Below are 56,704 nucleotides of genomic sequence, written 5' to 3'. Positions count from 1 at the left end.
CTCGGACTTGTGGTCCGAGAGGTAGGCCACCAGCGGCATCACCGAGCACTCGGTGTTGAAGAGCTCCGGGTTGTTCACGGTGGCCTGCTGCGCGCCGTAGTTCAGGATCTCCTGGTTGCGGCTGATCGTGAGCCACTTCGGGTTGCCCTCGAAGGAGCCGGCCGTGATCTGGCGCACGACGTCCTGCAGGCCCACCGTGGCACGCACTTCGGGCAACTGCTGCAGCTCCCAGGCGAGCGCGTCGACGTGCGCGAGCGTGTCGTACTTCAGGCACCCTTCCTTGGGCGTCTTCACGATCACCGCGAAGAGATCACTGGACAGCGAATAGTTCTTCGCGACGAAGGCGTTGTCGCGGTTGTAGCGCGAGTCGGGCCGGAGCTCCGGCGCGCCAGGGTCGAGGTCGCCCACCTGCAGCTTCAAGCTCACCGCAAAGCCCACTGCAGCGAGCACTGCAGAGACCAACACCGCACCGAGCGCCCAGCTGCGCTTGCTGGCGAAGTTGTCCAGCAGAGCCCAGAGCCGCCCGCCGCGCCCGACCGCCTGCTCCTGCTCGATGCGCAGGCTGCGTGCCGCGGCTTGGGGGCTCACGCCCACGTACGACAGCAGCACCGGCAGCAGCAGCAGGTTGGTGAAGATCAGCACCGCCACGCCGATGCTCGCGGTCATCGCGAGCTCGCGGATCACCGGAATCGGGATCAGCGCCAGCACGGCGAAGCCGACCGCATCGGCCATCAGCGCCGTGACACCCGCCAGGAAGAGCCGCCGGAAGGTGTAGCGCGCCGCCACCAGCCGGTGCGTGCCGCGGCCGATGTCCTGCATGATCCCGTTCATCTTCTGCGCCCCATGGCTCACGCCGATGGCGAAGACGAGGAAGGGCACCAGCATCGAGTACGGATCGAGCTCCAGCCCGACCAGCCTGACCAGCCCCACCTGCCAGAGCACCGCGACCAGCGAGCAGGCGAGCACCATCGCCGTGCTGCGCACGCAGCGCGTGTAGCCGTACAGCAGCAGCCCGGCGATCACCGTGGCGGCGCCGAAGTACATCATCACCTGCAAGAGGCCATCGAGCAGGTCGCCGATGATCTTGGCGAAGCCGATCACGTGCACCTTCACGCCCCAGGGCTTGCCGTCGGGGGCGAGGCCGTGCTCGTACTTGTCGCGGATCTGGGCCTCGATCTCGTGCGAGAGCCGCCAGTAGTCGAGGCGCCCGTCCTTGCCGTTGTCGAGCAGCGGCGCGACGATGGCGCTGGACTTGAAGTCGTTGGCGACGATGCTGCCGACCAGACCCGCGCGCGCGACGTTCGTGCGCAGCTTCTCCACGCTCCCACTCTTGCCGTCGAAGTTGTCGGGCATCACGGGGCCGCCCTGGAAGCCCTCCTCTGTGACTTCGGTCCAACGCGTGGCGGGTGTCCACAGCGACTTGACCCAGGCGCGGTCCACGCCCTGCGTGAGGAACAGGTCGTCGTTGATGTGCTTCAAGGCGTCGAGATAGCGGGCATCGAAGATGTCGCCCTGCTCGTTCTCCACCACCACGCGCAGCGTGTTGCCCATGCCGCGCAGCTCGCTGCGATTCTGCAGGTAGTTCTGGATGTAGGGATGCCCCACCGGGATCATCTTGTCGAAGCTGGCGTTGAGCGATACGCGCGTGGCGAAGAAGCCGAGCACCAGCGTGGCGACCAGGCAGGCGAGCGCGACCGCGAGGCGGTGATTGAAGACCGCGCGTTCGAGCCAGCTGCCCGAGTGGCGCGGGAACTGTGCGAGGTCGCGCACGACCGGCATGCGGTCGAGACCGGAAGAGATGGCCATTACTTGTCCTTGGAGGTCAGGTCGATCGTGCGCAGGCCGCGGGGACCGCCCAGCACTAGCGCCGTGCTGCCGCTGAACGCAACAGCAGCGAGTGGCATTTGCGAGCGAGACGGTGAAGTCGCGAAGGTGTGGCCGCCGTCGCCGCTGATGGCGATGCCGCCCCCCTGATCGATCAGTGCAAGGACGCCGCCGGCACTGACGCTGCTGCTGACGATGCTGGCGCCCAGGCCGGTCTTCACGGGGGACCACGTGGCCCCCTCGTCACCGCTCAGGAAAGCATTGCCGCGCATCCCGAAGGCCAGCATGCCAGCGCCTGTGGCGACGAGGCCGAACAGGCTGCCCTTGTAGGGCGAAGTGAGCGTGGTGAAGCGCGCCGAGCCTGCGTCGAGCTTGAGCAGGAGCCCGCCTTCGCCCGCGATATAGGTCGATCCGCGTGCCGTGCGGATCGCATAGAGGTTGAGCAGGCCAGGGTTGTCGATTCGGTCGAACCACGACTCCCAGGTCTTCCCGCCGTCGGCGGTGCGCAGGACCAGGCCGTAGGCGCCGACAACGAAGCCCTCGTTGACAGTCGTGAAGGACAGATCGAGGAAAGGCTTGTCGGGGCCGGCGTCCGCATTGCGCTGGGCCTCGTCGAGCAGCTTGCGATCTGCGTCGCTCGCTTCTGGTGCGGCGACACGTCGCTTCATGTGTTCGAGCACCAGTTTGTTAGCCTGTCGCCCGTCCAGCAGCCGCGTCCAACTCAGGCCGCCATCGCGCGTGCCGAGCACGACGCCGTCGTGGCCGGCGGCGTAGCCGACCTGCGCGTCCACAAAGCTCACGGCCGTGAGGTCCGAGCTCACGGGCACCATCGCCTGCACCCAGACGCGGCCTCCGTCGTTCGAATGCACGATGTGGCCACGCTGGCCGACGGCGACGAGCCGCTCGCCGGCGCGCGCAATGCCGGTGATCAGGCGCTGGTCGGCCAGCGCGCTACTGCGCGCGGGCTGCTCCAGCACCTCGCCGGCGCGCACGCCGCCGGGAGCGGCCAGCGCGCCGAGGGCGGCCAGCAGCATGCTTCTGCGTTGCACGAGAGTCATCCTGTTCGACGCGTGTCAGCGCACGCCGGAGCCGGCGAGTGCGTCGGCGCTCCAGGCGTTGGCCGACTGCGGTTCGGTGAACTTCACGCCCACGTTGTAGGCGCCCAGCAGCCCCGTCATGTTGTAGCCGCCGCTGGTGAAGTCGTGGAAGGACTGGCCCATGGCTGAGGGTGCAGGCAGCTCATAGGACGGGTTGGTGTAGACAAAGCCTGCGCGGTAGAGCTGGCCGCGTGCGTCGTACATGTCCGAAGCCACGGCCACCCAGCTGTCCTCGTCCACGTAGAAGGTGCGCTTGGTGTAGATGTGGCGCTTGTCCGCCTTCAGCGTCGCCTCCACCACCCACACGCGGTGGGCTTCCCAGCGCACGAAGTCCGGGTTCAGGTGGTTCGGTGTCGTCACCGCGTACGGGTCCTTGGCGTACACCAGCTTGAAGGTGTTGTAGGGCACCAGCATCTCCTGCTTGCCCACCAGCTTGAAGTCGTAGCGGTCCATCGCGCCGTTGAAGATCCAGGCGTCGTCATAGGTCGATGCGCCGGCGGAACCCGGGTTGGGCGTGTCGTAGGCGATGTCCGGCGCAAGCTTCACACGGCGCTGGCCGGGCAGGTACTGCCAGGCGCGCCGGCCGTTCTTCATCGGGTTGATGTAGTCCTGAGCAAGGAGCGCCTCGCCGGCACGCCGTGCCGGTGCGGTGTAGGCGATCTTGGTTCGGAAGTAGATGTCGTTGTCGGCCGAGGCGCTCGTGCGCTTGGGGTCGTAGTACGGGTAGTCCATGTAGATCTGGCCCGTGGTGGCCAGCACCGCCTTGCCCGACGAGTCGACATTGATGGAGTCGTACTGCGTGTAGTAGCTCTGGCCCGTGAAGCGCAGCAGGTGGTTCCACATGACTTCATTGCCGGTCTTGGGGATCGGGAACGGAATGCCGGCGAAAGTACCTTCGAGGCCCAGGCCGTCATCGGTGGTCTTCACCGCCGTCGCGTTCTTCACCGTGTTGTCCAGCACGTACTTCGGGTAGGCGATCGAGCGGTGCGACGGGTAGACGTCCACGCGCATCGTCGGGTACTTCTTAAGCAGCTCCTTAGTGCCCGCCGTCAGCTTGCCTTCGTACTGCACCATGTTCTGGGCAGTGATGGCGTAGAGCGGCTTCTCGGTCGCATAAGGGTCGGGGCGAATGCCAGAGCCCTTCTCGTAGCCGGCCGGTGGCGTCGTGAGGCCCCCGGTGTACTCGGGAATGCTCTTGTCGGCATTGCCGGCGCGTTCTGCACCGGTTTGCGTGAGCGTGGTGCCGAGCTTTTTGGCCTCGTCGGCGCCGACGGCAGCAAGGGCGGATTGGGCAGCGAGCGCGATCAGCGCGCCGGTCCAGAGGGAGCGGGTCTTCATGTGGATGTCTCCGTTGGGGGTGGTTTGAGGAACGACTCAGAAGGTCGTCTTGAAGGTGAGCAGCACGTGGCCGCGGTCGGACAGCACTGCGTTGGTGCCATTCGCGACATTCATCGCGCCTGCCGGGGTCGTGCTGTAGTCCCCGTAGAAGCCGACGTAGCGCAACGCGAAGTTGTATTTGGCGCGGACGTCGGCGGCGATCCCGATGCCGTAGGAGCCGGCTTTCTCGTTGCCGCCCGAGACAACGGCCGAGTTGCCCGACAGGCCGCCCGACCAGCTCAGCGGCATCGACAGGTCCACGCCCGGGAACACCTGGTACCAGGTGGGCGTGAAGTTCAGGCCGAGGCCGAAGTAGTTCTTGCTGACCGCGTCGATATTGGCCGGATTGGCGCGGTAGGCGTCGCTGCCCTTGAAGGCGCCGAGGTTCTGCGAGACGCTGAGCCAGCGGTTCCACACCAGTTCGGCGTTCCACGCGGCGCTATCGAAGAGCGGAGTCTTCGACATCGTGCCCAGCAGATTGAACACGCCGTGCATGGTGTCGCCACGTGCACCGGGCGCGTCGTTGCCGATCTGGGCGAACTGTGCCAGCGAGATCGCGCCCGTGGCGGGATTGACGAGCGGCGTCGGGAGTACCTGCACCGGCACGCTCTGCAGCGGCATGTTGCGGCGGTAGCTCAGTTCGGCCCCGAGGCTCATGCCGGCGACGTTCTTCGACAGGCTCAGGCCGTAGATGTCGATGTCGCGGCCGTAGAAGGCCTGGTACTGGCCGACATAGCCGGCCTGGATCTGAGGCAGCGTTGCCGCGCCCGGATTGATGTAGCAGGTGCTCGGGCCGACGGGACGCAGGCCGGCGCGCGTGCAGGCCGCCGCCGGCACGCCCGCGGCCACCGCTGGAAGCAGCGCGAGTTGTGGCTGGATGTCGGCGGTCCGGCGGCCATAGACTCCAGCCGTGCCATCGAGCCAATCCGGGCTCCAGCGCGCCGACAAGCCGAAGTCGCCGGTCTTGTTCGGCTCGGCGTTGGTGGCTTGCAGCAAACGCTGGCCGGGGCCCGCGATGAGCGAGTCGCCGCCGTGCAACAGCGCGTCGTTGACTGTCAGGTAGCTGCCCGACTCCGGGTAGCGCACGCTCTCCCAGTCGAAGAAGGTCTGCGCCGAGAAGGACAGCTCGGGCGAAGGCTGCGCCTGCACGGTCATCGAATTGCGCGGGCGGTAGATTTCCTTGGCCTCGATGCCGGGGGTGGCCAGCGCCTTCCACAAGTCCAGGGAGTACTGGCCGTAGCTGATGCCGTGGATGGCACCGCTGCCCAGCAGGCTCTCGCCCCAGTACACGGTGTGCTTGCCCAGGCGCAGGCTGACATCCGTCTCGCCGAAGGTCTTGCTGCCGAAGACGAAGGCGTCCAGCAGTTCGCCTGAGGGGCCCTTCGCATAGCGCGAGGTGTAATCCGAGAGTGCGCCCGCCGTGGGCACGCCGTAGACCAGCGTGTTTGCCGTGGCGTTGTTGCGGTTGTCCAGGTGGCTGTAGGCGTTGTCGTACCAGGCGGCACCGCTCACGCGGAAGCCGTACTTCTTGTCGACCACCAAGTCGAGCTCGCTCAGCAGGTCGAGGCGATTCGCGATCAGCGAGTGGTTGCTGAAGTTGCGGTCGCCGTCGTCGAAGTTCGGGTTGCCGAGAATGGCGCGGTCCTGGCCCTGAGTGCGCTGGCCGAGGTTGTAGCGCAGCGTGTTGTCCCAGCGAAGGACGACGTCGGGGTTGCCGGTGTCGATCTCCATCGCGTGCGACTGCACGGCGAGGGCAACCAGTGCGAGGGCGGCGCAGGCAACGGCGGTACGGCGATGACTGGCGACGGGGAGGCTGGAAAAAGCAGAGGGCACGAAGAGTCTCTCGAAGATTTGTTGTTGTGGTGGAAGGGTTCTCACCCTTCCGATGGAGGAGTGGGTCAGCAGTAGCCCATCTTTCGGGCGTCGATCAGCAGCACGCGTCGCAGAAGGGAGCGCGACAGGCGGCGCAGGTGGTACAGCGGCCTGGCGAATGGCCCGACAAGAACCAGTTCTCGCCCGCTGCGAACGGCATCGACGATGGCGTGGGCAACCACATCCGCATGGACGCCTTTGGCCTCGTAATAGGCCTGCAACTTGGCAAGCTGCGCCGCGTCGATGGAAGGCGATACGTTGTTTGCGTTGTGCGTGATGGCCGTGTTGATGATTCCGGGGCAGACCACCGTCAGGCCAACGCGAGAATTGCGAAGCCGCAGCTCCATGGAGAGCGACTCGGACAGGCCGATCACCGCCGATTTCGAAGCCGCATAGACGCTCATGTTCGGCGCTGGCGCGATGCCGGCGACCGACGCGACGTTGACGATCCGGCGCGGCCCGCCAGCCTCATGCATTTGCGGCAGGAAGCAGCGCAGGCCGTGCACGACGCCCATCAGGTTGATGCCGAGCGTGCGTCGCCAGGCATCCAATGGGCTGTCGAGGAAAGCCCCCAGATAGCCGATTCCGGCGTTGTTGACGAGGACGTCGAGGGGGCCACCCTGCGCGTGGACCTGCAGCGAAAAAGCGTGCATCGCTGCCTCGTCCGCCACGTCGACACCAAAGCTCGTGCAATTGACGCCGAAGGCGCATACCTCGTCGCGCACTGCTGCAAGTCGCTCCGCAACCAGATCGCAGAGCAACAGATCGGCGCCCATGCTTGCGAAGGCGAGAGCCGTGGCGCGCCCGATGCCGGATGCAGCGCCCGTCACGAGGACGCGCTTGCCGTGAAGATTCCTGAGAGTCATTGCCTTGCTCTCGTTCGCCGATGGCGGGGGTGTGCAATGTGTACGTTAAACACGGGGTAGCTCCGGTGGTGAGGGGCGCGTTCTGTGGATAGGATGGGTGGGAAACCCGACTCGGATCTCGTGCACGGATGATGAAAAAATTGGCCGAATTCCACAAAGTCAGTTGTCGACACTTGTTAGTCAATTTGCGACAAGCTGGTGGATACCCTCACTCACGCAGCCTCTTCCGATGAGCGCGTCACCGAAGCGCGTGCCGACGCGCTACTTCGCACTGATGCTGGGTTACCTCGCCGCACAGGGGGTAGACACAGCGCGTCTGCTGGCGATGGCAGAACTTGAAACGAGTCGCTTCGAGCGCAGCGACGGCATGCTGTTGCCGACGGAGGTGGAGGCCTTGATCGTGGCCGTCTACCACCTCACCGGGCGCACCGATCTGGGGTTCGAGGTCGGCCGCATGATCAAGCTGAACTCGCACGACCTCCTGGGCTACGGCATGCTCAGTTGCCTGCATCTGGACCATCTCCTGAGGTTGACCAGCCGCTACTACCACGTGATCAATGAGCTGTTCACGATGCGGTACCGGCGCTCGCAAGAGGGCGGCGAAGCGATATTTACCCCGGTCGTCGCAATGCCGATGCAGACGATGCACTTTGTGATGGAAGCGATCGCCGTGTCGGCGGTAGGTCAGTTTCGGATGCTTTTTGGCTCGGACGTGGTGCACTACGACATCCGGATGGGAATGCCGCCTCCGCCGCATCAAGCGCGCTATGCCTCTCTCGATCCGGTGCGCTTCTTCTTCGATGAAGGCGCTATGCCGTCGGTCACCATGGTGTTCGATCGAGCCGTGCTTGACCGGCCGCTACCGATGGCATCGTCCCAGGTGGTCGAACAGGTCGAGGAGCGCCTGCGGACGCTGGAACGCCGGCCGGTGCCCGACACGGGCTGGGGCGAATACATCACCATGCTGCTTCGCGAGACACAGGGACAGCAGGTCACGCTGGACGACATCGCGCAACGCATGAACATCTCGGCGCGGACCATCGATCGCAACCTGAAGAAGGAGCATCTGCAGTTCCGCGAACTGTCGCAGCAGGTGCGTTTCGAGCGTGCCCGCGCGCTGCTTGCGCAGCCCGACTCCACGGTGTCGCGGGTGGCCGAGCAACTCGGCTTCAGCGACACCGCCAACTTTAGCCGCGCGTTTCGTCGCCACTGTGGGGTGACACCAAGCGAATTCCAGCGACAGCCGCGACCTGGCGCCTCGGCTTAGAGCATCGCCCGCTCGCCTCGAAGCACCCTTTTCGCAAGGGTATCCACCCATTTGTCAGAAATTGACAAGCAAGTGTCATCAACTGCCTTTGCGGCACCGGGCGTTCTTTTTCATCATCGAGGTACGAGATCAACGCAGGTCTCGCTCCCATCCCACCCCACCCACAGGAACAAAGCATGCCCAACGACTACATCCTCGGCAATCCGAACCTTGACGTTCGCAAGACCAACCGCGCCATCGACGCGCTGATGGAAGTGACCACCAATCCGCGTCACCGCTTCATGCTCGAGGCCTACTACCGCCACCGCTATCTTGAAATTGCAGGGCGCTATGAAGAGATCTTCGCTCCCGACATGACGGCCGAACACCCGGTCTACCATGTCGAGGTAGCCGGCAATCATGCGACGCTGGAAGGGGCCGCATCGGTTAAGGGGTTCTACGCGGTATGGGCACAGACGAATCAGTCGATCTTCTACGTTGAAGATGAGCAGATCGCCGTTGCGGACAACTTCATTGCGTCCGTGTCGACGATGTATCAGCAGACGCACGGCAAGACACTCATTGGTAACGGCATCCAGGTTGACGACGAGAATTCCTACTACCTCGTCAGGGTGCCCGGCATGCAAATGTTCTGGCCGTACGACGACCAATGCCGCCTGGTGGGCGAGGATGTCTGGGAGCCGAATCCAGCGGCACGCACCGTGACCAAGCTGGCCGCATCAGATGTGCTGACCAGCGAGGAATCCGGCAAGCGGCTCGCACCGTTCATCAAACCGTTGAGTTCCTTCGACGAAGCGTTACGATTGGCCGCGTAACCAGGCGAGGGCGTCACGCTGCAACGGACTCCCCGGCATCGGCAGCAATCGGAGTTTTCAATGCGCAAAGGATTGATGTCGACGCTTCGGCGCTGGTTGCGCGAGCCGCTGCTGCATTTCGTTATCGCGGGTTTCGCGCTCTTCGCGATCTACGGCGGGCCGCATGCGCGCCAGGAAGACAGCGATCCGCGGCGCATCGAGGTCACCTCGGACGACCTTCGCCGCATTGAAATCTCATGGCTAGCGCGCTGGCAGCGGCCGCCCACTGAGGCGGAAATGCGCGGCTTGATCGAGGAGCATGTGAAGGAGGAAATTCTCTATCGCGAGGCGCTCGCGCTCGGGCTGGAGAAAGGTGACACCATCGTGCGGCGACGACTGGCGCAGAAGATGGATTTCGTCACTGAGGACGTAGCGGCACTCCGGGAGCCGAATACGGGCGAGGTCGAGGCGTGGTTTGCCAAGAACCTGAATCAGTTCACTTCGCCGCCGCTCGTGACGTTCCGTCACCTCTACTTCGCCTCAGACAAGCGGGGCGCCGGGGCACAAGCCCAGGCGAGCAAAGTTCTGACGACGCTGGCAGGCCCGGAGTCAAAAGCTGGCGATGCGTTCATCTTCCAGAGCGCCTATGCAGAGCAGTCGCCCGAGCAAGTCGCTCGCGTGTTCGGCGCGAAGTTCTCATCTGGCCTTTTCCAAACGAAGCCTGGCGGGTGGCGCGGGCCGCTCGAATCCGGCTACGGCTGGCATCTTGTATGGATCGAGGCGTTAACGGCTGGCCAGCCGCCGCCCTTTGAGACAGTAGCCGCGCAGGCCAAAGCCGAATGGCTGTCGGAACAACGCGCCGAGACGAAGCGCGCCACGTTCGAAGCTTTGAAGGCTCGCTATGAAGTCGTCGTGAGTGCGCCGGCTCTGGCAAACGGCGCAGCTGTGGCTGTACCGGAGCAGAAATGATGAGCCGCCGAGGCCCATTCCTCTTGATGCTCGCGATGTTGCTGTGGCTCGCCGTGACAGGCCTTGCTCAGGCGCACGACGCGCGGCCCGCCTATCTCGAGATCACCGAGACCACGGGCGGCCGATATGACGTGCTTTGGCGCACACCCGTGCTTTCTGGTGCACGGCTGCCGGTCGCGCTTCATTTTTCCGAAGCGATCCACAATGTCGTCGAGCCGACGCAGCGCGAACTGAACGATTCGCTGATCGAGCGACGCATCATCGATGCGGGAATGGCCGGTCTTACGGGACAACGAATCGCGTTCGTCGGCCTTCAGGCGAGCATCACCGATGTGCTCGTCCGCGTTTCTTTGCGCGATGGCACATCGTCGACTACGCTCGTGCGACCAGTGCGGCCCTGGATCGACATTGCCGCTGCCCCGGGCGCTTTCGAGATCGCAAGGGCGTTCTTGGTGCACGGCATCGAGCACATCCTCGGTGGCTTCGACCATCTCCTGTTCGTCTTCGGTCTTCTGCTGCTTGTTCGCAATGGATGGATGCTGGTGAAAACGGTGACAGCGTTCACGCTGGCGCATTCGATCACGCTGGCGCTCGCGACCCTGGGCGTGGTGCACGTCCCAGGGCCGCCGGTTGAGGCGATGATCGCGCTGAGCATCCTCCTCCTCGCGGTCGAGATCGCGCGGGCAAACCGGGGCCAGCCGAGCCTCGCGGCGCGCTGGCCGTGGGTAGTAGCCTTTTGCTTCGGGCTGCTGCACGGCTTCGGCTTTGCCGGGGCGCTCGCGGAGATCGGCCTGCCTCAGCGCGATTTGCCCGTCGCCCTGTTCACCTTCAATGTCGGCGTGGAGATCGGGCAATTGCTCTTCGTCGGCGCGGTGCTCGCCCTGCGCGCGATGCTGCTGCGTTGGCGGCCGCCGGCGTACGCAATTCGTTCTGTCCAGTCTGTGGCATCGTATGCGCTCGGGACGCTGGCGGCCTTCTGGTTCTTCGAACGCGTCGCCGCCTTTGGGGTGTGACCAGGACTTGACCGTGTTGAGTAACTATCGAGGAGGGTCTTCCATGAAAGCTGATTCCCAACACGCCGCCAGGGCGCTGATCGCTTGCGCCGCGGCGCTTCTGTCGAACGCACCCGTCATGGCCGCTGGGCCGCAGGATCGTCAGGTCCTTTTTGGCCAGACACACTCGCACACGAGCTGGTCCGTGGATGCCTACCTGATCGGCAATCACATCACGACGCCCGAAGACGCATACAAGTTTTCGATGGGGTTGCCGGTCAAGCATCCGGCGGGATTCGACGTGAAGCTCAAGGGGCGTCCCCTCGACTTTCATGGCGTCACGGACCATTCGGAATACGTCGGTGTGATTTCGCTGGCGAACGATCCCGCCTCGGACCTCAACAAGTCGGCGGTTGGCAAGCGCCTGCAAGCCAAGACGCCGGACGAGTTCAACGCTGTTTTCCAGTGGATCGCCGGAAGCCTTGCGAAGCACGAACCCATCAAGGAACTGGTCAGTCCGGAGATTGCCGGCACGGTCTGGAAGAAGAACATCGAGATTGCCGACAAGTACAACAAACCGGGCAAGTTCACGACCTTCGTCGCCTACGAGTGGACCTCTGCACCCAACAATCGCAACATGCACCGCAACGTGATTTTCAAGGATTCGAAGCACGTGCCTGCGCTGCCCTTCACGGCCATCGATTCCCTCAATCCCGAAGACCTCTGGACCTGGATGGATGCGCAACGCAAGGCGGGCAACGAAGTTCTCGCCATTTCTCACAACGCGAACCTGAGCGACGGCATGATGTTTCCCGTGGAAGTGGACAGCCGGGGGCGCGCCATCGATGCGGCATGGGCGGAAGCCCGGACGCGCAACGAATTTCTCACGGAGATTCTTCAGATCAAGGGCGCCTCGGAGACGCACCCCGGGCTATCGCCCAACGACGAGTTCGCAGGCCACGAAATCATGAACTTCCTGATTGGCGTGCCGGACAGTTCATCGAAGCTCAGCGGTAGCTATATTCGCGAGGCTTTTGAAAATGGCTTGGCCTTGCAGGCATCTCGCGGCTACAACCCGTACAAGATGGGCGTGGTCGGCGCCAGCGATTCACACAACACGGTTGTTGCCTACTCTCAGGCGGGCAACTTTGGCTCGCACGGCTTCACCGACGCGACGCCGAAGGATCGGCTCGCAGGACGGGTCGAGTCAGGGATGTCGGTGGTGCAGACCGGCGTCTCGGGCCTGGGCGGCGTCTGGGCCGAGGAGAACACGCGCGAATCGATCTTTGCGGCGATGCAGCGCAAGGAGGTCTTTGGCACCAGCGGCGTGCGCATTCCCGTGCGCATGTTCGGTGGCTGGAAGATCGACCCACAATTGTTGAAGGACAAGGACTGGGTGCGCACCGCCTACGCGAATGGCGTGCCGATGGGCGGCGATCTCCCGGCCAACCCGGCGGCGCAGGCACCTTCATTCGTCGTCTGGGCCGTGAAGGATCCCGACGACGCCAGCCTCGACCGAATCCAGATCATCAAGGGCTGGACGAAGAGTGGCCAGATCTTCGAGAAGATCTACGACGTGGCGTGGTCGGGCAGCCGGAAGCCCGACCCGGCCACGGGCAGGGTGCCGGCGGTGAAGTCCACGGTCGATATTTCCAAAGCCACCTACACGAACGCGATGGGCGCAAACGAATTGAAGAAGGTCTGGACCGACCCCGACTTCGACCCCTCGCTGCACGCGTTTTACTACGCGCGCGTGCTGCAGGTTCCGACGCCACGCTGGAGCACGTATGACGCGGCCAAGCTGGGTGTCGCTCCTCCAAAGGAAGTCGCCAGCACCGTCCAGGAGCGAGTCTGGACGACCCCCATCTGGTACACCCCTACGCCCGAAGCTGCCAAGTCAGCGAAGGTCGGGATGACGGTCTCAGATTTGAAGAGCCGAGGTGCCACACCCTTGGCGGACGCAGATTTGAGGACGCTCGTGGTAGACAAGACGCTGACGGTCCGAAACATTGTGACTGGCCAGCAGGTCGAGATGCTCTACGCAAGCAACGGTCAGCGCGCCATTACCAGCGTGGACGGAAAGCAGACGAAGGCGGATGAAGTGCTCACCCTGATGCATGGCGGCCAGTTCGGTGCGTCCGCCAATTACGAGATCAAGGATGGGCGCATCGTCACCACATTAGGTGGGGCACCCTTCGATGTCACCGTCTACAAGGTCGGCGACAAATACGTGGCTGCCCGCGGCAACGAGTTCGGATTTGCGAACTACGAGGTAGAGGCGATCAGATAGGTCGAGGGAAGGTCTGTTCGTGATCACATGCGTCGAGGTGCCAAATGCCAGAGCTCGCGTAGCTCATTGCCCCCGGGGGTGGGCCCGCCCGCGCGGACCAGATCGCCGAGGCTATGAACTGTCTGGGCGGAGACGACGATCACGAATGGCCCGCGTCCCCGCGCCCGTGTGGTTTTCAACGACGACGGCTGGCCCGCCGACTTGGCGAGACGTTCGCCCATAGGCAAAACGTAAGTTTCTGTACCGACCAAACTAGACTGGCAGCATGGTCGCCGAGCGCCAGCGCAACATACTTCGGCGCTGCGATCAAAGCTACGCCGGTTGCGATTTCGCTGACGCAAGCGAATCGCAGCAGCCTCCGAAGATGAGGTTGTATCGGATGCATGGAAAGGCGAGGGCGCCTCACCGGACCTCGAGCGTGACTTTTTCGATCTTTCCGGTAAAGCGGCTCTTAATGCCCGCCACGTAGTCCTCCGAGACGGGCGTGTCGTCGTCCTCGCCAACGTCGGCGCCTTCGTCCGGCGAGATGATGAAGGGAATGGTCTTCTCGATCCGACCCTCGGCCACTTTCTGGCCGTCGACCGACAGCGATGCCACTCCCCCCTTGCCCAGGCCGCCACCGTCGTACGCGAAGTCCAGCGTGATGGTGGCCCTGCCGGCTGGAAGTGCCTGAGGCGAGGCCACGGTGTAGCGCTCGAGGCCGACCCAGTTGTAGGTGTAGGTAGGCTTGCCGTCCTTCAGATACAGGCTGAATCCTCCAAATCGCCCGCCTTGCGCAAAGACCACGCCTTCCGCGCCGTCCTCAGGAATGTCGATCTCGGCGGTGATCGTGCTGGAGCGGTTCTTCGCATTGATGAAAGTGTTTTCCATCACGCCCGTCATGCCGGGGTAGAGCGAAATAGAGGTGCGTGTTCCCATCAGGTCGGGTCGTCCGGCAACTGCCGCATTGAATCGTTCGACGCCGCGATCATCGATGGGAAGGACGTTGTACTTCGCCGCCTCTTTCAGGAACACGGCCTGCATCTGCTTCAACTTCGCCGGCTGCGCCGCAGCGAGATCGGTGGCAAGGCTGTAGTCGTTGCGCGTGTCGAAGAGCTCCCACGCATCCTTGTCGAGTGTCGCCCGCGGCTTGGGCTCCCATGGCGCCCTGTGCACCGTGCGCGCCAGCCAGCCGTCGTGGTAGATGCCGCGGTTGCCGAGAATCTCGAAGTACTGTGTCGTGCGCCGGTCTTTGGCTTTTGCATCGTTAAGCGTGTAGGCCAGGCTTACGCCCTCGAACGGCTTCTGGACCGCGCCGTTGACGGACTTCGGAAACGGCAGTTTCGCCGCTTCGAGCACCGTCGGCGCGAGGTCGGTGATGTATTGCCACTGGGAGCGAATTTCCCCCTTCGTCCTGATCCCCTTGGGCCAGTGCACGACCATGCCGGTCTTGGTGCCGCCATAGTCTCCCGCCACCTGCTTTGTCCAGGCGAAAGGCGCATCGCCAGCGACGGCCCAGCCGGCCGCATAGTGCGGGTAGGTTTCCGGCCCACCCCACTTGTCGAGGTTTTTCAACTGGTTCTTGACGGTCTCCGGGACGCCATTGAAGAACGTGAGTTCATTGAACAGCCCGGTAGCCCCGCCTTCGGCGCTGGCACCGTTGTCTCCGGCGACATAGATGAACAGCGTGTTGTCCATCACGCCCAGATCCTCGATCGACTTCACCAGCCGACCGATCTCGTGGTCGGCCTGCTCGGCGAAACCGGCGAAGACTTCCATCTGCCGTGCGAAGAGCCGTCGTTCGTCAGGCGTGAGGTTGTCCCAGTCCTTGATGCCGGCGGGCTTGGGCGCGAGCTTGGTTCCAGCCGGCACGATGCCGAGCTTGATTTGGCGGGCAAGCGCGTCTTCACGGTACTTGTCCCAGCCCTCATCGAACCTGCCCTTGTATTTGTCGGACCATTCCTTGGATACGTGGTGCGGCGCATGGGTGGCGCCAGGGGCGAAGTACATGAAGAACGGCCGGTTGGGTGTCATCGACTGCTGAAACCGGGTCCAGGCGATGGCCTGGTTCGTCATGTCGGTCATGAAGTGGTACTTCGGATCGGCGGGCAACTCAACCCGGGCCACCCCGTCGTAAAGGAGCGGCGACCACTGGTTGGTTTCTCCGCCAAGAAAGCCGTAGAACTTCTCGAAGCCCGAGTGGGTGGGCCAGGTCGTATACGGGCCGGAGATGCTGGTTTCCCAGGCCGGCGTGAGGTGCCACTTGCCGAAGGCACCGGTGTTGTAGCCATTCAGGCGCAGCATCTCCGCCAGCGGCGCGACGCTCGCCGGGCGGATGCCGGTGTTGCCCTCGAAGGCGGTCGCGATCTCCTGCACGGCGCCCGTGTTGTTCGTGTGATGATTGCGGCCTGTGATCAAGGCCGCCCGCGTGGGCGAACACAGTGCCGCGACGTGCATGTTGTTGTAGCGCAGGCCGCCGGCCGCGAGCCGGTCCAGCGTCGGCATGGCAATCGCACCGCCGAACGTGCTCGGATGCGCAAAGCCCATGTCATCGAGCAGCACGATCACGACGTTGGGCGCACCCTTTGGCGCTTCCACCTCGAAACGGGGTGGCGCTTTTGCGTTGCGCACGTCGAGTTCGGTGACGGGCGTGCGCATCGGCCTGGCGATCGGAAGGATGGTCCGGTCGAGCGTGACCGTCGCCTTGTTCTGCGCCGCGGCGAGGCCCGCGAGGCCGATGCCGAGCGCGAATGACGTCAATGCGCAACGCAGGCTGTCGTTCGACTTCTTCATGGTGCTTTGATTCTCATGGGTGCCTTGTCTAAAGCCGGGCGACGCGCGTTATCGAGTTACTTGCGGACCACTGCCGCGCCATTGGGGCCGGCGCAGCCGGCACGGTAGATGCCGTTCGCGCAAACCACCCGGGGCGGCGGCGGTGGCGGCTTGCGGACGACAGCGGCGCCATTCGGGCCCACACAGCCCGCGCGGTAGACACCTTTGGCGCAAGTCACAGCCGAGGCGTCCAGTGGCAGCAAGGCTGCGAGCGTCAGGACAGCCGCTGCACCAAATGAGCACAGTCCATTCATGGTGTATTCCTCTCAAGTTGAACCATTGTTCGCCTTCACCACTGCAAGCCATCGCGCCGACCGGCGAACCGGACAAACCTGGGTGAGCCTTGCAGCCGCGCAGTCTACTGCTCTTGAGGCAAGGTGCTGGCAAGTAGCGAGTTGGCTCGCCCCTGCATCGTTGCAAGCCAGCAGCCACCGGGGGGCAAGACCCGCAGCGTCGACGTCCGACAGCGCCAGGCGCGCACCCCCGAACTTCAAGTTGCCGCGCAAAGGCGCGGCCGATGTCGGAGCCGGCGCCCTTGGCGACGGCGACCTGTCTCTGAAGGAGTCGTTCATGAGAAGAAAAAGTCCTTGATGGGTAAACGACCGTGCTTCAGACGGCCACGTGCTTGTGCAGGAATGCGAGCTGCACCTCGACGTTGCGTTCGAGGTATTCGCCGTAGTAGGGCTGGAAGTGATCGGACGCGTGCAGCGTGTACTCGGCGTTGGCCATCCGGCTCGCGGCCCGGCGCGCCGTCGTGGCCGACACAATGCTGTCGTTGGAGCCCGCGATCACCAGCGCAGGGACGCGCACCTTGCGCGCGACCCGGATCGGGTTGTAGTGGGGAATCTTCAGCAGCGCGCGGGCGAGCACCTTGTTCTCCCAAGGTACCTTGGCAATCGCTGCCAGCTTCTGCATGCCGTCCCAAGCTTCGTTGCCTGTTAGCACCGCGTGCTCACCCGGGCGGCCCGCCACCGGCACGTAGTGCGGGCGCCCGAACAGGCTGCCCAGCGCATCGCGCAGGCCGGCCAGCGTCAGCCGCAGCAGCATGCGCGGACGCAGCGCCGCGATCGCGCCCCATCCGCTCATGAGCGGATGCCCCGCGATGATGGCCGCCAAGCGATGCCCGCGCGCCGCCATGCAGACCACGTGGCCGCCCGACAGCGAAGTGCCCCACAGCACCATGCGCTGGGCGTCCACTGCTTGCAGCGTGCGGACGTGGCGGATGGCGGCGTCCCAGTCCTTCAAATGCCGGCCCGGGTCCACCCAATGGCGTGGCTGCCCCTCGCTGTCTCCGAAATTGCGGTAGTCGAACAGGTAGACCGCATAGCCGGCGGCGACGAAACGCTCGGCGTGCGGACGCAGCATCGCGCGGATACCGGCAAAGCCGTGCGCCATCACGATCACGGGCGGACATTGCGCCCCCTCCGGCATCAGCAGGGTGCCGGCGCAGCGCAGCCCCTGGCAGGTGAACGATGAATCGATGGATTGCATGGTGCGCTCCTCAGGCGACCGCGGATCGAAGCGGTGCGCGCATCGGGCCACCGCGAAACTCAAGCGCCGCATCCTGGACCGGCTCCTTCATGAGCAGCAGCTGGTCCCTCTCGGGGTTGTGCAGCACGCGCCACGGCAGGGTACGGCCCTGACGCGGCACCATCGCTTCGCCGCGCTTGGCGTAGCCCGACTTCAGCGCCGCCACGATGTTCTCGTTGAGCATCTGCCACGCGGGCGCGCGCGGCGTCACCACCTCGCTGCCGTTTTGTTCCATGTGGTTGAGCAGGCGACAAAAGTAGCTCGATGCCATGTCGACCTTGAGGGTCCACGGGGCGTTGATGTAGCCGAAGAGCCAGGCCATGTTCGGCACGTCCTGCAGCAGCACGCCCTTGTAGGTCATCAGTTCGTTGACGGCACGCGGGTGGCCATCCACGACCAACTGCATGCCGCCGAAGGACTGCAGCTGCAGGCCGGTGGCCGTGACGATGATGTCTGCCTGCAGTTCTCGGCCGGACTTGAGGCGGATGCCGGTCTCGGTAAAGGTGTCGATGTGGTCGGTGACGATCGAGGCTTTTCCGTCGCGGATCGCCTTGAACAGGTCGGCATCGGGCACCGCGCAGAGCCGCTCGTCCCAGGGCATGTAGCGTGGCGAGAAGTGCGCCATGTCGAAGTCCTTGCCGACGTGCTTTCTCACGCCCGACAGCAGCCATGAACGCATCGCACCAGGCCAGCGCCGCGAGGCCTTGTAGATCGCGCGCTGCAGGAAGAGGTTACGCTTGCGCGCCATGGCGTAGACCCAGCGCTCGGGCAACACGCGCTTGAGTGCGGCGGAGATCGCGTCATACGCCGGCACCGAGAACACGTAGCTCGGCGAGCGCTGCAGCATCGTGATGTGGGCGGTATCGCGGGCCATCGTCGGCACCAGCGTCACGGCGGTGGCGCCGCTTCCGATCACGACCACGCGCTTGCCGCGGTAGTCCAGTTCTTCGGGCCATTTCTGCGGGTGGATGCACCGGCCCTGGAACCGCTCCACGCCCGGGAAGGCCGGCAGGTAGCCCGCGTCGTGGTTGTAGTAGCCGGTGCAACTCACGAGGTAGTTGCAGGTGAAGGTGCGCGGCTCGCCGCTTTGCTCGTCGATCGCGCTGACGGTCCAGCGCCGGTGCTCGCTCGACCACGCGGCCTCCGTCGTGCGGACGCCGAACACGATCTTGCGGTCGATGCCGTATTCGCGCGCCGTCTCGGTGACGTAGCGCCGGATCGAGGGACCGTCCGCGAGCACCTTCAGGTCGTGCCAGGGCCGGAACCGGAAGCCGAAGGTGAACATGTCGGAATCCGAGCGAATGCCCGGATAGCGGAACAGGTCCCAGGTGCCACCGATCGCCTGGCGGCGCTCGAGGACGCCGACCCGCTTGCCGGGGCACTCCATCTGCAGGTGGCAGGCCATGCTGATGCCGGACAGGCCGGCACCGATGACGAGCACGTCGTAGTTTGTCTCCATGTCTTCTGACCTCTGGTGGGTTGGGGGGATGCATCGAGTATGTGGATCCGTCGATTTCGATTCTTGACATGTCGAGACTGATGTTTGACATTTCGAGACATGACCGCCATGGTTCGATCGAGTGGATTGCAGGGCTATAACGCCCTGACGCGAAGCCTGGGCGCCGACCCTGTCTCCCTGCTGCGCCGCCATCGCATCCCGGCCAGTTCCCTCGATGTCGATGACGCCTTGCTGTCGTTACGCGCCTGCCTGCATCTTTTGGAAAGCACGGCCGCCGAGACCGGCTGCGCGGATTTCGGCCTGCGCCTGTCGCAGATGCAGGACATCGGGGTGCTGGGGCCGCTGAGCGTGGTGCTGAGCAACGCCCCTACCGTCCGCCAAGCCTGGGACGGCGCTGCGCGCCACATGTTCGTTCACACGCCGGGACTGGCGCTGGACATCAGGGAGCACAGTCCGCTGGCCGAAGACGCCTCGGAGATGGCGCTGGAGATACGCCTGGCACGACCGCCCGCGCACCGGCAGACCATCGACCTGTGCCTTGGCGACCTCCATCACATCACGCGGCTGCTCGCGGGCGAGCAATACCACCTGCATGCGGTGACGCTTCCGCACACGCCGGTGGCGCCGATCGGCACCTACGAGCGCTTCTTCGGCGCCCCGGTATTTGTCGCGCAGCCGCGGGCCGCGCTTCATGTGAGCCGCGGCACCTTGCAAGCCGACCTGCGGGGAGCGAACCAGGAGCTTCGCAAGATCGCGCAGGACTTCTTGGAGAGGAACTTCCGTGACTCGGGGCAAAGTCTTTCTTCTCGGGTCCGCCTGGCGCTGCGACACATGCTCGGCATGGCGCAAGGGAGCAAGGGCGACGTCGCCGCACTGCTGGCGGTGCATCCGCGCACGCTGCAGCGCCACCTTGGCGCGGAAGGGACGACCTTCGAGCAGCTGCGCGAAGAGGTCCACAAGGAAGCGGCGCTGCGCTACCTGCGCGAGACCGACCTGCCGCTCGGGCAGCTGGCGGACATTCTCGGGTTTTCCGAACAGTCGGCAATGACGCGGTCGTGCCGGCGGTGGTTCGGCCTACCACCCTCGGCATTGCGGCGCGCGGTCAGGCGGGGGCGAATGGCAGGCGATGCTCGCTGAAGGTCCCGCGCGCGGCTGGTGTCCGCAACCGCGACCTCGGGAGGTCGTCCCGGTGCCTGCTGTATCGCACGCGGGCCCCTCGCGGCGACGCCGTCAAGCTACGTCATCCCTTCGGGCGCCAGCACGAGCACGCTGGACAAGAGATTTCGCGCGGGTAGGCGAGGGAGGAGGTGCCGGCGATCAGCAGGATGTTGGGGGCGAGGCGAGAACTTGCGCGGCGATGCCTTCTTCAAGCAGGGGGCATCAAGCTGCTGCCCTCCAGCCCGACGCTGCGCCAGCGCATGGACGCCCGCGCGGATGAGCTTTTTGACTTCCTGCCTGCGCTGATCGAGACGCTGCTGGCCGGAGCGCGCGCCGACTACGGCGTGCTGCCCTGCGGCTGGCTGGCGCTGGACGTGGACACCTTCGCGATGGACAACGGCGGCAGCGCCAAGGACGGCGTGGGTCGTACCTATGCAGGCGTCGATGGCTATTGACCGCTGGCGGCGTACCTGGGCTCGCACGGGTTCTGCCTCGAGCTGGCGCCGCGCCCGGGCGTGCAGCACTCGGCGGCGGAGACGCAATTCAACTTCGAGCGCGTCATCCCGATGGCGCAACGCCTGAGCGCGGCGGGCCCGAAAGCGCCTATCCTGGCGCGGCTGGACGCGGGCTTCGACTCCACGGCGCTGATGCGCGAGATCGAGTCGTACAACCGCGCAGGCCTGCCGCAACTGGACTGGCTGATCAAGTGGAATCCGCGCACGAGCGACGTGGCGGCGCTGGATGCACGGCGCCATCAAGTGCCGAACAGCGCGCATCTCAGGCGCGCTCGACCCGGCGCTTGAGACATCCATAGCTGGAGCCGCGCCTGGACGCGACTCTGCTAGACCCAGGCCTTCGTTACACGCCAGCTGCTTGCACACACGCCGATGTCTTCCCGGCGAAACATAATTCGATTATTCGTGAATCATGGAATCAAAAGAAGTCGTTCAAGGCCTCGCCGCACTGGCCCACTCATTGCGGCTGGAAGTATTCAGGGCCCTGGTGGTCGCCGGCCAGAGCGGGCTCACGCCGGGCGTGATACAGGCGGCACTGGATGTCCCTCCCGCCACCTTGTCGTTCCATCTCAAGGAACTGACGAACTCAGGGTTGGTGACCCAGGAGCGCGCGAGCCGCAACCTCGTCTATCGAGCGGCCTACGAAAACATGAACGCGTTGCTCGGCTATCTCACCGACAACTGCTGCCAAGGCGCCGCCTGCGCGGTCGAAACGGCGGATGTTCCCTGCAAATTCTGAACCATGACGACCAACGTTCTCATCCTCTACCCACAACTCGGCGCGCAGCGTGCTGAGCGAAGGCATGCTGAATCACTGGGCAAGGGCGTTTGGCAGGGACGTCCGCGCGTACAGCGCCGGCAGCGCACCGAGCGGCCGGCTCAATCCCTTCGCGTTGGAGGCGCTCGCCAACGCCGGCGTCGACAGCACAGGCTACCGGAGCAAGAGCTGGACGAGTTCACTGGGCCGGAAGCGCTCCAGATGCGCATCGTCATCACCGTGTGCGATAGCGCAGCAGCCGAGACTTGTCCCTACTGGCCGGGGAGCCCGGTCAAGATGCACTGGGGCTACGCGGACCCGTCGATCGCCTTGGGCGGCGACGACGGCAAGCGTGTGGCCTTCGAACTCACGCGCCAAGCGGTCGGCTACCGCATGCTGCAGCTCCTGCAGTTGCCGCTCGAATCGATGAGCGATGCCGAGCTGCAGCAGGCGCTCGAAGGCATTTCGAGGAACTAGGTGAGCAACGTGGGCGGCATCTTCCGAAAGCTGTTTGCCGAAGCCCTCGGCACGGCGCTTCTGCTCGCAGTGGTCATCGGCTCGGGCATCATGGCCGAGCGCCTGGCTGGTGGCAACGTCGCCATCGCATTGCTCGCGAACACACTGGCCACGGTCGGCGGGCTGTACATCCTCATCGAGGTGTTCGGCCCCGTGAGCGGCGCGCATTTCAACCCGGCGCTGTCACTCGTCATGGCGGCCCGCGGCGCAATGCAACGTTCGCTGGTGGCGCCCTACATCGTCGTCCAACTGGCCGGCGCGATGCTCGGCGCCTGGCTTGCGCACGTGATGTTCGATGCCACGATCTTTCAGCTCTCGACGAAGGTTCGCAGCGACGCGGGCCAGTGGATTGCCGAGGCGGTCGCGACTGCGGGCTTGCTACTTGTGATTCTGCGCGCCCCGCCGAGCCGGGTAGCCGCCATGGTGGCGTGCTATATCGGAGCCGCGTACTGGTTCACGGCTTCGACGTCCTTTGCTAATCCCGCAGCAGCATTCGGCCGGATGTTCAGCAATAGTTTTGCCGGCATCGCCCCATCCAGCGTGCCGGGCTTTGTGGTTGCGGAACTCGCAGGCGCTGGCATCGGCCTCGCCATTCACAGGGCGCTGAGCCCGGCGGCTGGCGTCGCTCTTCACTCGCAGCAGGAAGCTTCGACGCCAGCCATTTCGGACAGCGCCGACGCTGGCCATAACTCACTGCAATGGCCAATACCACCATCTTCCCGGCGCTCAACACGGAACTGCTCGACGTTCCGACGCAAGACCGCCTGGTCGCACGCCAACCGTCACGCCATCGACCGCGTTTCCTGATGCTCTATGGCTCTCTACGCGAGCGCTCATTCAGTCGGCTGCTGACATTCGAAGCTGCGCGACTTCTCGAGGCGATGGGTGGCGAAGTCAGAGTGTTTGAGCTACTACGACCGCGTCGTCGACGTAATGGAAGAACTGTTCAAGTTCACGCTGCTGACGCGTGACGTCAGCCCTTACCTGGTCGACAGGTACAGCGAACGCAAGGAAAGCGCCGACGAGCTGTCGAGGCGCGTGAATCAGCGCTCCATCTGACCCGACTCAACGCGTCGACCACCAAATTTATCGGATAAGCTGTCGTCAAATATCGATATAAATCAACGACTTAGCGCATACAAAGCGGCTTATGTCAGATGAGATGCGGGCTTCTTCGGTTCTAAAGCTGGCCGCATACCTGATGTCGCATTGGAGGTATCGATCGGGCCATTCTCCGCGTGCTCCGAGAGGACTTCCGCAGGAGTTGCAGGAGATCGGTGCGATGGTGGGCCTGTCGGCTACCAGTTGCTGGATGCGCATCGAGAAGCTCGAATCGCAGGGTGTCATCAAGCGCTACACAGTCGACCTGGACCTTGCCAAGCTCGGCTACCGCGACTTTGTCATCGCCTAGCTCACGCTCCAGGGCAAGAATGTTCAACCGGTGAAATTAGTCGCCGGCAGGCGGCACGGAAGAAGGGTGTGCCGGTCGGGTAATAATCAGATCTGAAGCCTTCTAGGTCCCCAGTACGCGGATGCTAGGGCGCGTGCAATAGTGCAGGGATGCGGCGCCGCCCCGGCCTTGCGCTTGTTTGCTTTATCCCGCCCCCATCGAAAGTGAGTTGACTCGCAGCCCGGGAGGGCTTCCGCTCGCAGAGACTGGTGTCGCCAGCGATGCTTGCCATCTTGTTCAGCCTCAGGCAACGGCGCTTCGGCGCTGGTCGGACACCACGTCTTGCTAAGCTTGACGTCGATCGATGAATGTAATAACATTGTTGCCACAGGAGTAGCTATGCAAGTCACCATCCGAACCATTGGCAACAGCAAGGGTGTTGTACTGCCCAAGCCGCTTCTCGCACAAGCCGGCCTCGGCGATGACCAGACAGCGCAAATGACAGTCGAAGACGGCGCCATTGTCCTTCGCAAAGCGACCCTGCCACCGCGCGCAGGCTGGGCTGAGGCCGCGAAGATCCTAGCGGCGCAGGGTGGAGACGAGTTGGCAATGGGCGAGTTCGGGAACGATGCAGACGCGGAGCTGGCTTGGTGAAACGCGGCGAAATCTGGCTGGTGAACCTCGACCCTACCGTAGGCAGCGAAATCAAGAAGTCGCGCCCTTGCGTTGTGGTGTCGCCTTCAGAGTTGAACGACCATCTCCGCACGGTCATCGTTGCACCGATGACCTCGAAGGGCTTTGCGGCCCCTTTTCGTGTTGCGATAACGCACGGCGGCACCAAGGGCTTGATCCTGCTAGATCAGGTCCGGACAGTAGACAAGGCGCGCTTGGCCAAGAAGTTGGGCGCGGCTTCCACGAAGACGTTGGCGGCGGCCTTGAGCACGCTGCAGGAAGTTTTCGCGGAGTAAGTGCAAAACCTTCGCGCCGCGCCCGCAGATTGAGACCGAGAAGGCGCACTTGCATGGCCGCGCGGCAATGCATGTTGTCTAAGGCGAAGCATAGGTCGACGCATCGCGGCCGGCCGCGAGACATTTCCATCGTCTTTCCACCCGCGATCTCCCGCATCGCTTGCGGAATGCACAGGGCTGCCGTGATCCTAAAGCCGTCGGCGGTCGTCGGCTGTTGAGGGACCGACGAACGAGCGCACGACCAGCGCGGAACGCCGGATTGATGCGCGGCGCCTGCCCTCTTTTCATTCGGAGATTGCGCACCTCTCTTATTATCGAAAGTAAACAGGGCAAGAGGAGCAGAGCATGGATTCCAGAAGTTCGAGCGTTGAATTCCAGCCGCGCACCGGCGGCCGCGGGATCCAGGAGGCGCAAGTCTGGGAAGCCGCGGACGCGCTGTTGCACGAAGGGCTGCGCCCGACGATCGAGCGCGTGCGGCAGAAGATCGGCAGCGGGTCGCCCAACACCGTGAGCCCCATGCTCGAGCGGTGGTTCGCCACCCTTGGCAAACGGCTGGCGGGACGCAGCAGCATCGCGGCCGAAGGCGAGGGGCAAAAGCTTCCCCTGGCGATCGTGCAGGCCGCCCAACAGTTCTGGGAGGTCGCTCGTCGGGAAGCGGACCAAGTGCAGGTCCAGAGGACCGAGGCCGCGCGCCGCGAACTTGAGCTCGAGCGCGGTGCCCTGACCGAAAGAGAAGCAGACCTTCGGCAGCGCCAGGCCTCGTTCGAGCAGGCCCGCGTCGCGCTTGATGAAGCGCTTGCATCCTCCCGCCAGGCAGTCACGGCCATGGAGGCCCAGATGCACACGCAGCAGCAGGAATCCGCTCGCCTGCTCGCTGCCTACGAGGCCGACGTGCGAAGCCTGCGAAAAGCCCTGGAGGAGGCAGTGGCCAGCAAGGAAGCCCTACGTGAGAAGTCCGCCATGGAACTTGGCGCTGCGCACCGCGACGCGAAGGAAGCAGAGCAGCGCCATGTGACACATGAACGCCGGCTTCTCGCCGACGTCGATCGCGAGCGGGTCGCCGCGCGCCAGGCGGCCACTGACTTGGCAAAAGCGCAGAAGTCCAATGCTGTAGATCTCGAGGCCGCCCGCGGCGCCGAGCAAGCAGCCAGGCAGGCGCTCCAAGCCGAGAAGGCCGCGCACAGCGATGCAGTTGCCACGTGGTCCCGCAAGCAGCAGGAAGTCCAAGTCGAACTTGCCACCCTTCGAGAGCGAGCTGCCGGGGCAGAGCAGCGTGCGACGGACCTTGCCGCACAGCTGCAGCACCAACAGCAGCAGTCGGAGCGCGAAAGCGCACAGCTACGCGAAAGCCAGGAGGCGACGGCTGCTGCTCTGCGGCAACTCGAAGCGCGTCGCGCGTTGGCGAATAAGAAGCCTCAGACTAGCCGGGCGGCGAAGAGCAGAAGGCAACCAAACGACGACTGAGCCGCCCAGAGAGTCGTAGCCAGCGACCCATTTGCGCAACGACGCCACGTTCACGCCCTGGGCTGCTGCCGTCGCGAGTAAGCCGCCGCCTCCTTTCCTGTACGCCTTGACTGCGTCGAGCTCCTGCTTGTCTGTGTACCTCATCATCCCGTTTCCCTAGATTCGTCCAAGTTTGGGGGTCAGTTCAAGCATCAAGGCAAGATGGTTGTGGTTTAATGACATAGCGACATGTCGTTTGTTGACAATCCGACCACGACACCCGAAAGCGTTCGAATGACGACCAAGACTTCCACCAACGTCCCGAAGAAAGCGAGCGCCGACGGCGAACCCGGCCGCACGGACGCCGAGGCACCGGCGCGCACCAAATCCAGCCTGCGGCAACTCCAGACACTTCCCGAGCAGATCGCGGAGCTGATCTTCACCTCCATTGCCAACGGCGAGTACGCCCCAGGCGAGCGCATTCGCGAGGAAGCGCTCGCGGAGCAGTTCGAGGTCAGCCGTGGCCCTGTGCGCGAAGCCTTGCGCATCCTCGAGAAGGACTCGGTCGTGCGCATCCTGCCCAATCGCGGCGCCCACGTCACGCAGCTCTCGATCAAGGAAGTCGCCGACATCTTCGAGATCCGACGCAAATTGTCCGGCACGATGGTCGCCCGGCTCTCGGTCGAGGAGGCCGCACGCTTGGCGGCGGCGATCGACGCCGACGTTCGCGCGCTCGACGCCCTGGCCCAGGACCCGGACGGCGCTGCCGACTACTTCCAGACATCGTTCAGCCTCAGCCGCGCGTTGCGCGAGGCTTGCAGCAATGAGCGCTTGGCCGAGATCCTGGCCTCCCTGTCGCGGCAGACCTTGCGATATACCCAACTCGGCCTCGCCACGCCGGCGCGGCGCAAGGAGTCGGCGCGCAACTGGCGCGCCATGCAGAAGGCGCTGAAGGCCGGCAACGTGGACGTCGCCGCCGAAGCGACCGAAAAGCTGGTCGAGGATTCGAAGCGCGAGGCGATCAAGCAACTCGAAGCGCGCCAGGCCCCCGGCAACGCTTGAGAAGGTCCGCGGCCCTCGGCTAGTCGCCCAGGCCGAGGACCATCACCATATAGGCCGACATCACGAGCCCGCCCGCCTGCATCAGGCAGTTGCGTGCCTCCGGCACCTGACGCTCGCCGCATTCGCCGCGCAACTGGCGCACCGACTCGATCATCAGCGGCATGCCGAACATGCCGCCGTGGTTGAAGGAGAGTCCGCCGCCCGATGTGTTCATCGGAAACGCGCCGCCCGGCGCGATGCGCCCGCCCCGCACGAAGTCGCCGCTCTCGCCGCGCTCGCAGAATCCCAGCGCCTCGAGGCCGACGAGCACGTTGATCGTGAAAGCGTCATAGATCTGCACGAGGTCGATGTCGGAATGGCGCAGGTCGGCCCGCGCCATCGCCAGACGGCCCATCTCGGCGAGCACGCCGTTGTCGATCCAGTCGTCGGTGCCGAAGGGCGTGGCGTGCTGGATGTACTGCTCGGCAAATCCCTGCACGAGCACCGGCGGGCGGGCGAGGTCCCGGGCGCGTTCGGCCCGCACCAGCACGATCGCGCCGGCGCTGTCCGTGACTTGGCAGATGTCGAACTTGCGCAGCGGGTCGGCGATCATGGGCGCGGCCAGGTAGTCCTCCATTGAGAGCGGCGAGCGCGCGATGGCGCTCGGATTGAGCTGCGCCCAGCGCCTCGCCGCCAGCGCGACTTCGCCCAGGTCCTCGGCGCGCGTGCCGTAGCGGTGCATGTGCAGCCGAGCCTGCATCGCGTAGAAGCCGATCGGGCTCAGCATGCCGTAGGGCTGAATGAACTGCCCGGGCGGCATGCGCGCATCCTGCGCGTGTCCCCCGCGGGAGCGGCTGCGATCCAGGCGCTGCGTGCTGCCGTAGGTGATCAGTGCCGCATTGCACAGACCCGCCTCCATCGCCGCCATCGCATGCGCGACGTGGGTGAGGTTCGACTGGCCGCCGACGACGGTGCTGTCGACGTAGCTCGGCTTCAGGCCCATGTACTCCGTGACGAGGAGTCCGGCCGCGCGATCGTCCCAGTGGGCGAACACGCCGTCGATGTCGCCGGGCTTCAGCCCGGCATCGAGGATCGCCTGCCGAGCCGCCTCGCATTGCAATGACAGGGCAGTGTCTCCGGCCTGGGCCTTGCCCATGCCGGCCTCGCCGACGCCGGCAATGGCGTAGCGCCCACTCAGAGCCTTGGGGTCCATGGCTGTCCCTAGACCCGTGCCGATTCGGCGGCAAGTTGCGCGCGAACGTCCTTCTTGAGCACCTTGCCGACGGGGCTGCGTGGCAGCGTCGTCCAGAACTCGACCTGCTTGGGCGTCTTCAGGCTGCCGAAGCGTTTCTTGCACATGTCGATGATCTCCTCGGCCGTTGCGCTGGTGCCTTGCTTGAGTTCGACCACTGCGGTGAGGCGTTCGCCCCAGTCGGCGTCGGGCACGCCGACCACGACGCAGTCCTGCACGGAGGGATGGCCCCAGATCACCTGCTCGATCTCGCTCGGATAGATGTTGAATCCGCCAGAGATCACCATGTCTTTCTTCCGGTCCACTACATAAAGGAAGCCGTTCTCGTCGAACACGCCGATGTCCCCCGTGTGATGCCAGCCGAACGCACGCGCCTCGGCGGTGGCTTCGGGGTTGTTGTAGTAGCCGGGCGAAACCAGGTCGCCGCGCGCGACGATCTCGCCGCGCTCGCCGATGCCCACGATGTTGCCGTCATCGTCCATCAATGCCACTTCGCAGGCGCCGGAAGGCCGTCCGGCGGAGGCGAGGTGCTTGTCGAGTTCGGGGTCGTTGTGCACGAAATGGTCCTTGCGCGAGAGGCAGGTGATGACACCCGGCACTTCCGACTGGCCGTAGCTCTGCATGAACACCTGACCCCACCGGGCAATGCCTTCGCGCAGCTTGTCGACCGACATCGGCGCGGCGCCGTAGAGAACGTACTCCAGCGAAGAACAGTCGCGCGTGGCCGCATCGGGGTGGGCGAGCAAGCGATAGATCATGGTCGGCGGCAGGAAGATGTGCGTCACGCGCTCGCGCTCGATCGCCTCCAGGATCACGGCCGGGTCGGCCGAGGCAGCGATGACGTTGCGAGTGCCGAAACGGGCCAGCGCAACCATCGTGGCGCCCGCGGCGTGCGTCAGCGGTGCCACGACCAGGTGCACCGGGTCCTTGCGCGGTGGCGTGAACTGGTTGGTGATTCGGTAGGCCGTCTCGAGCGAGCGATGGCTCTGCATGATCGCCTTCGGCCGTCCGGTGGTCCCGCCGGACGACTTGATGAGCGCGATGTCATCGGCTTCGCGCCGCACGGTCACGCGCTGGCCGGCGAAGTTCTTCACCCACTGCGCAATGTCGTCGCCGTCCTGCTCCAGCGGCTCCGTCAGGCCGATGATGCGCTTGAGCGTGGGGATCTCCTTTTTCAGGCGTTCAAGGTGTGGCGCGTACTGCGAGTGGCAGATCAGCACCGCGATTTCGCAGAAGCTGGCGAACCAGATGATGTCCTCGATGGGATCTCGTGCGTTGAGCGGCACGAAAACCGCGCCGCTGCGCATCACGCCGAGCATGGCCGGCAGGACCATCGGGTGATTGGGCGACAGCACACCGACATGGGTGCCCGGCTGCACGTCGCGCACCAATGCGGTGGCGACAGCGTGCGATGCGCCTTCGGCCTCGCTGTAGCTCATCTTCACGTCGCCGCCCTGGACGAAGACGCGGTCGGGGAAGGCCGTGACGCCGGCGTCGAAAGAATCAATGATCATTGTTGTCTCCAGTATTCGGTGATGGTTTGCGTGGCCGCGCTGTCAGGGATTGGCCTGATCGGCCGGATCGGCCCCCGTGAGCCGGAACATCGGCAGGGCGATCTCGGTGCTCGCGCGCTCGAAGCACACCTGCACGCGCGCGCCGATCGCGAGCTGATCCAGGTCGGAGGCGACGACGCCCGCGAGCATGCGCACGCCCTCGTCGAGTTCGATCATCCCGATCGCATAGGGAACTCGCGTTTCGAACGCCGGGTGGCCCGCTACGTGGCACACGGTATAGGTGTAGACGTGCCCGAAGCCGCTGGCCTTGACCCATTCGATCTCTTCCGACAGGCATTGCGTGCAGAAGCGGCGCGGATAGAACTGGTGGCGCGCGCAGGCACGGCAGTACTGGATTTTGAGCGTGCCTTCGAGCGCCGCGTCCCAGTACTGGGCGGTCTCGGCAGTGGGGATCGGCACGGGCCGCGCCAGGGTCGGGTTCGTCGGCTTTTCCTCTGTTTCGCTTGCGGTCAGGGCCATGGGATTGTCTCCGTTCGGACGGGTGTGCCGCCTCGTTGGCGCAGCACTTTGCTGCAATGCCCCGATTTAATCATGGGCACATTCAACTTGTCAACAATCTTAATGTCGAGTAAAGTTCGTCTATCGGCACTCCGCTGCAACCCAGAGGCACACATGACCACTGAGACAAAAATCCGCTCCGAAATCACCGGCACCGTCTGGAAGATCCTGGTGAAGCCCGGCGACGTCCTTCAGGCCGACGACACCATCATGGTTCTCGAATCCATGAAAATGGAAATTCCGGTCATTGCCCCTGAGGCCGGCCGGGTGGTCGAGCTGCTCATCGCCGAGGGCGCTCCCGTACGCGAGGGCCAGGAAATCGCGGTCTTCGAAGAGGCATGAGCGCCGTGAACACCAGTGTCTCCTTGACAGCGCCCTCCAGCTACGAAGACCAGCGCGCCCACCTCGACGCCCGCGTCGGCGCTGCCCTCGCGATGGGTGGTGAGGCCAAGCTCGCCAAGCGCCGCGCCAGCGGCCACCTCAACGCCCGCGAGCGCATCGACCATTTGGTCGACGCGGGTTCGTTCAGCGAGACCGGCATGCTCGCCGTCTCGGTCCTCCCCGCCGATCGCGACAGCTCGCCGGCCGACGCCAAGATCACTGGAACCGGTCGCATCGAGAGGCGGCGGGTGGCGGTGGTTTCGAACGACATGACAGTCATGGGCGCATCGTCCTCGGCCATCAACATGCGCAAGATCGCACGCCTCAAGGAAACGGCCACCCGCAATGGGATGCCGCTGGTCTTCCTGGGCGAATCGAGCGGCTCGCGAGTGCCCGACAGCCTGGGCGCCGAGGCCATGGCTTCGGCCGGGCAGGACCCGCAGCAGTATTGCCGCCGCCGAGAAATCCCCTGGGTCAGCGCGGTGCTCGGCCCGTGTCTGGGCTCATCGACCTGGTACACCTGCCTGTCCGACTTCGTCGTGATGCGCAAGGGCGCTTTCCTCGCGGTGTCGAGCGCAAGAGTCACCTCTCTCGCGATCGGCGAAACCGTGGATCCCGAAGAGCTGGGTGGATGGAAGCTGCACGCCGAGCAGACCGGCCTGGTGGACAGGGTCGTCGGCAGCGACGCGGAAGCGTTGGCGGAGATCCGCCGCTTTCTCAGCTACCTGCCGTCGCATGCGGGTGCCCGGCCGCCGAGCCTCCCGGCCGTCGAAGCCGTCGCGCCCGACGCAAACAAGTTGCTCGAACTCGTGCCTTCCGCGCGCAGCAAGACCTACGACATGCGCAAGGTCATCGCCGGCATCGTCGACGAAGGCAGCTTCTTTAATCTGAAAGACCGCTTCGGTCGCGCCGCCGTGACCGGACTGGCGCGGCTGAACGGCGAGAGCGTGGGCATCGTCGCGTCGAATCCGATGTTCAAGGGCGGCGCAATGGATCCCGAAGCCTGCCGCAAGGTCACTGCGTTCCTGGTGATGTGCGATTCCTTCAACATCCCCATCCTCTTCCTGGTCGACACACCGGGCTTCCTGGTGGGCATCGAAGGCGAGCGCAAGGCCGCGCCGGCGCACATCATGAACATGATCCATGCCGTGCAACTGTGCAGCGTGCCCAAGCTGTCGGTGATCCTGCGCAAGAGCTACGGCCAAGCCTACATCAACATGGGCGGCGGCCGCAACAGCGATGAAGTGGCGGCCTGGACCAGCGCCGACGCCAGCTTCATGGATCCGCAGATCGGGGTCAGCGTGCTGCACGGCATCAAGCGCGAGGATGACCCCGAGCGCTTCGATCAGCTGAAGTCCGAACTGGCGCGCGACACCTCGGCCTACGCACTGGCCGGCGCCTTCGGCGTGCAGTCGGTGATCGCCCCGCAGCAGACCCGCACCTGGCTGATCGGCGCGCTGGCTACGCACCGCCGCGAGCGCGACGGCGGCATCGGCCAGCACGAGATGCGCTCGTGGCCGACCTATATCTGAGCGCATTGCGCACCCGCGCCAGCAAGAGACAACCCCGAGAGACAACCCCAGAGACAACCCCAGAGACAACCCCAGAGACAACTGCCATGAATCCCTCCCTCCCGGCCAATGTCGCCATCCCCCTTTCCACCGACCCGGCCCGCACGTCGCGCGTGTACGCGTGGGCGGTCTTCGCGCTCACCTTCGGCCTGATGCTGTCCGACTACCTGTCGCGCCAGGTCATTGGCGCGGTCATGCCGGCCCTCAAGGCCGAGTGGGGTCTGCTGGACTCGCAACTCGCCATGCTGGTGAGCGTCGTCTCGCTGGTGGTCGGCTTGTTGACGGTGCCGATCTCGCTGGTCGCCGATCGCTGGGGACGGGTCAAGAGCATCACGCTGATGGCTTTCGTGTGGTGCCTCGCGACCGTGGCCTGCGGGCTGGCGCAAAGCTACGGGCAGTTGCTTTGGGCGCGGGCGTTCGTGGGTCTGGGCGAGGCGGCCTATGGTGCCGCGGGGGCCGCGCTGCTCGTGCATGTTTTTCCCGTGAAGCAGCGCGCCGCCGTATTGGGAGCCTTCCTGTCCGCGAGCCTGTTCGGCTCGGTGCTCGGCGTGGTCCTCGGAGGCGCCGTCGCGGCCCAGGCGGGCTGGCGCATGGCCTTCTTCGTTGTTGGGGCGCCGGGCCTCTTGCTGGCCTTGATCTATCCCTTCGTCGTGCGCGACTACAAGACGGTCGCCTTGACCCCCGAGAGCCAGGGCAATGCTGCCCCGCAACGATTGAGCATCGCCCGGATTGCGCGTGAAGTGTTTGCCGCCCGCTCGGGCAACTTTGCCTACCTCGCGAGCGGCCTGCAAATGGCAATGCCGGCGATGCTGATTGCATGGCTTCCGACCTTCTTCATCCGCTTCTACGGCATGGACGTGAAGAAGGCCGCGATGATGGCCGGCGTGGCGGTGTTGGCCTCGGGCATCGGCATGATCTTCGGCGGCGGCATGGCCGACCGGTTGAGCCGCAATCACCCACGTCGCCGGGCCCTGGTGCCGGCGGCGTATTCGGTGCTGACCGCAGTGATCCTGATCATTGCGTTCGCACTGCCGCCCGGTCCGTTGGGACTGGGCCTGGTCTTTCTCGGCGCGTTGTTCGCCGCCGCGCACGGAGGCTGTTCGGGTGCCATCGTTTGCGATGTGACGCACCCCGGTGTGCGCGCGACGGTGACGGCGACGATGACCCTGGCCAACAACCTGATCGGCCTCGCGCCGGGTCCGATCATCGTCGGGGTGCTCTCGGACCTCTTCGGCCTGAAGGTCGCCCTGACCGTGACCCCGGTGCTGGCGGTGGTAGCGGCGATCTTCTTCATCCTGGTCTCGCGCGGCTATGAGGCCGACGCGGCGCGCAACCGGACCAGAAGCACGCCGGAAGTGGCCTGAACGCGCCCCGCACGACCTTTCAACGCAACTCCTACCGCAGGCACATTCCCATGAATCTCTCCCTGACGCTGACCCGCTGGCGCGAGCCCGCCCGCACGAATTTCCACGGCATCCTGATGTCGGTGGTGGTCGCGGCGGCCGCCATCTCGCTGGCTGAGCATTACCACGTGTCGGCGATGCTCTTCGCCTTGCTGCTCGGCATGGCACTGAACTTCCTCTCGACCGAGGGCCGGTGCGTTCCGGGCATCCAGTTCTCCGCAAGCACGCTGCTGCGCATCGGCGTGGCGCTCCTCGGCGTGCGCATCACCCTGGCGCAGATCACGGCCCTCGGGGCCATGCCCATCGCGATGGTCGTGCTGTCGGTGGCGCTGACCATCGGCTTCGGCATCGTGCTGGCGAAGATGCTCGGCTATCGCAACCGGTTCGGCGTCCTGACGGGCGGCGCCGTCGGCATCTGCGGCGCCTCGGCGGCGATGGCGATCGCCGCCGTCATGCCGGCGCACCAGGACGACAACGTGAAGGAGCGTGCCACGATCTTCACGGTCATCGGCGTCAGCACCCTATCCACCGCCGCGATGGTGCTCTACCCGATGATCGTCACGGCGCTCGGCTTCGGCAGCGAACACGCTGGCATCTTCCTGGGCGGGACGATCCACGACGTGGCGCAGGTCGTCGGCGCGGGCTACGGCATGTCGAAGGAGACCGGCGACGTTGCGACGATCGTGAAGCTGCTGCGCGTCGCGATGCTGCTGCCGGTGATCCTCGTCATCACGCTGTCGTACCGAAAGCACCACGTCGCGGGCCCGGCCGGCTCGAAGAAGCCGCCGTTGCTGCCCTGGTTCGTCGTCGCTTTCGCACTGCTCGTCGCCATCAACAGCGCCGGCCTGATTCCTGCGGCGCTGCAGCAAGCGCTTCAGACGCTGTCGACCTGGCTGCTGGTCATCTCGATGGCGGCCATCGGCATGAAGTCGCACCTGAAGGACTTCGCCACGGTCGGGTTGAAGCCGATCCTGCTGATGGTTAGCGAGACGGCCTTCCTGGCGATCCTCGTGGTCGCATTCATCTTCCTGGCTCGCTAAGGCGGCCAGGATCAGATTTTCTCTATGAAGAAAGGCCAGAGGGTGACGTTCATGATGAATTCACAGGAAGCACTGCAGCAACTTCAGGAAGGCAACGAGCGCTTTGCGTCGGAAGTCCACAGCGGCGAGCGGTTCATGCAGCGCATGCGACGCGCCAGGACCAATTTCAAGCAAAGCCCGTTCGCGATCATCCTGGGCTGTTCCGATTCACGCGTGCCGGTCGAGATCGTGTTCGACCAGGACCTGGGCGATCTGTTCGTCATCCGCGTTGCCGGCAACATCGTCGCCCCTTCGCAATTGGGCAGTGTCGAGTTCGCTGCCGAGGCATTCGGCACGCCGCTGGTCGTGGTGCTGGGCCACACGCACTGCGGCGCGATCCTGGGAACGCTGGAGCGGTTGCGCCGGCCCGCCGAGGCTCGCTCCCCGCACATGCGCTTCGTGGCCGAACGCATCGAACCAGCCGTCGCCGGCCTGCTCGCGCCGGAACTCGGCTACGACCGGGAGACGCTGATCCGCAAGAGCGTCCGGGCGAATGTGCAGCAGTCGGTCGAGCAACTGCGCCGTGGATCGAAGCTCCTGGAGCGCCTGATCGACCTTGGCCAACTGCGCGTGGTCGGCGCCGAATACTCGCTGGAGACCGGCCGGGTCGAGTTCTTCGACAGCTAGTCCTGCATCACCACACACCGAACGTGCTTGCCGGGGCGGGCGACCCCCCGTGCACACCACTGAAGACCTCAGGAGCAACACATGACTTTCCACTTTCGCCGCCGACACCTCGGCGCCACCCTGGCCGCCATCCTTGCCGTGCTGGCGGTTCCTGCCGCGCGCGCGCAGGCTTTGCCGGGCAAGCCCCTTCGCATCATCGCGGCCGGTCCGGCCGGGGGCTCGCTCGACCTCGTGTCTCGCCTGCTGGCGCAGGGCTTGCAGAAGGAACTGGACCGCCCGGTGATCGTCGAGCCGAAGCCCGGCGGTGGCGGAGTTCTGGCGGTCAACGACCTCATGCAATCGCCGCACGACGGCAGCACAGTCCTCGTTTCGCTCAACGCGATGGTCAGTGAGATACCCCATGTCGTCAAACTGCGCATCGACATGTTCAAGGAGGTCAAGCCGCTCGCCGAGTTGTCGCGCGCCGGGCTGGTGATGGTGGGCACGCCGTCACTGCCGGCGAAGAACCTGGCCCAGGTGGTCGCTTACGTGAAGGCCAATCCTGGCAAGGTGAGCTACGCGTCCTACAGCGCCGGCACCGTGTCGCACGTGATGGGGCTGCAGCTGAACAAGGCCGCTGGAATCGACATGGTGCACGTCGCGTACAAGGGCACGCCTCCGGCGCTGGCCGATGTGATGGGCGGGCACGTACAGTTGATGTTCGCTGGAATCACGAACTCGCTCCCGCTGATCAAGGGCGGCAAGATCGTGCCCTTCGCCGTCAGCCTGCCCCAGCGTTCGCCCATGCTGCCCAATGTGCCGAATTTCACCGAGCTGGGCTACCCGCAACTCGAGGCGGTCGGCTGGAACGGCCTGTGGGTGACGCCCGACATGCCAGCCGAGATGCAAAACCGGCTGCGCGAAGCCGCCCTGAAGGTCATGGCGCAGCCGGCGACGCTGGAGCGTTTGAAGGACCTGGGGCTGGAACCGGGGCAGCCGCGGACGCCGGACGAACTGGCGAAAGCGCTGCGGACCGACTACGACCGCATCGGTGCGGTGCTGAAATCAATCGACTTCAAGCCGGAGTGATCATGAATTCAAGCCTTCTGACGCGCCGCGCGGCATTGACGTCCATCATCGCGATGATCGGCGCGGTGACGGTTTCTGCGGCCGACGGGGCGTCTTCATCGCCAATCCGCCTTGCGTTGATCGAGAGCATGAGCGGCGCCTTCGCCAACACCGGCGAGGCCGTGTTCCGCAACCTGCTGTGGGCGGTGGAGCGCGTCAATGCGCGCGGCGGCGTCAAGCTCCCGGGCGGTGCGCGCTTTCTGCAGCTGGACCGCTACGACAGCAAGGGCCAGAACGAGGAGGCGCTCTCCGCCTTGCGCGCCGCGATGGACGACGGCGCGCGCATCGTGCTGCAGGGCAACTCGTCGGCCACGGCCGCCGCGCTGATCGATGCGATCGAAAAGAACAACGAACGCGATCCGGCCCGGCGGGTGCTCTTCCTGAACTACTCGGCGGTCGACCCGGCGCTGACCAACGAGCGCTGCAGCTTCTGGCACTTCCGCTTCGATGCGCACGCCGACATGCGCGTCACCGCCTTGATGGATGTCCTGAAGGACAACAAGGCGCTGAACCGCGTCTACCTGATCGGCCAGGACTACAGCTTCGGGCAGGCGGTGCTGCGCGAATCCAGACGGCAGCTCGGCGTGCTGCGCCCGGACGTGAAGATCGTGGGCGACGAACTGCACCCGATGGGCCGCGTGAAGGACTTCGCGCCTTACGCGAGCAAGATCCTGGCGAGCGGCGCGCAGGCGGTCATCACCGGCAACTGGGGCAACGACCTGACCTTGCTCGTGAAGGCCGCACGCGAAGCCGGCTTCAACGGCAACTTCTATACCTTCTACGGCAACGCCCTCGGCGCACCGGCGGCCATCGGCGATGCGGGCATCGGGCGCGTGGTCGCGGTGGCCGACTGGCTGCCGAACGTGCCGACGCCGCAGTCCGAGGCCTTCTACCGGTCCTTCCGCGAGCGCTTCCCGAAAGCCGCGGACGACTACGTGCACATGCGCATGCAGTTGATGATCGAGGCGCTGGCGCAGGCGATCGAGCGCGCCGGCAGCGTCGATACGGTGGCAGTGGCGCGCGCGCTCGAGAAAGCCGATGTCACGCTGGCCGGCCAGAGCGGCCACATGCGAGCGGCCGACCACCAGTTCCAGCAGACCCTGGTCGTCGGCGTCATGGACAAACAGGGCACGCCCGGCGTGAAGTTCGACGTCGAAGGGTCCGGCTACGGCTTCCGTGTCGTGAAGACCATTCCAGCCAGCAAGGCCGAGATGCCAACCACCTGCAAGATGAATCGTCCGGATTGAAGCTGTGCCCCACGCAGTCCTGGTTGAACATGAGGAGATGAGGCCCAATGGCGAAACGTGTCGGAAGCTCACTGGCTTTCCTCAAAGTGAGGGCCTGACGAAATTTACCGATCCCGCCTAGTTTCGTGCAATCCCCTGCGGGACGTTCAGCCGAAGAAAGGAAGACCATGCAGAGTTACTACACCCAGATGAACCTGCCGGAGCCTGTGATCCCGGCGCCTCAATCGTATGCCTTGCTGAAGGGCCAGTCTGCATTGGTGACGGGGGCCAATTCCGGCATTGGCCGCGCCATCGCGGTCGCGCTTGGCAGGGCTGGTGCCGACGTGATCGTCAACTATGTGGTCAATCCCGAAGACGCCGAAGCCGTGGCCGAGGAAATTCGAAGCGGCGGGCAGCGCGCGATCGCCTTGCAGGCCGACGTTGCCGACGAAGCGCAAGTGCAGGCCATGTTCGCCGCGGCGGTGCGCGAGTTCGGTACCGTCGACATCCTCGTGAGCAACGCAGGGATGGAGCGCAACGCGCCGTTCCACGAGATGAGCGTCGCGCAATGGGACGCGGTCATCAACGTCAACCTGCGCGGCGCCTTTCTGTGTGCGCGCGAGGCCGTGCGAGAGTTTCTCCGCCGTGGTGTGCGCCCGGGCATCTCGGTGGCGGCCGGCAAAATCATCTTTACCAGCTCGGTTCACGAGGTCATCCCGTGGGCGGGCCATGTGAACTACGCCGCGTCCAAAGGCGGGTTGATGCTGCTGATGAAGAGCCTCGCGCAGGAGGTGGCGGAGAAGCGCATCCGGGTCAATTCCATCGCACCGGGCGCCATCCGTACGCCGATCAACACCGCCGCGTGGTCCACGCCGGAAGCCTATGCTGAACTGATGAAGTTGGTGCCCTACAAGCGCATTGGGGAGATCGAGGAGATCGGCCGTGCGGCGGTCTGGCTGGCGTCGGACTTCACGGACTACATCGTTGGCACCACGCTGTTCATCGACGGCGGAATGACGCTGTACCCCGGATTCGAAACCGGGGGGTGACCTCAGCCAGGGCCTCACGATCCGGCGCTCTCCCAGATCAACACGCGGGTCTGGCAAAAACGGCGCTGCTGCGTTCACCCAGCCGTCCGGTCCGGCCACGCTGGATGACATTGCCGACGCCGGCGTGGGCCGCTCAACGGGACGTTTGACAACTACATCGCCTTCCGTTGGGAGCGGGCAGGGCGGCCCGTGAGGGAACGCATTGGCGTTCAGCCTGCGTCCGCGTCTCCCATCCATTCGATGGCATCGAAATCGCCTGTTTCCAGCAGCACGGGCCGGTGAGGTGCTCGCGGTAGCGTTCCAGCGCGCGAGCGTTGATGACCGGGGCGTACACCATATAGGCCTCCACAGGGGTGTCCCCCCGCCACAGGAGCCAAAGAGGTCGCGCAGCGGGTCTTCCCCGATCTCGACGACGACCCGCATGACGAAGGGGCCTTCCGGGTAGATCGCGAACCGCACGTGCCGTGCCGAAGCAGTAAATTGCTCCGCTCATTTCCTTTGCCTTCGCTGCCAGCGCCGGCACACAAAACGCATGCCCATCATCCCATTGCATGCCACGCCATGATCCGCCCGGACGCCTCCGACGTCCAATGAAAAGCGGCTTTCCTCTCAGAGAATTGCGGACATCTTTACGTCTGCAGCACGTACTCGCCGGGCGCCGCACACAACGGACGATGGGCACGCGAACCCGGCTTTGCGGGCGCAGCGATCGATGGGCCCGAGCGTTCCTGCATCCAGGCGCGCCAGTGCGGCCACCAGCTTCCTTCCTGGCGCATGGCAGCGCGAGCCCATTCATCGGGATCGGCCTGTCGACTCGGCCCGCTCGAGAAGAAGGCCTTGGGCGCGCCCGGCGGATTGATCAGGCTCTGAAGGTGGCCCGCATTGGCCAGTACGAAGGTGGTGTCGTCGCCGAACACGCGCGCCGTCGCATAGCAGCTTTTCCAGGGCGTGATGTGGTCGGTGATGCCGCCGATCACATAGGCGCCGATGTCCACCTTCGACATGTCGATCGGAACGCCTCGGATGGTCATCGTGCCGGCTTTGACATAGGGATTCTTCTCGATGATGTCCAGCAGGTCCGAATGGAAGTGCGCCGGCAGCCGCGTGGTGTCCGCGTTCCAGGCCAGGATGTCGAAGGCCGGTGGCTTGTTGCCGAGCAGGTAGTTGTTGACCCAGTAGTTCCAGATCAGGTCGTTGGGCCGCAACCAGGCGAACATGGTCGCCATTTCGGAGCCCTCCACCACGCCCTTGCTGCGCGAGCGCGCGCGCGCCGCGCGCACCGCCCCGGGCGAATTGAAGAGGCCCAACGTGGTGTCGTCCATCGCGCGGGCGCCGTCGAGCACGCACACCGCCCAGGAGACGTTGGCCACCTTGCGGTCGCCGATGCCTGCAAGCCAGCCCAGGTAGCCCGCCAGCGTCATTCCGCCCGAGCACGAGCCCCACATGTTGACGTCGGGACTGCCCGTGATCTGGCGCGCCACGTCGACCGCCTCGTCCACCGCCATCGCGTAGTGCTCGAGACCCCAGTCGCGGTGCTCGGCCGTGGGATTGCGCCAGCTGATCATGAACATCTGCACGCCGCTGTCCACCGTCCACTTGACGAGGCTCTTCTCCGGCGCGAGGTCGACCGCATAGAACTTGTTGACCTGGGGCGGCACCATGACGAGCGGGCGCTGGTACACCTTCGGCGTGGTGGGCGTGTACTGAATCAGCTCGAAGGTCTCGCAGCGGTAGACGACCTGGCCGGGCGAGGTCGCCATGTTCTCACCGATCTTGAACGGCGTGCTGTCCACCTGCATCGGCATCATGTGGTTGTGGCGCATGTCGCTCACGAGGTTCTTGACGCCCTTCACGAGGCTCGCGCCGCCGGTGTCGACGACCTTGCGCAGCGCGACGGGATTGCCCAGCAGCCAGTTACTCGGCGCCAACGCATCGGTCACGAGCGCGGTGAGGAACTGCGCCTGCCCCTTCTCGCGCTCGCCCAGCTTGGAGCCGGCGATCAGACTGTTGAATTCGTTGTGCGCGAGCAGGTAGTTCTGCATCAGGCGCTTGTAGGCGAAGTTGCTCTGCCAGGCCGGGTCCGCGAAGCGTCGGTCCTTGGCGTCTGGGGCAAGTTCGGAGCGGCCCTGCACGATCTGGCCGAGGGACTTCGCGTACTTGGCCAGCGAGCCGATCGTGGCACCCGGAGAGACTGCCGTCAGCTTGAGCAGCGATTGCGTGGCCTCCGCGAAATCGGCGGCGCGCAGCCCGAGGAGCGGGTTCGGCGCCAGGGTGTTCTCGCTGGCGCGGGCCACCAGGTCGCTGAGGTCGTTGACCACGGCGATCGGATCGGCCGTCGAGCGGGCGGGTCTCCTGGCCGGCTTCGCCGACGCGGGTGGCGAGTTCTTCGGGGGCCTCTGCGCGGCGGCGGCGGCCGATGCGCCCTTGCGCGCGGATGTCGACGCCGACTTCTTCGCAGCCGGCGGCACGCCGGCCTTGGCGACCCGCCTGGCAGCCGGCTTCGACGTGGAGGTCTTCTTCCTCGCGGGTGCTTTCTCGGCAGCTGATGAACGTGTCGCCATGTCTTTGTCTCCTTGTGCTTCTTCGGGGATCAGGCCATCAGCATGGCCATGGAGTGCGCCACCAGCGCGGGTTTGTCCTCGCCTTCGATCTCGATCGTGTTCTCGGTCGTGAGCAGATGGCGGCCGTTGCCCTTGTCCTCCATGGACACCACGCTGATGTGGTTGCGCACGCGCTTGCCGGCGCGCACGGGCGCGATGAACCGGATCTTGTCCAGCCCGTAATTCACCGCCTGCTTGAGTTGCATGTGCGAGATCAGCACATCGAAGACCGTGGGCGCGAGCAGCGACAGGGTCAGGAAGCCATGCGCGATGGTGCCGCCGAAGGGGCTTTCCTTGGCGGCGCGTTCCACGTCGACGTGGATCCACTGCGTGTCGTTGGTGCAGCGAGCGAACTCGTCGATGCGGGCCTGGTCGATGGTGATCCAGGACGACGACCCGATGCGTTGGCCGATGAGGCCAGCGAGGGATTGGAAGGTGAAGTCGGGAGTGCTCATGGCGATGGAGATTGGTGAGGTCGATGAAAGGCCAGGCACCCCGAAGACTTCAGGGCCTGTCCAGGAATTCGCGGATGGCCGCGACGGATTCATCGGCGCGAGTCATCAGGAACATGTGCCCGCAGTCGAAGACCTTGAGCTCCGACTTGTGGATCAGCTTGTGCATCAGCCGCGCATTGGCCAATGGCACCAGCGGGTCATCGGCACCCGCCATCAGGAGCGTGGGCTGGCGAAGGCCTGGCAGCCAGTGGATGCTGGTCCAGCCCGAGGCGGCCAGCAATTGCAGGTAGTAGCCCAGCTTCGACTTGTACTTGACGTGACGGAACAGTTCGACCGCCAGCACAGGGTTCTTGCGGAAGTCGCCACCGTAGATGTCGCCGCTGATGCTGCGCGAGTACTCGGCGTTCATGTAGCGCTTGGGCGTCGCCATCTTCCACAGCACGCTGGGGCTGGCTGGCACCATCACCACGCCAGGCGCGGTCGCGCAGAGGATCAGTCGCCGGCAGCGTTTGCGGCAGGTGTGGGCGAACTCCTGTGCCGCGGCGCCACCCCACGAGACGCCCAGCACGTCGACTTCGCCGATGCCGAAGCGGTCGAGGATCCGAGCAGCCAGACGCGCGATGCCGCCGAGCCGGTAAGGCCAGCGCGGCAGGTCGGACTGGCCGACGCCCGGGATGTCGAAGATGACGATCTCGCGCTCGGGCATCTTCTCTGCCAACGGCGCCAGCAACTCGATGTTGCCGCCGATGCCGTTGAACAGCAGCAGGGGCACGCCCTTGCCGTTGCCCGGCTTGCGGCCGACGCGCACGTGCATGGGGTTCGATGGCGTGCCGAGTTCCATCATTTCGATGGCAAACGGTCCTGAGGCCGGGGCGGTGCGGCGCAATGCACCGCGCGCGGCGGCGAGACGTTGGAGTGTGACTGTAGACATGGTTCGGATTGTCGGAGCGTGCAGGGCGACGTCGCGCAGCGTGCGACGCAGGATTCACCCTAGCTGGAGTTGGCTCGCATCAGTTCGCGCTCAGCGAGAAGCCGTCGCCGGACAACTGCACCTGGGCCTTGCGCTCGCGCGCCCCGAGGCCGTCCACCAGGTCGACCACCGGGTGCTGGAGACTGAACCGGTCGTCCGTCGCGGTCGGCCCGAGGCCGTTGATCTTCTCGTCGCCGTACATGTAGCGCAACAGCAGCTCGTCGTCGCCGATGTCCTTGTAGCGCTGCCGCAGGCCCGGCAGCACCGGTTCGATGGCGGGCGGCGTCAGCGCCACGTCCTTCGAGCCGTTGCCGATGATCCGGTCCTTCACGTTCGCGTCCACCGGCAGCGGCAGCTCGCCGAAATAGCCGCAGACGTACTTCTTCACCTCGTCCGGCACCACCTTGTAGCGCTCGTTGTTGAGCACGTTCATCACCGCCTGCGCCGAGACGATGGCGGGATAGGGCGTGACCATGATCGGCGAGCCGAGCTCCACGCGCACGCGTCCGATCTCCTCGAGCACGGCAGGCAGCTTGTCGGGCATGCCGGCGAGCTTGAGCTGCGACTCGAGATTGCTCATTGCACCGCCCGCGAACTGCGTGACGTAGTGACTGGGCTCGTACTCGGCGGGGACGCCGACCGGTTGGCCTTCGCGTTCGGCCAGTGCGCCGAAGTAGTCGCCGACCTCGTCGAGAAGGTCGTCGTCGACAGCGACGTCGAAGCCGATCTCGCGCAGGTTGCGCGCGATCATCTGGGCGGCCGGCAGCGAGTTGCCGTTGGCCAGGGGGTCGACCGCGGTCAGGATGCTGTCGGCGCCGTGCACGGCGGCCTCGATCGCGAGCAGCGGGCCGAGCCCGGTCAGGCAGTGGGTGTTGAACTCCAGCCGGGCGCGGTCGCCAATGGCGTTCTTGATCGCCGGCACGAGCGTACGCACCCGTTCGATGGTCAAGACGCCCGCCGCGTCGGCGAGTGCAATGGTCCGGACACCGAAGCGCTCGACGGCTTCGCGCGCCTTGCTGGCGTACAACTCGTCGTCATAGCCGGGCGCGATGTTGTAGCCCAGCAGGTAGGTCACGTCGGCGCCGAGCCGATGCGCCGCGGCAATGCTCGGGGCCAGGTTGTCCGAGCACAGCAGGGCGTCGAAGAGGCCGATCTCGCGGATGCCGTTGGCGATCTGCCGTTCGACGAAAAGCTCGGTGATGTCGTCGGCCACCGGAAAGAAGCCGCGCATCAGGTTGCCGCGCACGGCCGCGCGCAGGGGCGTGCGGCGGATGCGCTGGCTGAGCAGCCGGATGCGCTCGAACGGGTCCTGGTTCAGGAACAGCACGCTCGCATCGAACTGCACCAGCGCGATCGCCTGCATCGAGAGGAAGCCGGCGCGGTCCATGCGCTCGGCGATCGGCAGCATGTGCTCGGTGCGCATGCGGGTGGCCCACAGGCATTGCTGGCCGTCGCGCAACGTGTCGTCGGTCAGGTGGACGGTGCGGCGCTGGCCGGTGCGGGCGGTTTCCGCGGCGACGAGTTTCTTGAGATGGTCGAGCATGGTTTCAGCCCTCCGTGCCTTGGAGTTGGATCGAGACGCCGGGGCCCTGCACGCTGAGCTGCGCGTAGGGTGCGGCGCGTGCCGTGAGTCCGGCGAGAAGCGCTTCGGCCGGCGTCACGCCGACGTAGCGCAGGGTGTCGGGCGTAGCGGCTGCGGGCAGCGCTTCGGGCGCCACGCCGCAGGCCTGTGCGACCACCAGCCCGGCATCGCTTGCCTCGGGGTGGGCCGCGTGCGTGGCCTCCACTGTTGCTGCGGCCGTCCTCGGCAGCGCACCGACGCGTCGGGCGAGCCGGGCATCCATCTCCTTCGAGGTCGCGCCGTAGACCTGCTGCAGCGCGCGCCGAACGCCGGGTCGAATCTCCGCATAGCGGGGCGTGCCCTGAATGTGCAGCAATGCCTGCTCGGCAATCGACCGCGCAAAAGGCGCCAGCATCGGTGGGGCGCCGACTTCGCTGCGCACGCGGGCGCATTCGTTGGCGAACGCGTGCAGCCGGTGCGAGAGGCCCGCGTCGGCCAGCTTGCGCATGAACTGCGCTGCCACTTCGCCCGGCAGTTCGTGCGCGTAGGGCGCGAGGTCGAACACCCACGCGCGAGCGGGCGCGAAGCCGTGGCAGTCGGCCATCCCGGAGAGAAGCCGGTCGGCCTCGCCGACGGCGTGGAGCAACTGGTCGCTGGCGGGTGTGCCCTGCGCGAGAAGGCGCAGCGATCGCAACAGCGTGCCGAGCGACGGCACCGACGCGCCGTTCGCCAGCGGCGCGAAGGCCGTGTCGAGCCCGTCGATGCCGAGGCGCACGGCCTCGAGCGCGACCATCGGCGCGAGCGCGGTCTGGCAGCGCAGGTGCAGGTCGAGCGGCGTGCTGCCGAGGCCGCGGCGCAGCGCGGGCAACAGGGTGACCAACCGGTCGCTGGTCAGAAGGCCGGCTTCGTCGCGCAGCATCACGCGGCTGGCGCCGGCGCCCGCAAGGGCTGCGGCGTCGGCGCTCAAGTCGTCGTCGCTGTGCGTCGATTCGTGTGCGTACGGCAGCGCGGCGATCGTCGTCAGGCCGAGTGCCCGGGCCGCCTTCAGCACGGGGGCCATGCGCTCGATGTCAAGCAGGGGGTCGATCAGCAGGATCTCGGAAACACCGCGCTGCACCAGTTCGCGCAGCCACAGCGTGGCGACTTCGGTCGAAATGACATCGCAGCCGCGGTGGCCGTGATCAGTGAGCAGCGAAAGCGCTGCGCGCAGCGGGACGCCGGGGCAGCGTTCGCGCAGCAGCTCGATGCGCTGCCAGGGGTTTTCGCCGCGCGCCATGCATTGCTGCAGCGTGGCGAGCGAGGCGATCTCGACCGCCGCCGGGCGCGTGGCGGCCAGTCGCTCGGCGAAGGCGAGGGCCATCGGCGTCGTCATGCCGCCGGCCCAGCATGTGCTCTGGCCGTCGGTCAGGCTGATGTCGGTATAGCGCAGTACAGACAGCGCGGCATCGGTCATGGCTGTACTCCGGCTTCGGTTTGGGCCGCCTTGGCGGCCTGGGCGGCGGCCTTCTGGGCCGCCTTGCGCTCGGGCAGGAAGGTCTCCTCGACCCAGCGGGTCGTGACCTTGCCATCGACGAAATCGCCGTGCGCGAGGACCGCGTCATGGAACGGCGCGGTCGTCGAAGGCCCTTCGACCCGCAGGCCGCCGAGCGCCTCGCGCATCCGCGCGATGGCCTGCGCGCGCGTCGGCGCATGCACGATCAGCTTGCCGAGCAGCGAGTCGTAGTAGGGCGGCACTGTGTAGCCCGCATAGCAGTGGCTGTCGACGCGAATGCCCTCTCCGGCCGGCACGTCCCAGCGCGAGATCAGCCCGGGGCGCGGCAGGAAGTTGCGGTCCGGGTCCTCGGCGTTGATGCGGCACTCGATCGCATGGCCCTGCAACTGCACGTCGGCCTGCGTGAAAGACAGCGGCAGCCCGGCCGCGACGCGGATCTGTTCGGCCACCAGGTCGTAGCCGGTGATCATCTCGGTCACCGGATGCTCCACCTGAATGCGCGTGTTCATTTCCAGGAAGAAGTACTTGTTGTCTCGCTGGTCGACCACGAATTCGATAGTGCCGGCGCCGCAGTACTCGGCATTGCGCGTCAGGCTTACGGCGCACTCGCCCATGGCGCGGCGCATCGCTTCATCGACGGCGGGGGAGGGCGCCTCCTCGATCAGCTTCTGGTGGCGCCGCTGGGTCGAGCATTCACGCTCTCCCAGGTAGACCACGTGGCCATGCATGTCGGCCATGACCTGGATCTCGATGTGGCGCGCATGCTCGATGAACTTCTCCATGTACAGCGTGGCGTCGCCGAAGGCCGATTGCGCTTCGTTGGAGGCCGAGCTCATCAGCGATTCGAGCTCGCTCTCGTCCCGGACGATGCGCATGCCGCGGCCACCGCCGCCGGCCGTCGCCTTGATCAGTACGGGATAGCCGATCTCGGCGCCGACGCGCTGCGCATGCGCCACGTCGGACAGGGCACCCGAACCCGGCACGCGTGGGACGCCGGCCTTCTGGGCCAGGCCCACGGCCGTGATCTTGTCGCCCATCGCATCGATGGCGTCGGCGGAAGGGCCTATGAACACCAGTCCGGCTTCGACACAGGCGCGCACGAAGGACGAGCGCTCGGAGAGGAAGCCGTAGCCCGGGTGCACCGCATCGCAGCCGGTCTGCAGGGCGGCCTCGACGATCTTGTCCGCACGCAGATAGCTTTCCGAAGCCAGCGGCGGACCCAGCACGACGACTTTGTCGGCCATTTTGGCGGCCAGGGTCTCGGTGTCGGCTTCGGAGACGCCGACCACGGCCTCGATGCCGAGGCTGCGGCAGGCGCGGATCACGCGTACGGCGATCTCGCCGCGGTTGGCCACGAACACGCGCCGGATGTCGCGCTTGGCCACGGGGGTGGAATCAGTCTTGTTCATGGTCAGGCTCCTGGGGTCGGCTTGATCAGCATCACGATCTGGTCGTGCTGCACCGGTTTTCCGTTCTCGATCACGATGCGTTCGACCGTGCCCGTGACGCCGGCCTTCACCGTGTTGAACATCTTCATGACCTCAACCAGGCAGACCGTGTCATCGGCCTGGACCATGCTGCCGACGGCGACGAAGGGCGGCTGATCGGGGCTCGGGCGCAGATAGAAGCTGCCGACCATCGGTGAGCGCACCGCGATCAAGCCTTCGGGCACCTCCGTCAAGGTTTCCGGCGCGGCGGCGGCGGAAGCGCCAGCCGGGGATTCCACCAACGGGCCCGAATCGGCGCGGCGGCCTGCCGTGCCCTGCGGGGTCCGCTCGACCAGGGCCGAGGAGGCGCCGGGCTTACGGGCGTGAAGTTCGAAATCGCCCACGGTGACGTCGAGGGATTCGAGGTGTGCGGCGCTGTCGAGGATTTCGAGGATGCGACGGACGTCGGTATGGGATAGGGGCATGGCCTTTGTCTCCAGTACGGCGGGAGTGTCCGCCTTTCGTTGGCGCAGCGGTCTGCTGCAATGCCTCGATTAAATCATGGACACATTCATCTTGTCAACAATCTGAATGTCGAGTAAAGTTCGTTCATCGGCACACTGCCGCCACAACACGAGGCACCCGCGCATGACCACGCAGACAAAGATCCGCTCCGAAATCACCGGCACCGTATGGAAGATCCTGGTGAAGCCCGGCGACACCCTCCAGGCTGACGACACCCTCATGGTGCTCGAATCCATGAAGATGGAGATTCCGGTCATTGCCCCCGAAGCCGGGCGCGTCGTCGAGATCCTCATCGCCGAAGGCGCTCCCGTGCGCGAAGGCCAGGAAGTCGCGGTCTTCGAAGAGGAATGAGCGCGGTGAGGACCTCCGGCACGAGTTTGCAGGGTGCGTCCGGCGCGGACGCCGAAGCGCCGACCCTGCGCGCCGGCCGCCAGCTGATGACGCTGCCCGAGCAGATCGCCGAGCGCATCTTCGCCGCCATCGCGAGCGGCGAGTACGCGCCAGGCGATCGCATTCGCGAAGAGACCCTGGCCGAGCAGTTCGATGTCAGCCGTGGCCCGGTGCGCGAAGCGTTGCGCATCCTGGAGAAGGACTCGGTCGTTCGCATCCTGCCCAACCGCGGCGCCCACGTCACGCAGCTCTCGATCAAGGAGGTCGGCGACATCTTCGAAATCCGCCGCGATCTGGTCGGCGCGATGGTGCGGCGCATGGGCGATCGCAATGACGCCCTGATTTCCAGGATCGACGCCGAAGTTCGCGAACTGGAAGCCCTGGCGGACAAGCCTGGTTCCGACGACGCCTATCTCGAGGCCAGCATCCGCATGGGCCGCGTGCTCGCCGACGGCTCCGGCAACGAACGGCTCGCCGAGATCCTGGGCTCATTGGTGCGGCAGACGCGGCGCTATTCGAAGCTCGGCCTGGCGAGCGAAGCACGGCGCAAGGAATCGGCGCGCATCTGGCGCGCGATGCTGGAAAGCCTGAAGGCGGGCGACACCGACGGTGCGGCCGCCGCGATCGAAAGCCTGGTCGACCGCTCGCGGCTCGAAGCCGTGAGGCAGTTGCAGACGGAAAAAGCGAACGCTGGACGACGCGACGCCGAGGCGCTTGCCACCCATTCAACAACCCAAGGAGACATTCCATGAAGAAACGCATCCTCCTCACCGCTTTCGCCATGCTGGCCGCGACGGCTTCGTTTGCGCAGACTCCGTCTGACAAAGTAGTTCGCATCATCGCGGCAGGGCCGCCCGGTGGCACCCTCGACGTCGTGTCGCGCCTTCTGGCCGATGGTCTGCAGAAGGAGCTGAATCAGACGGTGATCGTCGATATGAAACCCGGTGCCGGCGGCGCGGTGGCGGTCAATGACCTGCTGCAGTCGCCGCACGACGGCAATACGATGGTTGTTGCGCTCGATGCGTTGGTCAGCGAGATCCCCCATATCGTCAAGCTGCGCATCGACATAGCCAAGGAGGTCAAGCCTCTCGCCGAGCTTGCGCGCGGCGGGCTCGTGATGGTAGGCAATCCGTCAGTGCCGGCGAAGAGCCTGCCCGAGCTGATCGCCTTCGTGAAGGCCAATCCGGGCAAGGTCAGCTATGCCTCCTACAGCGCTGGCACTGTGTCGCATGTGATGGGGCTGCAGCTGAACAAGGCCGCCGGCATCGACATGTCGCACGTCGGTTACAAGGGCTCGCCGCCGGCGCTCGTCGACGTCGTGGGCGGGCATGTGCCGTTGATGTTCGCCGGGATCCCGAACGCGATACCGCTGATCAAGGGCGGCAAGATCGTTCCTTACGCCGTCAGCCTTCCGCAGCGTTCGCCGAACCTGCCTAACGTGCCGACGTTCACGGAGCTCGGCTACCCGCAACTCGAGGCACTGGCCTGGGTGGGCCTGTTCACTACGCCCGACGTACCGGCCGCGGCACAAACCCGTCTGCGCGAAGCCGCACTGAAGGTCATGGCGCAACCGGCGATGCGCGAGCGCCTGAGGGAGTTCGGCCTCGACGCCGGCCAGCCACGCACGCCAGACGAGCTTACGAAGTCGCTGCGCGCGGACTACGAGCGCATCGGCGCGGTCCTGAAATCGATCGACTTCAAGCCCGAGTGAGCCAAGGGCGCGGATTTCGAAGCATCCGCGCTCGGCATTCGCTCAAGAAACGCCTGCTGCGTTCGCAGTGAGCTTCAACCCCACAAAGGACATTTCCAATGAGTTCCCACAGAATCGCAGGGCACGCCCTGTCCTGGGCCGCAGGGCAGTTTCGCGACCGGCCCGCCGTCGTGTTTCGCGACCGCAGTTACACCTACACGCAGATCGAACGGCGCAGCAACCAGCTGGCCAACGCGCTCATCGGCCTGGACCAGCTTCCGGGCGAGCGAGTCGCGGTGCTGCTCAACAACTCGGTGCAAAGCATCGAGAGCCAGTTCGCTGCGGAGAAGGCGGCGCAGGGCTACGTCGCCCTGAACGCCCGCCACACCCTGCGCGAGCAGGCCGGCATCCTCAACGACGCAGAGGCCTCGGTGCTCATCGCCGGGCCCGAGTTCCGCGAGATGGCGCTTCAGGTGAAGGCACTCGTGCCGTCGCTGCGCCACGTGATCAGCGTGGATTGGCACGAAGCCGGCGTGCTCGGCTACGACGCGTTGCTGAAGAGTGCCACGGACGGTTTCCCGGGCCTCAAGGTGCGGGCCGACCTGCTGCTGCGCATCGCCTACACCTCGGGCACCACCGGCCAGCCCAAGGGCGTGGCCTACAGCATCGAGCGCTGGGAAGCGCGCCTCGCGAACCATTTCGCCGCCATGGAGTACGGCCTCGGGATCGATGACGCGATGCTCCATGTTGGGCCGCTCACGCATGCCGCCGGCGTGCACCTGTTGCCGTGCTACCTGCGCGGCGCGCGCAACATCGTGGCCGATAAGTTCGACCCCGAACAGGTGTTGGCGCAGGTCGGAACCGACCGCATCAGCCAGCTGATGGTCGTGCCCACCATGATGGGTCGTCTGCTCGAAACGCTGGCCGCCAACCCCGGGGCGGACCTGTCTGCGCTGCGTCGCGTCCACTACGGAACCGCCCCAACGCCGACCTCCATGATCCATGAGGCACTCGAACGGCTCGGCCCGATCCTGCGCCAGCAGTACGGCATGACCGAGGCCGTGCAGCCGCTGTGCGTGCTCTACCCGCACGACCATCTGCAGGACGGCAAGCCTTCCGCGCGCATCACCTCGTGCGGCCGGCCCACGATGGACGTCGAGATTACGGTGCGCGACGCCGACGGCAACGCCCTGAAGGCGGGCGAGATCGGGGAAATCGCGATCGCGCACCGCGGCATCGGCGAAGTGGCGTTCTGGCGCCGGCCCGAATTGGAGCGCGAGTCCATCCGCGACGGCTGGTACTACAGCGGCGACCTCGGCCGCTTCGACGACGAGGGCTTTCTCTACATCGTCGGCCGAAACAAGGACATGATGATCAGCGGCGGCTTCAACGTCTATGCCCGCGAAGTCGAGGACGCACTGCACACCCATCCGGCCGTGGCCGAAGTGGCGGTGCTCGGCCTGCCCGATGCGGAGTGGGGCGAGGTGATCGCGGCCTTCGTGGTGCGCAGACCCGGGCAAGGCGTCGACGCCGCAGCGCTATCGAAGCATTGCGCCGAGCTGATCGCCGGCTACAAGAAACCGCGCGTGATCGAGTTTGTCGAGGCGCTGCCGCGCAACCACGCCGGCAAGGTGACCAAGAATGATCTTCGCGACGCCTATTTGGCGCGCCACAACCACGGAGCGACTTCCAAATGAACACGACGACCGAGACATCCAGGCCCGCATCGGGCGAATGGGCCGAAGACCTTGTTGAGCTGGCACAGCGCCGCGCGATTGCGCGCGAGCTCGGTGGCGAAGAGCAGGTCGCGCGCCACCACGCGCAAGGCAAGCTCACCGCCCGGGAACGCATCGATCAGCTGCTGGATGCCGGCAGCTTCAACGAGATCGGTGCGCTGGCCGGCGGCGTGAAGTACGGCACCGACCGAAAGCGCGAGAGCTTCACGCCGAGCAATGCCGTGGTCGGTGTCGGCAAGATCGCCGAACAGCGGACGGTGGTCTCGTCCGACGACTTCACGATCCGCGCAGGCTCTTCCGAAGGCTCGGTGTCGGAAAAGTGGATCTTCGCCGACCGCTACGCCTGGGAATACAAGCTGCCGATCGTGCGCATGGTCGACAGCGCGGGCGGCAGCGTGAAGCTGCTGGACAAGCTGGGCCACACCAAGATCCCGGGCTACGCCATGCTGCCGATGACGCAGCTGCTCGGCGCCGTGCCGGTGGTCGGCATTGCGCTCGGCGCCTGTGCGGGCCTGGGTGCGCTGCGGGTCGCCTCGTCCCACCTCGCCATCATGATTCGCGGCAAGAGCCAGATCTTCGCCGGCGGCCCGCCCGTCGTGAAGCAGGCGCTGGGCCTGGACGTCGACAAGGAAACGCTCGGCGGCTATGACGCGATGCACCGCTACAGCGGCACCGTGCAGCTCGCGGTCGACACCGAGGAAGAAGCGCTGCAGGCCACGCGGAGATTTCTTTCCTATCTTCCGGCCAACGTATGGGAACAGCCGCAGCGCGTGGCCTGCGACGACCCGGTCGATCGCTGCGACCCATGGCTCAACCAGGCGATCCCGGCCGACAAGCGCAAGATCTTCCAGCCCCGCAAGATCCTGAAGTCGATCTTCGATCAAGGCTCGGTGTTCGAGCTGTCGCCGGACTTCGGCGGTTCGACCATCACCTGCCTGGCCCGGCTGAACGGCCATGCAGTGGGCGTGATGACGAACAACCCGATGGTGATGGGCGGCGCGCTGACGCGTGCCGCGGCGCTGAAGATGGCGCGCTTCGTCGACCTGTGCGACACCTTTCACCTGCCCATCGTCAACCTGGCCGACCAGCCGGGCGTGATGACCGGCCCCGACGCGGAACGCGAAGGCACGCTCGCCGCCGCGATGCAGACCCTGCACGCGATCGAACAGTCGGGCGTGCCATGGCTGGCGATCGTGCTGCGGCGTTGCGTGGGCCTCGCCGGCGCTATGCTGAGCCCGTGGCACGGCCCCTCGGGAACCGCCTTGCCGAACCGCTACGCCTGGCCGTCGGCGCGCTGGGGTTCCATTCCGGTCGAAGGGGGCGTCGCAGCGGCCTACAAAAAGGACATCGCCGCTGCCAGAGACCCGGTGGCGCATCGGCTCGAACTCGAGGCGCACTACCACGCGATCTCGTCACCGATGCGAACGGCCGAACGCTTCGGCGTGCTCGACATCATCGAGCCGGCGACGACACGGCCGTTGCTCTGCGCCTGGGTGGAAGACGCGTACCGAGCGACCGGCCGCCGCTTGGGGCCGGTCGGTCGCACGATGCGCTGAGATTCGGATGCGGAGGCGCGCGGGCTCAGCCGCCGAGCTTCAGGTAGAGCCGGACCATCGCTTCCTCGGCGACGAGCATCGTGACGATGATCGCGACCAGGATCACGATCCCGTGGAATGCGCCGTCGAACCGGACGTTGTCCCCGAAGATGAACGTGATCGCCTCGAGGATCACGAACTTGGATCCGAACAGCACCAGCCACGCGCTGAAGAATCGCAGGGCCCTCATGAAGCCGCCGGTCTTGCCCTCGAACAATCCCGCGATGCGGCGCTCGAGGGTGATCGTGAGTTTCAGGAGCAGCTGCAGCACGACCGACACCCACAACGACGTCGTGAATGAATCGATGGTCACGTTCGTCGAGTACTCGACGAACAGGTTCAGGACCACGAGGTCGATCAGGATCGCCGTGAAGTAGCGAACGAACCGTCGCTGCCTGGATGAGGGCGTCTCTGAGACGAAAGGCATGAGCGCTTCGCTCGATGGGGTCTGATGGGCTGTCATCGGCTCAGTGGTCCTCATGGCGTTGTGTTGCCGGAGCGACGCGCCCGCAACTCGCGGCGGAGTGTACGTGGAGGAGGCCGTGTGGCGGAACTATTGCGCTACGATCGCCGCAGATTGGAAGAGGAATACGGAACGATGAGTACGCCTTGCGAGACCGGCCTCGACCTGCGTACCGCAGGCTGCGAGCCCCCCAGGTGCCGGTGATCCGACTCGGCGCGCGGGCTATGGCGCTGGCATTGACCGTGCTGGTCGGCGCCTGCAGCACCGTAGGGCCTGATTTCCAGCAACCCCAGGTGCCCTGGCTATCGGACTGGAAGGGCGGCTCGCTCGAATCCCTGGGCGCCGACCCGCGCCGTGCGCGCAACGCGCAACTGCAATCGTGGTGGCGAAGCTTCGACGACCCCGTGCTCGATCAGCTGATTGCCGAGGCACAGCGCGTCAATCCCAACGTGCGCACGGCCGGCATGCGTATCATGGAAGCGCGTGCGCAACTCGGCATCGCGGGCAGCACGCTCTACCCCCAGGTGCAGCAGGCCACCGGCGAGCTGCTGAATGTCGGCACGCGGCGCGCAGGCGGCCCGGACAGCAGCGCCGCATCGTTCAGCGTGGGTGCGCGCATCAGCTGGGAACTCGACTTCTGGGGCAAGTTCCGGCGCAGCATCGAGGCAGCGGACGCCGGCTACTTCGCCAGCATCGCGCAGTACGACGATGTGCAGGTGCTGATGGCGGCGCAGGTGGCGGGGCTCTACGCTTCGATTCGTACCGTGGAAGTGCGGCTGCGCATTGCGCGCGAGAACGCCGCGATCCAGAAGCGCAGTTTCGACATCACGCAGTTGCTGTTCAGGAGCGGTGGTGAATCCGAGCTGGACGTCCAGCAGGCCAGGGCGCAGTACCTCGGCACGCTAGCCACGATCCCGCAATTGGAGATCGCCCTGCGCCAGAACCAGAATGCGCTGAGCACCTTGCTGGCGCGTCCCCCCGGGCCGTTGCCGGAGATGGCCGTCGGCGAGGAAGCGATCCCGCAGGCCGAACTGGGTGTCATCGTCGACCTTCCGGCCGACCTGCTGCGGCGCCGCCCCGACGTCAGGGCCGTGGAGATGCAACTGGCCGCCCAGTCCGCGCTGATCGGCGTGAGCGTCGCCGACCTCTATCCCTCCATCTCGCTGCTGGGCTCGCTGGGCTTGTCGGCCACCTCGGTGAGCGGGGCGCCCAATGTCCTGAACTGGGCCGTGGGGCCGAGCCTCGTCTGGAACGTCCTGGACAACGGCCGCCTCACCAACACTGTGCTGGTCCAGGACGCCCGCTTCCAGCAGACTTACGAGCAGTACCAGGCGGTGGTCCTGGGCGCTGCGCGCGAGGTCGACGATGCGGCCGTCGGCTTCGCCCTGACGAAGCAGCAGATCGTGCTGCTCGCCGATTCGGTGAAGGCCGCGCAGCGCTCGCTCGAGATCGCGACGCTCCAGTACCGCGAAGGGCTGACCGACTTCCAGCGGGTCCTCGATTCGCAGCGGACCTTCTTCAGCCAGCAGGAACAGCTCGTGAACGCGCGCGGCAGTCTGACCCAAAGCCTGATCGCCGTCTACAAGGCCATGGGCGGCGGCTGGGAAGAGGCGCGCAGCCGGCCCGTGGTCGACGATGCAACCCGGGAGGCCATGGGCCTGCGCAGCGACTGGAAAGGCCTGCTCGCCGCCCCCCTGCCGTCACCCGGCACCGGCACGATCCCCAACTCTCCGGGAACCCCACGACCATGAGTCCAGAACCGACCCCGCCGGCACCGTCGCCGGCCCTGTCCACCGAGGCCGCCGTCGCGCCTGCACCGCCGGACACGGGCAAGGGCGCGCGCCTCGGTGCCGTCGTCGTGCTCGCACTGATCGTCCTCAGCCTGGTCTGGTATTTCGTCTCGGACCGACTGACCCCGTACACCAACCAGGCCCGGGTGCAGGCCTTCGTGGTGCCGGTGGCCGCCGAGGTCGCGGGCCAGGTGCTGAAGGTGTACGTCAAGAACAACGACGAAGTGCAAAGCGGCGCACCCCTGTTCGACATCGATCCGACCTCCTACCGGATCGCGCTGCAGCGCAGCCGCTCGGATTACGAGTCGGTGAGGCGTTCGGTCAATGCTTCCACCTCGGGTGTGGATGCCGCCCGGGCCGGCGTGCAGGCAGCCCGGGCCAACCTTGTCTACGCGCGCCAGGACGCAACCCGGCTGGAGCAGATCTTCAAGGAGGACCCCGGCGCGATCTCGATTCGCCGCGTCGAGAGCGCGCACGCCAACCTGGTCAAGGCCCAGAGCCAGGTCAAGTCGGCCGAGGCCGATTTGAGCCGCGCCCACGAGACCGCGGGCGACAGCGGGGAGGCCAACGCGCAATTGATCAGTGCCCGCTCGGCCATTGAGAAGGCCGAGTTGGACCTGAAACGCACCCGCGTGGTCGCACCCGCCCGCGGCCGGGTCACCGACCTGCGAATGGACGTCGGGCAGTTCGCGCAGGCCGGCGCGCCGGCGATGACGCTCATCGCCATGCACGACCTCTGGATCAGCGCCGACATGACCGAGAACAACCTCGGCAACATCGATCCCGAGGATCCGGTGGCGATCGTGCTCGACGTGATGCCGGGCCAGGTGCTCAAGGGGCGCGTTCGCAGCCTGGGCAGCGGCGTGGGCTCCGGCAAGCAGACGCAGCCCGGAACCCTGCCCACGGTCGACAACAGCCGCGACTGGCTGCGCCAGGCGCAGCGCTTCCCGGTGGCGATCGAGTTCGACCCCGGTGAGCTCGATCGTTTGCGCGGTCTGCGGATCGGCGGCCAGGCCGAGGTCCTGGTCTACACCGGGGACCATCCGCTGATGAACTGGTTCGGGTCGCTCTACATCCGGCTGATGAGCTACCTGTCGTACCTCTACTGACCAGGACCATGAACCGGGGGGACAAGGCAGTGCTGCGATTGGCCATCGGCCTCGGCGTGGCCGTGCTGGTCGCGTACGGCATGGCGCTGCCGGCGCCTTTCGTGGTCTGCGTCATGACGGTTCTGCTGCTCTGCAAGCCCGGGCCGCCGATCCCTCTCGTCAAGGGCGTGGTGCTGGCGCTCGTCGTCGGCGTGCTGA

Annotated in this window: 47 protein-coding genes and 5 pseudogenes (1 of these 52 cut by a window edge); 32 read left to right on the top strand and 20 right to left on the bottom strand. The window is 65.5% G+C overall.

Annotated elements, in window-relative coordinates:
- The 5 genes from ACSFBL_RS31965 to ACSFBL_RS31945 all read right to left on the bottom strand — a co-directional run.
- Positions 1-1,806, bottom strand: the 5' portion of a protein-coding gene (locus ACSFBL_RS31965) for an efflux RND transporter permease subunit (RefSeq protein ID WP_435519838.1). Its footprint begins 660 nt before the window's first position; the window shows 1,806 of its 2,466 coding nt (coding positions 1-1,806); its start codon is at positions 1,804-1,806; the stop codon falls past the left edge of the window.
- A complete protein-coding gene (locus tag ACSFBL_RS31960) occupies positions 1,806-2,873 on the bottom strand; it encodes a WD40/YVTN/BNR-like repeat-containing protein (RefSeq protein WP_435519837.1) in 1,068 nt (355 codons plus the stop codon). The genes ACSFBL_RS31965 and ACSFBL_RS31960 overlap by 1 nt, the downstream gene beginning before the upstream one ends.
- A gap of 24 nt (positions 2,874-2,897) precedes the next feature.
- Positions 2,898-4,259, bottom strand: coding sequence for a DUF1329 domain-containing protein (locus tag ACSFBL_RS31955; RefSeq protein WP_435519836.1), 1,362 nt, complete (start codon positions 4,257-4,259; stop codon positions 2,898-2,900).
- Positions 4,260-4,295: 36 nt separating this feature from the next.
- Positions 4,296-6,131: a DUF1302 domain-containing protein gene (locus ACSFBL_RS31950; protein ID WP_435519835.1), complete on the bottom strand. Its 1,836-nt coding sequence runs from the start codon at positions 6,129-6,131 to the stop codon at positions 4,296-4,298.
- Positions 6,132-6,196: 65 nt separating this feature from the next.
- The gene (locus ACSFBL_RS31945; RefSeq protein WP_435519834.1) at positions 6,197-7,036 is read right to left on the bottom strand and encodes an SDR family NAD(P)-dependent oxidoreductase; all 840 of its coding nucleotides are present in this window, start codon (positions 7,034-7,036) and stop codon (positions 6,197-6,199) included.
- Between the two features lie 97 nt (positions 7,037-7,133).
- Here ACSFBL_RS31945 and ACSFBL_RS31940 point away from each other — a divergent pair, with 97 nt between their 5' ends.
- From ACSFBL_RS31940 to ACSFBL_RS31920, 5 genes are all read left to right on the top strand, one after another.
- Entirely contained in the window at positions 7,134-8,303 is a 1,170-nt protein-coding gene (locus ACSFBL_RS31940; protein WP_435519833.1) for a helix-turn-helix domain-containing protein, read from the top strand.
- A 176-nt stretch (positions 8,304-8,479) separates the two neighbouring features.
- Positions 8,480-9,118, top strand: coding sequence for a hypothetical protein (locus tag ACSFBL_RS31935; protein ID WP_435519832.1), 639 nt, complete (start codon positions 8,480-8,482; stop codon positions 9,116-9,118).
- A 60-nt stretch (positions 9,119-9,178) separates the two neighbouring features.
- Positions 9,179-10,066 (top strand): peptidyl-prolyl cis-trans isomerase, encoded by an 888-nt coding sequence (locus ACSFBL_RS31930; protein ID WP_435519831.1) that lies wholly within the window; start codon positions 9,179-9,181, stop codon positions 10,064-10,066.
- Positions 10,063-11,079: a HupE/UreJ family protein gene (locus tag ACSFBL_RS31925; RefSeq protein WP_435519830.1), complete on the top strand. Its 1,017-nt coding sequence runs from the start codon at positions 10,063-10,065 to the stop codon at positions 11,077-11,079. Before ACSFBL_RS31930 ends, ACSFBL_RS31925 begins: the two co-directional genes overlap by 4 nt.
- Complete coding sequence (locus ACSFBL_RS31920; protein ID WP_435519829.1) at positions 11,018-13,348, top strand: DUF3604 domain-containing protein; 2,331 nt, start codon at positions 11,018-11,020, stop codon at positions 13,346-13,348. The genes ACSFBL_RS31925 and ACSFBL_RS31920 overlap by 62 nt, the downstream gene beginning before the upstream one ends.
- Before the next feature lie 402 nt (positions 13,349-13,750).
- Here ACSFBL_RS31920 and ACSFBL_RS31915 read toward each other — a convergent pair whose 3' ends face one another.
- The 4 genes from ACSFBL_RS31915 to ACSFBL_RS31900 all read right to left on the bottom strand — a co-directional run bounded on the left by ACSFBL_RS31915 (position 13,751) and on the right by ACSFBL_RS31900 (position 19,148).
- Positions 13,751-16,120: an arylsulfatase gene (locus tag ACSFBL_RS31915; protein WP_435519828.1), complete on the bottom strand. Its 2,370-nt coding sequence runs from the start codon at positions 16,118-16,120 to the stop codon at positions 13,751-13,753.
- A 56-nt stretch (positions 16,121-16,176) separates the two neighbouring features.
- A complete protein-coding gene (locus ACSFBL_RS31910; RefSeq protein WP_435519827.1) occupies positions 16,177-16,413 on the bottom strand; it encodes a hypothetical protein in 237 nt (78 codons plus the stop codon).
- A gap of 355 nt (positions 16,414-16,768) precedes the next feature.
- Positions 16,769-17,650 carry an alpha/beta hydrolase gene (locus ACSFBL_RS31905; RefSeq protein ID WP_435519826.1) on the bottom strand — a complete coding sequence of 294 codons (882 nt, stop codon included), beginning with the start codon at positions 17,648-17,650 and terminating at the stop codon, positions 16,769-16,771.
- A gap of 10 nt (positions 17,651-17,660) precedes the next feature.
- Positions 17,661-19,148, bottom strand: coding sequence for a flavin-containing monooxygenase (locus ACSFBL_RS31900; protein WP_435519825.1), 1,488 nt, complete (start codon positions 19,146-19,148; stop codon positions 17,661-17,663).
- Positions 19,149-19,247: 99 nt separating this feature from the next.
- Here ACSFBL_RS31900 and ACSFBL_RS31895 point away from each other — a divergent pair, with 99 nt between their 5' ends.
- From ACSFBL_RS31895 to ACSFBL_RS31845, 11 genes and pseudogenes are all read left to right on the top strand, one after another.
- Complete coding sequence (locus ACSFBL_RS31895) at positions 19,248-20,285, top strand: AraC family transcriptional regulator (protein WP_435519824.1); 1,038 nt, start codon at positions 19,248-19,250, stop codon at positions 20,283-20,285.
- A 218-nt stretch (positions 20,286-20,503) separates the two neighbouring features.
- Positions 20,504-21,034: pseudogene (locus tag ACSFBL_RS31890) on the top strand (transposase family protein); the annotation flags it as partial.
- Between the two features lie 199 nt (positions 21,035-21,233).
- Positions 21,234-21,560, top strand: coding sequence for an ArsR/SmtB family transcription factor (locus ACSFBL_RS31885; protein ID WP_435519823.1), 327 nt, complete (start codon positions 21,234-21,236; stop codon positions 21,558-21,560).
- A 3-nt stretch (positions 21,561-21,563) separates the two neighbouring features.
- Positions 21,564-22,055, top strand: a pseudogene (locus ACSFBL_RS31880) (arsenate reductase ArsC).
- Between the two features lie 9 nt (positions 22,056-22,064).
- Positions 22,065-22,706, top strand: a pseudogene (locus ACSFBL_RS31875) (aquaporin); the annotation flags it as partial.
- 86 nt (positions 22,707-22,792) lie between these two features.
- A pseudogene (locus tag ACSFBL_RS31870) lies at positions 22,793-23,153 on the top strand (NADPH-dependent FMN reductase family protein).
- 223 nt (positions 23,154-23,376) lie between these two features.
- The gene (locus tag ACSFBL_RS31865; RefSeq protein ID WP_435519822.1) at positions 23,377-23,505 is read left to right on the top strand and encodes an Lrp/AsnC family transcriptional regulator; all 129 of its coding nucleotides are present in this window, start codon (positions 23,377-23,379) and stop codon (positions 23,503-23,505) included.
- A 378-nt stretch (positions 23,506-23,883) separates the two neighbouring features.
- On the top strand, positions 23,884-24,138 hold the full coding sequence (locus tag ACSFBL_RS31860; RefSeq protein WP_435519821.1) for an AbrB/MazE/SpoVT family DNA-binding domain-containing protein: 255 nt from the start codon (positions 23,884-23,886) through the stop codon (positions 24,136-24,138).
- A complete protein-coding gene (locus ACSFBL_RS31855; protein ID WP_435519820.1) occupies positions 24,132-24,452 on the top strand; it encodes a type II toxin-antitoxin system PemK/MazF family toxin in 321 nt (106 codons plus the stop codon). The genes ACSFBL_RS31860 and ACSFBL_RS31855 overlap by 7 nt, the downstream gene beginning before the upstream one ends.
- A 345-nt stretch (positions 24,453-24,797) precedes the next feature.
- On the top strand, positions 24,798-25,916 hold the full coding sequence (locus ACSFBL_RS31850) for a DNA-binding protein (protein WP_435519819.1): 1,119 nt from the start codon (positions 24,798-24,800) through the stop codon (positions 25,914-25,916).
- A 273-nt stretch (positions 25,917-26,189) separates the two neighbouring features.
- Positions 26,190-26,957 (top strand): GntR family transcriptional regulator, encoded by a 768-nt coding sequence (locus ACSFBL_RS31845; RefSeq protein WP_435519818.1) that lies wholly within the window; start codon positions 26,190-26,192, stop codon positions 26,955-26,957.
- Positions 26,958-26,976: 19 nt separating this feature from the next.
- On the opposite strand, the gene ACSFBL_RS31840 is transcribed toward ACSFBL_RS31845, so the two are convergent.
- The 3 genes from ACSFBL_RS31840 to ACSFBL_RS31830 are packed head-to-tail and all read right to left on the bottom strand — an operon-like array spanning position 26,977 to position 30,221.
- Positions 26,977-28,149 carry an acetyl-CoA acetyltransferase gene (locus ACSFBL_RS31840; RefSeq protein ID WP_435519817.1) on the bottom strand — a complete coding sequence of 391 codons (1,173 nt, stop codon included), beginning with the start codon at positions 28,147-28,149 and terminating at the stop codon, positions 26,977-26,979.
- An 8-nt stretch (positions 28,150-28,157) separates the two neighbouring features.
- Entirely contained in the window at positions 28,158-29,702 is a 1,545-nt protein-coding gene (locus tag ACSFBL_RS31835; protein WP_435519816.1) for an AMP-binding protein, read from the bottom strand.
- A gap of 42 nt (positions 29,703-29,744) precedes the next feature.
- Complete coding sequence (locus ACSFBL_RS31830) at positions 29,745-30,221, bottom strand: Zn-ribbon domain-containing OB-fold protein (RefSeq protein WP_435519815.1); 477 nt, start codon at positions 30,219-30,221, stop codon at positions 29,745-29,747.
- Between the two features lie 153 nt (positions 30,222-30,374).
- Between ACSFBL_RS31830 and ACSFBL_RS31825 the strand changes: the two genes are divergently transcribed.
- The 8 genes from ACSFBL_RS31825 to ACSFBL_RS31790 all read left to right on the top strand — a co-directional run bounded on the left by ACSFBL_RS31825 (position 30,375) and on the right by ACSFBL_RS31790 (position 38,703).
- A complete protein-coding gene (locus ACSFBL_RS31825; RefSeq protein ID WP_435519814.1) occupies positions 30,375-30,602 on the top strand; it encodes a biotin/lipoyl-binding carrier protein in 228 nt (75 codons plus the stop codon).
- Positions 30,599-32,173: an acyl-CoA carboxylase subunit beta gene (locus ACSFBL_RS31820; protein ID WP_435519813.1), complete on the top strand. Its 1,575-nt coding sequence runs from the start codon at positions 30,599-30,601 to the stop codon at positions 32,171-32,173. Before ACSFBL_RS31825 ends, ACSFBL_RS31820 begins: the two co-directional genes overlap by 4 nt.
- Before the next feature lie 86 nt (positions 32,174-32,259).
- Positions 32,260-33,576 (top strand): MFS transporter, encoded by a 1,317-nt coding sequence (locus tag ACSFBL_RS31815; RefSeq protein WP_435519812.1) that lies wholly within the window; start codon positions 32,260-32,262, stop codon positions 33,574-33,576.
- Between the two features lie 50 nt (positions 33,577-33,626).
- Complete coding sequence (locus ACSFBL_RS31810; protein WP_435519811.1) at positions 33,627-34,655, top strand: YeiH family protein; 1,029 nt, start codon at positions 33,627-33,629, stop codon at positions 34,653-34,655.
- 51 nt (positions 34,656-34,706) lie between these two features.
- On the top strand, positions 34,707-35,321 hold the full coding sequence (locus ACSFBL_RS31805) for a carbonic anhydrase (RefSeq protein ID WP_435519810.1): 615 nt from the start codon (positions 34,707-34,709) through the stop codon (positions 35,319-35,321).
- A gap of 81 nt (positions 35,322-35,402) precedes the next feature.
- Positions 35,403-36,389, top strand: a complete 987-nt coding sequence (locus ACSFBL_RS31800; RefSeq protein ID WP_435519809.1) for a Bug family tripartite tricarboxylate transporter substrate binding protein — start codon at positions 35,403-35,405, stop codon at positions 36,387-36,389.
- Between the two features lie 53 nt (positions 36,390-36,442).
- Positions 36,443-37,675 carry a branched-chain amino acid ABC transporter substrate-binding protein gene (locus tag ACSFBL_RS31795; protein WP_435519850.1) on the top strand — a complete coding sequence of 411 codons (1,233 nt, stop codon included), beginning with the start codon at positions 36,443-36,445 and terminating at the stop codon, positions 37,673-37,675.
- 188 nt (positions 37,676-37,863) lie between these two features.
- The gene (locus ACSFBL_RS31790; protein ID WP_435519808.1) at positions 37,864-38,703 is read left to right on the top strand and encodes an SDR family oxidoreductase; all 840 of its coding nucleotides are present in this window, start codon (positions 37,864-37,866) and stop codon (positions 38,701-38,703) included.
- Between the two features lie 629 nt (positions 38,704-39,332).
- On the opposite strand, the gene ACSFBL_RS31785 is transcribed toward ACSFBL_RS31790, so the two are convergent.
- The 7 genes from ACSFBL_RS31785 to ACSFBL_RS31755 form a co-directional block, all read right to left on the bottom strand.
- Complete coding sequence (locus tag ACSFBL_RS31785) at positions 39,333-41,264, bottom strand: alpha/beta fold hydrolase (RefSeq protein WP_435519807.1); 1,932 nt, start codon at positions 41,262-41,264, stop codon at positions 39,333-39,335.
- A gap of 29 nt (positions 41,265-41,293) precedes the next feature.
- A complete protein-coding gene (locus ACSFBL_RS31780) occupies positions 41,294-41,758 on the bottom strand; it encodes a MaoC family dehydratase (protein ID WP_435519806.1) in 465 nt (154 codons plus the stop codon).
- 49 nt (positions 41,759-41,807) lie between these two features.
- On the bottom strand, positions 41,808-42,689 hold the full coding sequence (gene phaZ, locus ACSFBL_RS31775; RefSeq protein ID WP_435519805.1) for a poly(3-hydroxyalkanoate) depolymerase: 882 nt from the start codon (positions 42,687-42,689) through the stop codon (positions 41,808-41,810).
- Between the two features lie 79 nt (positions 42,690-42,768).
- Complete coding sequence (locus ACSFBL_RS31770) at positions 42,769-44,271, bottom strand: carboxylase (RefSeq protein ID WP_435519804.1); 1,503 nt, start codon at positions 44,269-44,271, stop codon at positions 42,769-42,771.
- A 4-nt stretch (positions 44,272-44,275) separates the two neighbouring features.
- Positions 44,276-45,742, bottom strand: a complete 1,467-nt coding sequence (locus ACSFBL_RS31765; RefSeq protein ID WP_435519803.1) for an acetyl-CoA carboxylase biotin carboxylase subunit family protein — start codon at positions 45,740-45,742, stop codon at positions 44,276-44,278.
- Complete coding sequence (gene accC / locus ACSFBL_RS31760) at positions 45,739-47,190, bottom strand: acetyl-CoA carboxylase biotin carboxylase subunit (protein ID WP_435519802.1); 1,452 nt, start codon at positions 47,188-47,190, stop codon at positions 45,739-45,741. Before accC ends, ACSFBL_RS31765 begins: the two co-directional genes overlap by 4 nt.
- A 2-nt stretch (positions 47,191-47,192) precedes the next feature.
- Complete coding sequence (locus tag ACSFBL_RS31755; protein ID WP_435519801.1) at positions 47,193-47,693, bottom strand: acetyl-CoA carboxylase biotin carboxyl carrier protein; 501 nt, start codon at positions 47,691-47,693, stop codon at positions 47,193-47,195.
- 163 nt (positions 47,694-47,856) lie between these two features.
- Between ACSFBL_RS31755 and ACSFBL_RS31750 the strand changes: the two genes are divergently transcribed.
- The 5 genes from ACSFBL_RS31750 to ACSFBL_RS31730 all read left to right on the top strand — a co-directional run bounded on the left by ACSFBL_RS31750 (position 47,857) and on the right by ACSFBL_RS31730 (position 53,105).
- Positions 47,857-48,084 carry a biotin/lipoyl-binding carrier protein gene (locus ACSFBL_RS31750; RefSeq protein WP_435519800.1) on the top strand — a complete coding sequence of 76 codons (228 nt, stop codon included), beginning with the start codon at positions 47,857-47,859 and terminating at the stop codon, positions 48,082-48,084.
- Entirely contained in the window at positions 48,081-48,875 is a 795-nt protein-coding gene (locus ACSFBL_RS31745; RefSeq protein ID WP_435519799.1) for a GntR family transcriptional regulator, read from the top strand. Before ACSFBL_RS31750 ends, ACSFBL_RS31745 begins: the two co-directional genes overlap by 4 nt.
- 29 nt (positions 48,876-48,904) lie before the next feature.
- Positions 48,905-49,834: a Bug family tripartite tricarboxylate transporter substrate binding protein gene (locus ACSFBL_RS31740; RefSeq protein WP_435519798.1), complete on the top strand. Its 930-nt coding sequence runs from the start codon at positions 48,905-48,907 to the stop codon at positions 49,832-49,834.
- A 98-nt stretch (positions 49,835-49,932) separates the two neighbouring features.
- Positions 49,933-51,510, top strand: a complete 1,578-nt coding sequence (locus ACSFBL_RS31735) for a class I adenylate-forming enzyme family protein (RefSeq protein ID WP_435519797.1) — start codon at positions 49,933-49,935, stop codon at positions 51,508-51,510.
- A complete protein-coding gene (locus ACSFBL_RS31730) occupies positions 51,507-53,105 on the top strand; it encodes an acyl-CoA carboxylase subunit beta (protein WP_435519796.1) in 1,599 nt (532 codons plus the stop codon). The genes ACSFBL_RS31735 and ACSFBL_RS31730 overlap by 4 nt, the downstream gene beginning before the upstream one ends.
- A gap of 25 nt (positions 53,106-53,130) precedes the next feature.
- On the opposite strand, the gene ACSFBL_RS31725 is transcribed toward ACSFBL_RS31730, so the two are convergent.
- Complete coding sequence (locus ACSFBL_RS31725; protein ID WP_435519795.1) at positions 53,131-53,571, bottom strand: hypothetical protein; 441 nt, start codon at positions 53,569-53,571, stop codon at positions 53,131-53,133.
- Positions 53,572-53,801: 230 nt separating this feature from the next.
- Between ACSFBL_RS31725 and ACSFBL_RS31720 the strand changes: the two genes are divergently transcribed.
- The 3 genes and pseudogenes from ACSFBL_RS31720 to ACSFBL_RS31710 all read left to right on the top strand — a co-directional run.
- Complete coding sequence (locus tag ACSFBL_RS31720) at positions 53,802-55,358, top strand: efflux transporter outer membrane subunit (protein ID WP_435519794.1); 1,557 nt, start codon at positions 53,802-53,804, stop codon at positions 55,356-55,358.
- A complete protein-coding gene (locus ACSFBL_RS31715; RefSeq protein WP_435519793.1) occupies positions 55,355-56,506 on the top strand; it encodes an HlyD family secretion protein in 1,152 nt (383 codons plus the stop codon). Before ACSFBL_RS31720 ends, ACSFBL_RS31715 begins: the two co-directional genes overlap by 4 nt.
- Positions 56,507-56,514: 8 nt before the next feature.
- Positions 56,515-56,704, top strand: a pseudogene (locus ACSFBL_RS31710) (DUF2955 domain-containing protein); the annotation flags it as partial.

Origin of the sequence: Variovorax glacialis, from assembly GCF_051216375.1 — a bacterium.
Taxonomy (GTDB): Bacteria; Pseudomonadota; Gammaproteobacteria; order Burkholderiales; family Burkholderiaceae_C; genus Variovorax.
This window is presented reverse-complemented; position numbering and strand designations above follow the sequence as displayed.

Coding starts and splice junctions, on each gene's coding strand:
- ACSFBL_RS31955 (WP_435519836.1), bottom strand. CDS start 4,259: ATGAAGACCCGCTCCCTCTGGACCGGCGCGCTGATCGCGCTCGCTGCC.
- ACSFBL_RS31945 (WP_435519834.1), bottom strand. CDS start 7,036: ATGACTCTCAGGAATCTTCACGGCAAGCGCGTCCTCGTGACGGGCGCT.
- ACSFBL_RS31935 (WP_435519832.1), top strand. CDS start 8,480: ATGCCCAACGACTACATCCTCGGCAATCCGAACCTTGACGTTCGCAAG.
- ACSFBL_RS31930 (WP_435519831.1), top strand. CDS start 9,179: ATGCGCAAAGGATTGATGTCGACGCTTCGGCGCTGGTTGCGCGAGCCG.
- ACSFBL_RS31925 (WP_435519830.1), top strand. CDS start 10,063: ATGATGAGCCGCCGAGGCCCATTCCTCTTGATGCTCGCGATGTTGCTG.
- ACSFBL_RS31920 (WP_435519829.1), top strand. CDS start 11,018: ATGCGCTCGGGACGCTGGCGGCCTTCTGGTTCTTCGAACGCGTCGCCG.
- ACSFBL_RS31915 (WP_435519828.1), bottom strand. CDS start 16,120: ATGAAGAAGTCGAACGACAGCCTGCGTTGCGCATTGACGTCATTCGCG.
- ACSFBL_RS31910 (WP_435519827.1), bottom strand. CDS start 16,413: ATGAATGGACTGTGCTCATTTGGTGCAGCGGCTGTCCTGACGCTCGCA.
- ACSFBL_RS31905 (WP_435519826.1), bottom strand. CDS start 17,650: ATGCAATCCATCGATTCATCGTTCACCTGCCAGGGGCTGCGCTGCGCC.
- ACSFBL_RS31900 (WP_435519825.1), bottom strand. CDS start 19,148: ATGGAGACAAACTACGACGTGCTCGTCATCGGTGCCGGCCTGTCCGGC.
- ACSFBL_RS31895 (WP_435519824.1), top strand. CDS start 19,248: ATGACCGCCATGGTTCGATCGAGTGGATTGCAGGGCTATAACGCCCTG.
- ACSFBL_RS31885 (WP_435519823.1), top strand. CDS start 21,234: ATGGAATCAAAAGAAGTCGTTCAAGGCCTCGCCGCACTGGCCCACTCA.
- ACSFBL_RS31865 (WP_435519822.1), top strand. CDS start 23,377: ATGGTGGGCCTGTCGGCTACCAGTTGCTGGATGCGCATCGAGAAGCTC.
- ACSFBL_RS31860 (WP_435519821.1), top strand. CDS start 23,884: ATGCAAGTCACCATCCGAACCATTGGCAACAGCAAGGGTGTTGTACTG.
- ACSFBL_RS31850 (WP_435519819.1), top strand. CDS start 24,798: ATGGATTCCAGAAGTTCGAGCGTTGAATTCCAGCCGCGCACCGGCGGC.
- ACSFBL_RS31845 (WP_435519818.1), top strand. CDS start 26,190: ATGACGACCAAGACTTCCACCAACGTCCCGAAGAAAGCGAGCGCCGAC.
- ACSFBL_RS31840 (WP_435519817.1), bottom strand. CDS start 28,149: ATGGACCCCAAGGCTCTGAGTGGGCGCTACGCCATTGCCGGCGTCGGC.
- ACSFBL_RS31835 (WP_435519816.1), bottom strand. CDS start 29,702: ATGATCATTGATTCTTTCGACGCCGGCGTCACGGCCTTCCCCGACCGC.
- ACSFBL_RS31830 (WP_435519815.1), bottom strand. CDS start 30,221: ATGGCCCTGACCGCAAGCGAAACAGAGGAAAAGCCGACGAACCCGACC.
- ACSFBL_RS31825 (WP_435519814.1), top strand. CDS start 30,375: ATGACCACTGAGACAAAAATCCGCTCCGAAATCACCGGCACCGTCTGG.
- ACSFBL_RS31820 (WP_435519813.1), top strand. CDS start 30,599: ATGAGCGCCGTGAACACCAGTGTCTCCTTGACAGCGCCCTCCAGCTAC.
- ACSFBL_RS31815 (WP_435519812.1), top strand. CDS start 32,260: ATGAATCCCTCCCTCCCGGCCAATGTCGCCATCCCCCTTTCCACCGAC.
- ACSFBL_RS31810 (WP_435519811.1), top strand. CDS start 33,627: ATGAATCTCTCCCTGACGCTGACCCGCTGGCGCGAGCCCGCCCGCACG.
- ACSFBL_RS31805 (WP_435519810.1), top strand. CDS start 34,707: ATGATGAATTCACAGGAAGCACTGCAGCAACTTCAGGAAGGCAACGAG.
- ACSFBL_RS31800 (WP_435519809.1), top strand. CDS start 35,403: ATGACTTTCCACTTTCGCCGCCGACACCTCGGCGCCACCCTGGCCGCC.
- ACSFBL_RS31795 (WP_435519850.1), top strand. CDS start 36,443: ATGATCGGCGCGGTGACGGTTTCTGCGGCCGACGGGGCGTCTTCATCG.
- ACSFBL_RS31790 (WP_435519808.1), top strand. CDS start 37,864: ATGAACCTGCCGGAGCCTGTGATCCCGGCGCCTCAATCGTATGCCTTG.
- ACSFBL_RS31785 (WP_435519807.1), bottom strand. CDS start 41,264: ATGGCGACACGTTCATCAGCTGCCGAGAAAGCACCCGCGAGGAAGAAG.
- ACSFBL_RS31780 (WP_435519806.1), bottom strand. CDS start 41,758: ATGAGCACTCCCGACTTCACCTTCCAATCCCTCGCTGGCCTCATCGGC.
- phaZ (WP_435519805.1), bottom strand. CDS start 42,689: ATGTCTACAGTCACACTCCAACGTCTCGCCGCCGCGCGCGGTGCATTG.
- ACSFBL_RS31770 (WP_435519804.1), bottom strand. CDS start 44,271: ATGCTCGACCATCTCAAGAAACTCGTCGCCGCGGAAACCGCCCGCACC.
- ACSFBL_RS31765 (WP_435519803.1), bottom strand. CDS start 45,742: ATGACCGATGCCGCGCTGTCTGTACTGCGCTATACCGACATCAGCCTG.
- accC (WP_435519802.1), bottom strand. CDS start 47,190: ATGAACAAGACTGATTCCACCCCCGTGGCCAAGCGCGACATCCGGCGC.
- ACSFBL_RS31755 (WP_435519801.1), bottom strand. CDS start 47,693: ATGCCCCTATCCCATACCGACGTCCGTCGCATCCTCGAAATCCTCGAC.
- ACSFBL_RS31750 (WP_435519800.1), top strand. CDS start 47,857: ATGACCACGCAGACAAAGATCCGCTCCGAAATCACCGGCACCGTATGG.
- ACSFBL_RS31745 (WP_435519799.1), top strand. CDS start 48,081: ATGAGCGCGGTGAGGACCTCCGGCACGAGTTTGCAGGGTGCGTCCGGC.
- ACSFBL_RS31740 (WP_435519798.1), top strand. CDS start 48,905: ATGCTGGCCGCGACGGCTTCGTTTGCGCAGACTCCGTCTGACAAAGTA.
- ACSFBL_RS31735 (WP_435519797.1), top strand. CDS start 49,933: ATGAGTTCCCACAGAATCGCAGGGCACGCCCTGTCCTGGGCCGCAGGG.
- ACSFBL_RS31730 (WP_435519796.1), top strand. CDS start 51,507: ATGAACACGACGACCGAGACATCCAGGCCCGCATCGGGCGAATGGGCC.
- ACSFBL_RS31725 (WP_435519795.1), bottom strand. CDS start 53,571: ATGCCTTTCGTCTCAGAGACGCCCTCATCCAGGCAGCGACGGTTCGTT.
- ACSFBL_RS31715 (WP_435519793.1), top strand. CDS start 55,355: ATGAGTCCAGAACCGACCCCGCCGGCACCGTCGCCGGCCCTGTCCACC.